The 57671-nt window shown below is 36.2% G+C and carries 50 protein-coding genes, 3 riboswitches and 1 other annotated feature (2 of these 54 cut by a window edge); of the genes, 13 read left to right on the forward strand and 37 right to left on the reverse strand.

Going from position 1 to position 57671, the window contains the following annotated elements; translation table 11 throughout:
- On the forward strand, positions 1 to 878 hold the 3' portion of the coding sequence (locus tag LRP84_RS07185) for a L,D-transpeptidase family protein (protein WP_230574452.1). 571 nt of this gene lie to the left of the window's left edge; the window shows 878 of its 1449 coding nt (coding positions 572–1449); its start codon lies off the left edge, out of view; its stop codon occupies positions 876 to 878.
- Positions 879 to 1364: 486 nt separating this feature from the next.
- On the opposite strand, the gene LRP84_RS07190 is transcribed toward LRP84_RS07185, so the two are convergent.
- From LRP84_RS07190 to LRP84_RS07215, 6 genes are all read right to left on the reverse strand, one after another.
- On the reverse strand, positions 1365 to 2153 hold the full coding sequence (locus tag LRP84_RS07190; protein WP_230574453.1) for a COG4705 family protein: 789 nt from the start codon (positions 2151 to 2153) through the stop codon (positions 1365 to 1367).
- A gap of 382 nt (positions 2154 to 2535) precedes the next feature.
- On the reverse strand, positions 2536 to 3921 hold the full coding sequence (rlmD, locus tag LRP84_RS07195) for a 23S rRNA (uracil(1939)-C(5))-methyltransferase RlmD (RefSeq protein WP_230574454.1): 1386 nt from the start codon (positions 3919 to 3921) through the stop codon (positions 2536 to 2538).
- Positions 3922 to 3931: 10 nt separating this feature from the next.
- Entirely contained in the window at positions 3932 to 4795 is an 864-nt protein-coding gene (locus tag LRP84_RS07200; RefSeq protein ID WP_230574455.1) for a DNA-3-methyladenine glycosylase family protein, read from the reverse strand.
- Positions 4796 to 4853: 58 nt separating this feature from the next.
- Positions 4854 to 5636 carry a delta-lactam-biosynthetic de-N-acetylase gene (gene pdaA, locus LRP84_RS07205; protein ID WP_230574456.1) on the reverse strand — a complete coding sequence of 261 codons (783 nt, stop codon included), beginning with the start codon at positions 5634 to 5636 and terminating at the stop codon, positions 4854 to 4856.
- Positions 5637 to 5990: 354 nt separating this feature from the next.
- A complete protein-coding gene (locus LRP84_RS07210; protein WP_230574457.1) occupies positions 5991 to 7517 on the reverse strand; it encodes a fumarate hydratase in 1527 nt (508 codons plus the stop codon).
- Between the two features lie 117 nt (positions 7518 to 7634).
- On the reverse strand, positions 7635 to 7817 hold the full coding sequence (locus LRP84_RS07215) for an SE1561 family protein (protein WP_230574458.1): 183 nt from the start codon (positions 7815 to 7817) through the stop codon (positions 7635 to 7637).
- Between the two features lie 443 nt (positions 7818 to 8260).
- On the opposite strand from LRP84_RS07215, the gene yfkAB reads away from it, so the two are divergent.
- A complete protein-coding gene (gene yfkAB, locus LRP84_RS07220; protein ID WP_230574459.1) occupies positions 8261 to 9388 on the forward strand; it encodes a radical SAM/CxCxxxxC motif protein YfkAB in 1128 nt (375 codons plus the stop codon).
- Between the two features lie 90 nt (positions 9389 to 9478).
- Here yfkAB and LRP84_RS07225 read toward each other — a convergent pair whose 3' ends face one another.
- Both LRP84_RS07225 and cax read right to left on the reverse strand, forming a co-directional pair.
- Positions 9479 to 10276: a YfkD famly protein gene (locus LRP84_RS07225; protein WP_230574460.1), complete on the reverse strand. Its 798-nt coding sequence runs from the start codon at positions 10274 to 10276 to the stop codon at positions 9479 to 9481.
- Between the two features lie 179 nt (positions 10277 to 10455).
- Positions 10456 to 11514: a calcium/proton exchanger gene (gene cax, locus LRP84_RS07230; RefSeq protein ID WP_230574461.1), complete on the reverse strand. Its 1059-nt coding sequence runs from the start codon at positions 11512 to 11514 to the stop codon at positions 10456 to 10458.
- Between the two features lie 198 nt (positions 11515 to 11712).
- On the opposite strand from cax, the gene LRP84_RS07235 reads away from it, so the two are divergent.
- Both LRP84_RS07235 and LRP84_RS07240 read left to right on the forward strand, forming a co-directional pair.
- Positions 11713 to 12129 carry a pyridoxamine 5'-phosphate oxidase family protein gene (locus LRP84_RS07235; protein ID WP_098310886.1) on the forward strand — a complete coding sequence of 139 codons (417 nt, stop codon included), beginning with the start codon at positions 11713 to 11715 and terminating at the stop codon, positions 12127 to 12129.
- 162 nt (positions 12130 to 12291) lie between these two features.
- Positions 12292 to 12438, forward strand: coding sequence for a BH0509 family protein (locus tag LRP84_RS07240; protein ID WP_028411195.1), 147 nt, complete (start codon positions 12292 to 12294; stop codon positions 12436 to 12438).
- A gap of 24 nt (positions 12439 to 12462) precedes the next feature.
- Here LRP84_RS07240 and LRP84_RS07245 read toward each other — a convergent pair whose 3' ends face one another.
- Complete coding sequence (locus LRP84_RS07245) at positions 12463 to 13065, reverse strand: DedA family protein (RefSeq protein ID WP_230574462.1); 603 nt, start codon at positions 13063 to 13065, stop codon at positions 12463 to 12465.
- A gap of 363 nt (positions 13066 to 13428) precedes the next feature.
- Here LRP84_RS07245 and LRP84_RS07250 point away from each other — a divergent pair, with 363 nt between their 5' ends.
- The gene (locus LRP84_RS07250; protein ID WP_230574463.1) at positions 13429 to 16227 is read left to right on the forward strand and encodes a dynamin family protein; all 2799 of its coding nucleotides are present in this window, start codon (positions 13429 to 13431) and stop codon (positions 16225 to 16227) included.
- Between the two features lie 540 nt (positions 16228 to 16767).
- Here LRP84_RS07250 and lepB read toward each other — a convergent pair.
- The 3 genes from lepB to LRP84_RS07265 all read right to left on the reverse strand — a co-directional run bounded on the left by lepB (position 16768) and on the right by LRP84_RS07265 (position 19447).
- Positions 16768 to 17301, reverse strand: coding sequence for a signal peptidase I (lepB, locus tag LRP84_RS07255; RefSeq protein WP_230574464.1), 534 nt, complete (start codon positions 17299 to 17301; stop codon positions 16768 to 16770).
- 334 nt (positions 17302 to 17635) lie between these two features.
- Entirely contained in the window at positions 17636 to 18316 is a 681-nt protein-coding gene (locus LRP84_RS07260) for a lysoplasmalogenase (RefSeq protein ID WP_230574465.1), read from the reverse strand.
- A gap of 171 nt (positions 18317 to 18487) precedes the next feature.
- Entirely contained in the window at positions 18488 to 19447 is a 960-nt protein-coding gene (locus LRP84_RS07265) for a DMT family transporter (protein WP_230574466.1), read from the reverse strand.
- Positions 19448 to 19983: 536 nt separating this feature from the next.
- Between LRP84_RS07265 and LRP84_RS07270 the strand changes: the two genes are divergently transcribed.
- The gene (locus LRP84_RS07270) at positions 19984 to 21645 is read left to right on the forward strand and encodes a heavy metal translocating P-type ATPase (RefSeq protein WP_437438767.1); all 1662 of its coding nucleotides are present in this window, start codon (positions 19984 to 19986) and stop codon (positions 21643 to 21645) included.
- 186 nt (positions 21646 to 21831) lie between these two features.
- On the opposite strand, the gene LRP84_RS07275 is transcribed toward LRP84_RS07270, so the two are convergent.
- The 3 genes from LRP84_RS07275 to LRP84_RS07285 form a co-directional block, all read right to left on the reverse strand.
- On the reverse strand, positions 21832 to 22701 hold the full coding sequence (locus LRP84_RS07275; RefSeq protein ID WP_230574468.1) for a YihY/virulence factor BrkB family protein: 870 nt from the start codon (positions 22699 to 22701) through the stop codon (positions 21832 to 21834).
- A gap of 5 nt (positions 22702 to 22706) precedes the next feature.
- Complete coding sequence (locus LRP84_RS07280) at positions 22707 to 23195, reverse strand: DUF4075 domain-containing protein (RefSeq protein ID WP_230574469.1); 489 nt, start codon at positions 23193 to 23195, stop codon at positions 22707 to 22709.
- Positions 23196 to 23370: 175 nt separating this feature from the next.
- A complete protein-coding gene (locus LRP84_RS07285; RefSeq protein ID WP_230574470.1) occupies positions 23371 to 23835 on the reverse strand; it encodes a low molecular weight protein-tyrosine-phosphatase in 465 nt (154 codons plus the stop codon).
- A 165-nt stretch (positions 23836 to 24000) separates the two neighbouring features.
- On the opposite strand from LRP84_RS07285, the gene LRP84_RS07290 reads away from it, so the two are divergent.
- Positions 24001 to 24225: a DUF1128 domain-containing protein gene (locus LRP84_RS07290; protein ID WP_098311126.1), complete on the forward strand. Its 225-nt coding sequence runs from the start codon at positions 24001 to 24003 to the stop codon at positions 24223 to 24225.
- 99 nt (positions 24226 to 24324) lie between these two features.
- Here the strand turns inward: LRP84_RS07290 and LRP84_RS07295 are convergent, their stop codons facing one another.
- The 9 genes from LRP84_RS07295 to LRP84_RS07335 all read right to left on the reverse strand — a co-directional run bounded on the left by LRP84_RS07295 (position 24325) and on the right by LRP84_RS07335 (position 35850).
- A complete protein-coding gene (locus LRP84_RS07295; protein ID WP_230574471.1) occupies positions 24325 to 25407 on the reverse strand; it encodes a toxic anion resistance protein in 1083 nt (360 codons plus the stop codon).
- 18 nt (positions 25408 to 25425) lie between these two features.
- A complete protein-coding gene (locus LRP84_RS07300; RefSeq protein WP_230574472.1) occupies positions 25426 to 27057 on the reverse strand; it encodes a YceG family protein in 1632 nt (543 codons plus the stop codon).
- Between the two features lie 79 nt (positions 27058 to 27136).
- Positions 27137 to 27925, reverse strand: a complete 789-nt coding sequence (locus tag LRP84_RS07305; RefSeq protein WP_230574473.1) for a TerC family protein — start codon at positions 27923 to 27925, stop codon at positions 27137 to 27139.
- 73 nt (positions 27926 to 27998) lie between these two features.
- Positions 27999 to 28577, reverse strand: coding sequence for a TerD family protein (locus LRP84_RS07310; protein ID WP_230574474.1), 579 nt, complete (start codon positions 28575 to 28577; stop codon positions 27999 to 28001).
- A 29-nt stretch (positions 28578 to 28606) separates the two neighbouring features.
- On the reverse strand, positions 28607 to 29191 hold the full coding sequence (locus tag LRP84_RS07315) for a TerD family protein (RefSeq protein WP_230574475.1): 585 nt from the start codon (positions 29189 to 29191) through the stop codon (positions 28607 to 28609).
- Positions 29192 to 29211: 20 nt separating this feature from the next.
- Positions 29212 to 29808, reverse strand: a complete 597-nt coding sequence (locus LRP84_RS07320; RefSeq protein ID WP_230574476.1) for a TerD family protein — start codon at positions 29806 to 29808, stop codon at positions 29212 to 29214.
- Positions 29809 to 30156: 348 nt separating this feature from the next.
- The gene (locus LRP84_RS07325; protein WP_230574477.1) at positions 30157 to 33528 is read right to left on the reverse strand and encodes an SH3 domain-containing protein; all 3372 of its coding nucleotides are present in this window, start codon (positions 33526 to 33528) and stop codon (positions 30157 to 30159) included.
- Positions 33529 to 33790: 262 nt separating this feature from the next.
- A complete protein-coding gene (gene proS, locus LRP84_RS07330) occupies positions 33791 to 35221 on the reverse strand; it encodes a proline--tRNA ligase (protein ID WP_230574478.1) in 1431 nt (476 codons plus the stop codon).
- 45 nt (positions 35222 to 35266) lie between these two features.
- Positions 35267 to 35470: a binding site (T-box leader), on the reverse strand.
- A gap of 104 nt (positions 35471 to 35574) precedes the next feature.
- Positions 35575 to 35850, reverse strand: a complete 276-nt coding sequence (locus tag LRP84_RS07335) for a YesK-like family protein (RefSeq protein WP_230574479.1) — start codon at positions 35848 to 35850, stop codon at positions 35575 to 35577.
- A 149-nt stretch (positions 35851 to 35999) separates the two neighbouring features.
- Between LRP84_RS07335 and LRP84_RS07340 the strand changes: the two genes are divergently transcribed.
- Both LRP84_RS07340 and LRP84_RS07345 read left to right on the forward strand, forming a co-directional pair.
- Complete coding sequence (locus tag LRP84_RS07340; RefSeq protein ID WP_230574480.1) at positions 36000 to 37313, forward strand: alkaline phosphatase family protein; 1314 nt, start codon at positions 36000 to 36002, stop codon at positions 37311 to 37313.
- A 96-nt stretch (positions 37314 to 37409) separates the two neighbouring features.
- A complete protein-coding gene (locus LRP84_RS07345; RefSeq protein WP_230574481.1) occupies positions 37410 to 38696 on the forward strand; it encodes an MFS transporter in 1287 nt (428 codons plus the stop codon).
- A 182-nt stretch (positions 38697 to 38878) separates the two neighbouring features.
- Here the strand turns inward: LRP84_RS07345 and LRP84_RS07350 are convergent, their stop codons facing one another.
- The 8 genes from LRP84_RS07350 to LRP84_RS07385 all read right to left on the reverse strand — a co-directional run bounded on the left by LRP84_RS07350 (position 38879) and on the right by LRP84_RS07385 (position 44717).
- Positions 38879 to 39112, reverse strand: a complete 234-nt coding sequence (locus LRP84_RS07350) for a YxzE family protein (protein WP_230574482.1) — start codon at positions 39110 to 39112, stop codon at positions 38879 to 38881.
- A 17-nt stretch (positions 39113 to 39129) separates the two neighbouring features.
- Entirely contained in the window at positions 39130 to 39441 is a 312-nt protein-coding gene (locus LRP84_RS07355; protein ID WP_230574483.1) for a thioredoxin family protein, read from the reverse strand.
- 11 nt (positions 39442 to 39452) lie between these two features.
- A complete protein-coding gene (locus LRP84_RS07360; protein WP_230574484.1) occupies positions 39453 to 39824 on the reverse strand; it encodes a DnaJ family domain-containing protein in 372 nt (123 codons plus the stop codon).
- A gap of 156 nt (positions 39825 to 39980) precedes the next feature.
- Entirely contained in the window at positions 39981 to 41522 is a 1542-nt protein-coding gene (locus tag LRP84_RS07365; protein WP_230574485.1) for an ABC-F family ATP-binding cassette domain-containing protein, read from the reverse strand.
- A 391-nt stretch (positions 41523 to 41913) separates the two neighbouring features.
- Positions 41914 to 42663: an ABC transporter ATP-binding protein gene (locus LRP84_RS07370; protein ID WP_230574486.1), complete on the reverse strand. Its 750-nt coding sequence runs from the start codon at positions 42661 to 42663 to the stop codon at positions 41914 to 41916.
- Positions 42660 to 43652, reverse strand: coding sequence for an ABC transporter substrate-binding protein (locus LRP84_RS07375; protein ID WP_230574487.1), 993 nt, complete (start codon positions 43650 to 43652; stop codon positions 42660 to 42662). The genes LRP84_RS07370 and LRP84_RS07375 overlap by 4 nt, the downstream gene beginning before the upstream one ends.
- Positions 43649 to 44449: an ABC transporter permease gene (locus tag LRP84_RS07380; protein ID WP_230574488.1), complete on the reverse strand. Its 801-nt coding sequence runs from the start codon at positions 44447 to 44449 to the stop codon at positions 43649 to 43651. The genes LRP84_RS07375 and LRP84_RS07380 overlap by 4 nt, the downstream gene beginning before the upstream one ends.
- Positions 44397 to 44717, reverse strand: a complete 321-nt coding sequence (locus LRP84_RS07385) for an MTH1187 family thiamine-binding protein (protein ID WP_230574489.1) — start codon at positions 44715 to 44717, stop codon at positions 44397 to 44399. The genes LRP84_RS07380 and LRP84_RS07385 overlap by 53 nt, the downstream gene beginning before the upstream one ends.
- A 107-nt stretch (positions 44718 to 44824) precedes the next feature.
- Positions 44825 to 44927, reverse strand: a riboswitch (TPP riboswitch).
- Positions 44928 to 45058: 131 nt separating this feature from the next.
- Here LRP84_RS07385 and LRP84_RS07390 point away from each other — a divergent pair.
- Positions 45059 to 45430, forward strand: a complete 372-nt coding sequence (locus LRP84_RS07390; protein WP_230574490.1) for a cbb3-type cytochrome c oxidase subunit I — start codon at positions 45059 to 45061, stop codon at positions 45428 to 45430.
- A 173-nt stretch (positions 45431 to 45603) separates the two neighbouring features.
- On the opposite strand, the gene LRP84_RS07395 is transcribed toward LRP84_RS07390, so the two are convergent.
- Positions 45604 to 46554: a nucleoside hydrolase gene (locus LRP84_RS07395; RefSeq protein ID WP_230574491.1), complete on the reverse strand. Its 951-nt coding sequence runs from the start codon at positions 46552 to 46554 to the stop codon at positions 45604 to 45606.
- 205 nt (positions 46555 to 46759) lie between these two features.
- Positions 46760 to 46846: riboswitch (cyclic di-GMP riboswitch) on the reverse strand.
- A gap of 293 nt (positions 46847 to 47139) precedes the next feature.
- Here LRP84_RS07395 and LRP84_RS07400 point away from each other — a divergent pair.
- A complete protein-coding gene (locus LRP84_RS07400; protein WP_230574492.1) occupies positions 47140 to 48453 on the forward strand; it encodes an anaerobic C4-dicarboxylate transporter family protein in 1314 nt (437 codons plus the stop codon).
- Between the two features lie 111 nt (positions 48454 to 48564).
- Here LRP84_RS07400 and ilvA read toward each other — a convergent pair whose 3' ends face one another.
- The gene (ilvA, locus tag LRP84_RS07405; protein ID WP_230574493.1) at positions 48565 to 49773 is read right to left on the reverse strand and encodes a threonine ammonia-lyase; all 1209 of its coding nucleotides are present in this window, start codon (positions 49771 to 49773) and stop codon (positions 48565 to 48567) included.
- Positions 49774 to 50491: 718 nt separating this feature from the next.
- Between ilvA and LRP84_RS07410 the strand changes: the two genes are divergently transcribed.
- Positions 50492 to 51253 carry a glycosyltransferase gene (locus LRP84_RS07410; protein ID WP_230574494.1) on the forward strand — a complete coding sequence of 254 codons (762 nt, stop codon included), beginning with the start codon at positions 50492 to 50494 and terminating at the stop codon, positions 51251 to 51253.
- A gap of 361 nt (positions 51254 to 51614) precedes the next feature.
- On the opposite strand, the gene thiE is transcribed toward LRP84_RS07410, so the two are convergent.
- Together thiE and thiM are read right to left on the reverse strand one after the other, a co-directional pair.
- A complete protein-coding gene (gene thiE / locus LRP84_RS07415; protein ID WP_230574495.1) occupies positions 51615 to 52268 on the reverse strand; it encodes a thiamine phosphate synthase in 654 nt (217 codons plus the stop codon).
- A gap of 15 nt (positions 52269 to 52283) precedes the next feature.
- A complete protein-coding gene (thiM, locus tag LRP84_RS07420) occupies positions 52284 to 53093 on the reverse strand; it encodes a hydroxyethylthiazole kinase (protein ID WP_230574496.1) in 810 nt (269 codons plus the stop codon).
- A gap of 73 nt (positions 53094 to 53166) precedes the next feature.
- Positions 53167 to 53276, reverse strand: a riboswitch (TPP riboswitch).
- Between the two features lie 198 nt (positions 53277 to 53474).
- Here thiM and LRP84_RS07425 point away from each other — a divergent pair.
- A complete protein-coding gene (locus LRP84_RS07425; RefSeq protein ID WP_230574497.1) occupies positions 53475 to 55667 on the forward strand; it encodes a DNA topoisomerase III in 2193 nt (730 codons plus the stop codon).
- Positions 55668 to 56037: 370 nt separating this feature from the next.
- Here LRP84_RS07425 and LRP84_RS07430 read toward each other — a convergent pair whose 3' ends face one another.
- A protein-coding gene (locus LRP84_RS07430; RefSeq protein WP_230574498.1) for a YhgE/Pip domain-containing protein crosses the window boundary here: on the reverse strand, positions 56038 to 57671 show its 3' portion. 1006 nt of this gene lie beyond the right edge of the window; 1634 of the gene's 2640 nt are visible here — the last part of the coding sequence; its start codon lies off the right edge, out of view; its stop codon occupies positions 56038 to 56040.

A 57671-nucleotide genomic window follows, 5' to 3' on the forward strand; every position in this document is an offset into this window, starting at 1 on the left:
TGAAGGATTACGAGAAGCAGAAGTATAAAAGTGAAATCCATTTGAATCCTGTATACATGCAGCCTATTAAAGAAAACGATGCGGTTGTAAAAAAAGAGGAGAAAATGCTACAGGATCTACTTCAACAGACCATTGATTATAAGGTACAGAATGAAGTTTACCCTTTAAAAGCTAAAGATCTCATTAAAAACGCCTCTATGTCAAAGGATATGAAGGTTACAATCGACGCGAGTGACATTAAGAACAAAATTGCTGAAATTAATAATTCTCAAGCAACTTTAAATAAAGACTTCACATTTAAAACCCATTCTGGTTCGGTCATATCAGTAAAAGGACAAGGCTATGGCTGGGAAATAGATGTTGAAAAAGAAACAAAACGAATCCAAGAAGCCTTCGAAAAAGGGGAAAAATCGCTTTCTGCTTCTAATATTTACGGAAATGGCTGGAATAATGAAGGCATCGGTTATGAAACAACAGCGAATAATGGTATTGGAGACACGTATGCTGAAGTGTCAATTGCAGAACAGCAAATTTGGATTTACAAAGATGGAAAATTGGCAGTCACAACGAATGTAGTGACCGGTAAACATAGCACCAATGAAGATACATCACCAGGAGTATGGTATATCCTCTATAAACGATCACCATACACACTCAGAGGCAGCGCAGTGGGTAAACCCGATTATTCTGTTAAGGTAGATTACTGGGCTCCGTTTACAAACAGCGGACAAGGGTTCCACGATGCCGGCTGGCGGACAAACTGGGCAAATAATGCCTATTTAACGGGAGGTTCAGGCGGATGTGTCAATCTCCCTCCTAGTATTGCGAAAACCGTGTATGATAATCTCAGTACTTATGAACCGGTTGTCGTGTACTAGTAAATAGCAGTCTCTCATGAAGTGATGTATGTATCCAGAACTGAAAAAGTATTTTCTTTATAAAAAAAAGAAGCAGGCAATCGCAAGTGATTGTCTGCTTCTTTTTTTATGTATGATACGCCCTTCTCATGTGCAGGTGGAGAAACAGTTATATGCTTATACTCACTTGCAACAAAAACTCCATTTACTTATGATACGCTTCACCGCGATGGATCTAAATGAGGATTTATTGTATAAAGTAATACAACCATAGATTTTTCATCCACACCGATTGATGGGTGGTGAGAGCACTGATTTTCTTCTGAATGCTTATACACCCAAAAGGGTACCTATGCAAAAGGCACCCTTTCATTTGCTTAAAAAGCATTTTTTAAAGTTCTTTCTTGCAATACCAGTGGTTTTAGAAACTCACCTAAATACACATTCCCTATTTATTCTAATTAGGGGGTAAGCAAAAGCTATGGACGAGTGAACTTTCTGCCGCTTCTATGCCGCGGCAGGCTCATCCTTACGATCTTTTTTGCTAATCGTCAGGTAGCCGACAAGAACAACAATAATAATCGTTAAGACAAGACTGACCGGACCTTCGCCCAGCCCAAGACCACCGCGGTTGTGAGACGCCGAGATCCAGTCCGAAAACGAGGCACCTACTGGACGAGTCATGATGTAGGCGAACCAGAAGGCAAATATCTCATTTAGACCAAACAACCAATATCCTAGAGCTGGAATGGCAAGCAAGACGGCAAACAGCACCCCAGAGGAAAAGTAACCTAAGTGCATCGTTGACGCGGTCATGTCACCTGCAGAAGTACCGAGGGCGAACGTACCCAGTACGGTGCACCAGTAAAAAATCTCGCGACGAGTAGTGTAAATACTGTGGATAGACAAAGTCTTCTCGAACGCGTTCCAGATGACGAAGATAACTGCCAGTGTCGCTGCAAAAAACACGGTTGATACAAGGTAGGGGATTCCCAACACAACATGCACAGCATCAGCAGCCATCGTACCAAAGATACTTACCATCACGATAACGAGCCAGTAGATCCATGGCACATATCTTCGTACTAAGAATTGCAGTACCAATGAGGCTGCTAAACCAATTCCCCCAAGAGCGACTGCAATGATCGGATTCATATGATTGACTAGGTAATCAGAAAACACCTCGCCCATTCCAGTAGTCAGCACCTTGGTAATCCAGAAATAGACTGTAATTTCCGGAACTTTCGAAAAGATCGGCTTTGCGCGATGCATAGCGGCCGATAAGGACTTATTCATATGCTCGTTTTTCCCTCCAATGATTCTTTCCTTCACAAAAAAACAATTTGGATGCAAAAGAAATTATTTTTAAAGTTTATTATTTTTTCTGAGTTGGGCTTTTTGTATAATCCGGTCTGTTAGCCTTTCAACAAACGGATTTGCGGAAATAATCATTTGTACAACACCACTGCATCAGAACATAAAAATATGTTACACGGAAACACCCTTCACTACATGAAAGGAGAATGAGAATTATATTAAAAATTCATTAAATAAAGTTCATTTACTCAAAAAGAATATCGTTTACTGTTACTTGTGGCATGGTTCAGCGTAATGAATCCTGAACAAAAATTAGGCCTTATCGATTTTTCGATAAGACCTATCACTCACTGCCACATCTTTAATTTTCTTTTCTAACAAGCTGCACCACACACTCAACATGCGCAGTATGCGGGAACATATCAACTGGTTGCACATACTCCACTTCATAACTCTTCATTAATGTTTTCACATCACGTGCTAATGATGAAGGATTACAAGAAACGTAAACAACTTGTTTCGGTTTTACTTTCAAAATCGTTTCAAGTAGTTTATCATCACAGCCTATACGCGGAGGATCAACAACAATTACATCTGGACGCCAGCCTTCTTTCACCCATTTTGGTAACCATTGTTCCGCTTTTCCAGCCTCGTACTTTGTATTTGTAAACCCGTGACGCTTCGCATTTTTCTTCGCATCTTCAATCGCTTCTGGAATGACATCCATTCCGCGCACTTCCGCTGCATCGTTTGCAAGCCAAAGCCCAATTGTACCAACGCCGCAATAGGCATCTACGATTTTTTCTTTTCCTGTTAACGCAGCTGCTTTTTTCGCTTCGTTATATAAAACAACCGTTTGCTCAGGATTCAACTGGAAGAATGCGCGTGCCGATAATTCAAATGATAAATCACCAAGCGTTTCTTGAATGATTTCTTTTCCAGCTAAGCGGAATGTTTTATCACCAAAAATAACAGATGTTTTACGCCAGTTCACATTTTGCATAATCGATTTTACAGATGGCATTTGTTTTTGTACTTCTGCGATAAACTGATCTTTATTTGGTAATTCTTCTTTTGTTGTAATTAATGTGACTTGTACTTCCCCTGTTTGAACCGCAGCACGTGTCACAATTGTACGTACAAGACCTTTTTGTTTTTTCTCATTGTAAATAGAAATGTTCAGTTTTTCTAATATACGTCTTACAACTTTTGTTGCTTCGTTTGTTGCTTTATGCTGAATCATACAATGAGAAATATCAATTAATTGATGTGAGTTTTGTTTGTATAAGCCTGTAATGACTTTTTCGTCTTTACGCCCTACTTGCAATTGACTTTTATTGCGATAATGCCACGGATCTCCCATACCAAGTGTCGGACGAATATCCGCTTCCATACTTCCGTTCATATACTTTTCAAATGCTTGTACAACAATATCACGCTTTTGATTCAACTGCTCTTGATAATCTAAATGCTGAAGCTGACAACCGCCACATTCATCGTATACAGGACATGGCGGCTTTACGCGATGCGGTGAAGCTTTACGAATTTTTTTCACTTTTGCTTCTGCAAAGCCACGTTGAATTTTCGTTGCTTCTGCAACAATTTCCTCTCCCGGTAATGCTCCTGGAATGAAGACAACTTGTCTCTTAAAGTAACCTACGCCCTCTCCGTTAATTCCAAGACGTTTAATTGTCACAGGAAACGTTTGACCAACTTCCAACTTACTCTCATGTTGTTTTTGTATCATTGTTACACCTCTACTCTATACTTTTCCATAAATATAATGATGCATAACTGCAATATGGTTCACACTCTTGTTTCATTCGTTCTAAAAATGCAGCATCTGGTTTTTGTTCTAACTGAAATAACTGTTGAAGTGCGCGTTGAATTCCGATATCTGCTTTTGGAAACATATTTTGACGTCCAAGCCCGAACAGTAAGAAATTTTGTACGGTCCACGCTCCAATACCTCGCAGCGGTAATAGTTGTTCTCTAACCTCTTCGTCTGTTTTTCCCTCTAACTCTTCTAAGTTTAACTTACCGTCCATAATATGTTTCGCGAGCCCAACGATATATTCCGCCTTACGCTGACTAAATTTTTGATTTCTCAATTCTTCTACTGTAATACTTGCTACTTGTTCAGGTTTTGGAAAAAAGAAAACACCTTGTTTCTCTGTTCCGTATGTTTTTACAAATTGTTCTGTGAGCTTTGTGGCAAATTTTAAATGAACTTGTTGATGAATAATGCAGCGAAGAAGACATGAAAAATAATCAAACTCTAAAATAATGGGTGTATATGCAAATGTTTCAAACAGCGGACGTAATGATGTGTTTATAAAATGATTTTGAATCTCATGAAAAGGTTGATTCCATTGGAAAATAGAAGAAATACGCTTCATAATTTTATCTTGTTTGTCTGTTTGGCTAGAGATCCAAAAATGTGGCTGTTCTATTGTCCCCTTCCCTTGTACACGTACAACAAGTTGCTCTCCATCTATGCTAAGCGGAACATGAATTGTTTTATCTTCTAGATTAACGACATTTAATGGATCAAAAGATAATCGCTTTAACACTTCTTCAAAACGATACGGGTATTCTAACGTAACTTGTTCGCTCCACATACGTTCCTCATCCTTTTTACACATCATTATAGCATGAGAAAACCGCAAGCATGCATGCTTACGGTTGATTGCCTTTTACTAAATCATCTAAGCTTTTAAAATGATACCCTTTCTCGCGTAAATCATCAATGATTTTTGCCAGTGCTTCTGTATTATCTTTAGAAACAGCGTGCAGTAAAATAATAGCTCCAGGGTGAATCATATTCATGACATTATTATGAGCATATTGCCAGCCTCTTTGTTGATCTACTTTCCAATCGAGAAAAGCAAGTGACCAAAATACATTATAGTAGCCCTGTTCTTTTGCAAGTGCTAATGTACGCTCACTAAAAATCCCGCGTGGCGGCCGCACATATAGTACTTCTTTTTGTCCAGTTACCTTCTTAATTTCATCTGTTACACTTTGCAGTTCTTCACGAAGCTTTGCATCATGTACTGTTGTAAAATCCGGATGACTCTGGGAATGGTTTCCAACTATATGTCCTTCATTTACCATTCTTTTCAATAAATCTTGTTGGCTTTTTATATAATGTCCTGTTACAAAAAACGTTGCTGGTACCTTTTTTTCTTTTAACACATCGAGAATCTTTCCTGTATAACCATTTTCATATCCATTGTCAAACGTTAAATAAATATCTTTTTTCTTTGTATCGCCTAAATAAAACCCTCCATTTTTTTGCAGTAGCTCTGTAAACTGTTTACCAGCATCAGGAGGAACTTCACTCTTCGCACGCGGAATTCCCCAATGATGCGGTGCATTCACATAAGCAAACACAGAAGCTGGAACAAGTGCCATCATAATTGAAAAGATAAGGCCAATATATAACCAGTTACGCTTCATTTATAAGCTCCTTTTCATCTATAGTCGTACTTGTAGTTTCTGTGTCTATAATTTTTTCATGCTGAACACGTTTTTCCATTTATACCAATACAAAGAAAGAAACTGACTCAATATATCGACCGTTATTTGCAATATATCGGCGCTTTTCACAATATATCGACCGTTATTTAAAATATATCGGCGTTTTTCACAATATATCGACCATTATTTAAAATATATCGGCGCTTTTCACAATATATCGACCGTTATTTAAAATATATCGGCGCTTCGACACAAGATAAAGACCCTTCGACGATGTTCGACACACTAAACGCACAAAAGGGAGCTGACAAAAGTCCACTCCCTTCATCTTTCTTATTTAAATACTGGTTCTTTAAACGTTGCTAATTTCTCTAAAGATGTTTTATCAACATCAGCATGTAAGCTATTACCGTGAGAATCCATCGTTACAACTGCTTGGAATCCTTCTATACGTAAATGCCACATTGCTTCTGGAATACCAAATTGTAAGAAATCAACATTTTCTACTTCTTTAATACACTCTGCATAGTACTGTGCTGCACCGCCAATTGCATTTAAATATACGCCGCCATGCTCATTTAATGCCGCTAATGTTTTCGCACCCATACCACCTTTACCAATAACAGCACGAATGCCAAATTTCTTCATAATATCGCCTTGGTACGGTTCTTCACGAATACTTGTTGTTGGTCCTGCCGCTTTAATTTTCCAATTGTCATTTTCATCTTTTACAACAACTGGTCCGCAGTGATAAATAACTTGTCCGTTTAAGTCAACTGGGCAATCATGATCCATTAAATGCTTATGAATCGCATCACGTCCTGTGTACATCATACCGTTAATCGTTACAACATCACCGACGCGAAGCTCACGAATTTGCTCTTCTGTAATTGGAGCTTGCAGGACAATTTCACGTTGCGTGTTTGTATCTTCCTTTGCTTCCTCGTGCTTTAACGTATCTTCCCCTTCTTGATATAACCAGTCAATAATTTCACCTGATTCTGGATGAATCATTACACCTAAGCGGCGATATGCCCAGCAGTTATACGCAACAGAAACATAAAAACTAGCTGGAAGACGGTTATATACGCCAATTTTGCAACCAAGTAACGTCGTTTCGCCGCCAAAGCCCATCGTTCCAATGCCAAGCTTATTCGCATTCTCCACGATATATTCTTCAAGCTGCTTCAATTCTGGGATTGGATTTTCATCATCTAATGTACGGAATAATTGGTTTTTCGCAAGCTCATAACCAGACGTGCGATCTCCTCCGATACCAACACCAATTACACCAGCACTGCATCCTTGCCCTTGTGCTTGATATACCGCATGAAGAAGACATTTACGAATCCCTTCTAAATCACGACCAGCTCGTCCTAACCCTTCTATTTCACAAGGTAAGCTATATTGAATATTTTTATTTTCACAGCCACCGCCTTTTAAAATAAGACGTGCATCAATATAATCTTTTTCCCATTGCTCAAACTTAATAACAGGTGTTCCTGGCCCTAAATTATTTCCGCTATTATCCCCAAAAAGAGAATCAACAGAGTTTGAACGAAGCTTCCCGTCTTTTGTTGCTTGTTCAATTGCTTGGTAGATTGCTTCTTTAATGTGTAATTGATTTACACCAACTGGTGTGTAAACTTTAAAAGTTGGCATCCCTGTATCTTGGCAAATTGGCGAAATATTATCATCTGCCATTTTAATATTATTTGTAATTGTGCCAAGCGCCATTGCTGAACGAGTTCCTGCATTTTCTCGTTCTTTTGCTCTTTGAATCGCACGGCGAACATCTTTCGGTAAATTCGTCGACGTTTCAACAATTAGTTGATACATGCTTTCTTGAAGCTTTTTCATTATTACTTCCCCCTCAATTGTGAACGCTACCAAAACGCTTTAAAAAATTTCACATTTTGATTATACCTCTTTTTTTGTGTTGCTTCTAACAAAAAAGAATCAGCAATTTGCTGATTCTTACTCACTTTTTTTAAATTGCTCGCATTTAAATTCAATATCATCTAACATTTCAAGAAGACGGTCCACATCTTCTAGTTCTACATCTTCTGGTTCAATTGTATCAATAACTTCTAAAAACATATTTAGACGTTCTTTCAAATATACTAATTGTGAATCTTTATCATAAGTAGCATTTCCCATAGGGGCTCTCTCCTTTTTATTCGAGTTATCCTAATTAGCTCTTACTATACATAAGTGTTCCTACATATTTACGAAAAATAACACACTTATACAACTCGATTGCTTCGACTCATATTCAGCATACTCATTGTTTGCTTATTGAATCTTTATTTTATTATACAGCAAAAATGATTATCACGGTCATGAAATTTTTTCTTCAATTTAAGTAAAATGGTTTATCCCGCTATTCGCGGACAGTAATCCCCATTCCTCAAAATTCAGCATAAAGCAAAGAAGTTAGGTATGAGGAAAACTGCTGGCATGCGCCCGATTGGTTCAACCAATAATCATTGGGAGATAAAAACGCCCTGCTAATTAAAGTTTCACTTTATTAAAAAGCAATCTTCTTCTATCATAGAGAATGGACAAATTGTTATTTCAATAGTCAAAGGAGTATTTCATAAATGAATACATCACAAAAAATGAAGCCGATTACTCCTTCTTATGATCCATGGGAAGCGTATATGGACCTTGAAGAGTATGGCAAATTATTATTAACAAACGTTGAGTTTACAACTACAACGTTATGCAATATGCGCTGTGAACATTGTGCTGTTGGTTATACATTACAGCCAAAAGATCCGAATCCACTTCCGCTTGATTTGTTATTACAACGATTAGATGAAGTTCCTCATCTACGTTCTTTAAGTATTACAGGCGGCGAACCAATGCTTTCAAAAAAATCCGTTGATAACTATGTAACACCGCTCTTAAAATATGCTCACGAACGAGGCGTTCGTACACAGATTAACTCTAACCTAACTATAGATTTAGCTCGTTATGAACAAATTATTCCTTACTTAGATGTTCTTCATATTTCCCATAACTGGGGAACTATTGATGATTTTGTTGAGGGCGGATTTGCCATGATGGAACGCAAACCATCATATGAACAACGTGCCAAACTATTTGAACGTATGATTTCAAATGGTAAAGCATTATCAGAAGCGGGTGTTCTTGTTTCTGCTGAAACAATGCTAAATAAACGTACCCTTCCACATATTGAACACATTCACCGTCAAATTGTTGAAGAGATGGGCTGCAAACGTCATGAAGTACATCCGATGTATCCAAGTGATTTTGCTAGCAATCTTGAAATTTTAACGAAAGATGAAATTCGCAGTGCAATTTCACATCTTCTTGATATTCGTGATGAAAATGTATGGATGTTATTTGGAACATTGCCATTCTATGCATGTAGCAATGACGAACGCGATTTAGAAGTATTCAAAAAGCTCCATACAAGTAAAAACGTCACAGTGCGCAATGATCCAGACGGTCGCTCTCGCTTAAATGTAAATATTTTTGACGGTAATATTATCGTTACAGATTTCGGTGACATTCCATTGCTTGGAAACGTCCAAACGAACACATTGCAAGAAGCTTATGACAAGTGGAGCTCTTCACAAACAGCAAAAGAATTAAGCTGTCATTGTCCATCTGTAAAATGCCTTGGACCAAATATTCTTGTGAAAAATAGTTATTATTCAACAGAAAACTTCTTAACAAAACAAGCAAATCTCACTCTATAAGTAGGATAAAAAACGTCAGCGCAATATGCGCTGACGTTTTTTATCCCGCTATTCGCGGGCAGTAAGACCCCCACTGATGGAAGTTTCACTTTATTTTGGGGTAGGGGACGAAATAAACTTGAATGAAATATGATCTTGAATTGGTATGGAAGCTCCAATTCCTTGTGATGTTATATTTTTTATCATAAGTTTTCGCTGATTTCCTTTTAAGACAAGATATACTTCTCCAAATGTTACTTTTCCTTTTTCATTAACTGCTGGCGTATATGCATATAAGTATCCAAGTTGTTTCGGACTAATATTGTATACTCGTTCATGCTCGGTTCCATAACCAACAATTGTTTTAAACGAAAGAGGTAAGCGTACTTTTCCCATTGCTTTTAGTAGCATCATCTTCTTTACATCTTCCGCATCTTTAATGTAAGAAGTGAGTCCACCTTCCACCATTTTTTGTGCTTCTTGCTTATAACGAAGTGAATAAAACCCCTGTGCACCACGATTATCATGGAAATTCCGATTCACTTGTCGATATTCCCAATTCATCGTTGTTTCAGTTGATTCATAATTTAAAGGCCACTGTCCTAAATAAATTTTAGCCCGGTATCCAACTGCAAGCGGTGCATTAGAAATGGAAGTTTCGTTAAACATTCGAATTAAGTCCGGATTTTCAATCACTATTGGCGATGTTTCAAGCAATGTTTTTGCTAGTTCACTCGGTTGTAAGCGCGGCAAATCTTGTGTTGGATTTGGATACGTATTTTCTTTTGAAATGTTTAAAACAGACGGTGGAATTTTCACATTCAGTTCTGTCTTTGCAAAGCTACTACAAGGAAATAAAAAGATAAACGAGAACATGATGATGAGACAAATACTGTACATTCGTTTCATCCGTAAAGCTCCTTCCTAATGGGACTATACGGTTATATTCTTTTCCACACTCCTCTTTGTTATCCAAACTTTTTATCAAAAATAGGCAAGAAAACTTCACTCGTGTTAAGCATCTGCCACAGGTGATACACAAGACCTTCCTCACTTCAAGATTCAAAGGAGAAAAGTGGCGGGATTTTTCATAATAAATAAAAGCCGATACCCATAATGAAATATGCTGCAAGTAATGTTAGGCCTTCAAACCAATTCGTATCCCCATCATTCGATATAGCAATTGTTAAGAATACAGCTGTAATCATTGCCACTAATTCCGGAAACGTGAATATAAGAGGCATTTCCACCGCAAAGAACATAGAAATAATGACAAGTACAGGCGCAACAAACATTGCAATTTGTAATGTTGATCCAACTGCAATTTCAACGGCAATATTAATCTTATTTTTATAGGCCATAAGAATAGCTGATGCATGCTCTGCTGCATTTCCGACAATGGCCACAATAATAATTCCAATAAATAATTCACTCCAGCCAAATGCCTTTGCAACTGTTTCAAACGTATGTACAAGTGCTTCTGATACATAGGCGACTGCTGCTGTTGCAATTGCTAAAATAAGCAACGCTCTTCCTTTTGACCATTCTGGCTCTTCATCATGTTGTTCTATCTCTTCTTCTTTAGGCTGATATACTCCTCGATGCGTGACAAGTTTAAAGAACAATGCTGCTAAATATAAAATAATCATAATGATTGAAATGCCAATACTAAGTTGGAATGTTTTCCCTACATCCATTTTCATTGAAAATATTTCTGGAATAACAAATGCGACAACAACTGCAAAAATTAATAAGGTTGAATTATGTCTTGCATCATATACATTAAAGCTTTGACGTTTATACTTTAGACCACCTACAAAAAAAGAAAGGCCGCCAACTAACAATAGGTTACCGAGAACAGAACCTGTTAAAGAAGCTAGCACTACTTCTATTAACCCAGCTTGCAATGCAAAAATAGAAATAATAAGCTCAACCGCGTTACCAAATGTTGCATTTAACAAGCCACCGATACGCGGTCCTGACACAATCGCCAAACTTTCTGTCGCTCTCCCCATAAAACCAGCAAGCGCAATAATCGTAATACAATATACAGCAAACATAATTGTTTGTGGCCAGTGCATAACGTTACCAAGAATGGAAAACGGCACACCAATAACTACAACGAATAAAAAGATTTTATTAAACATCCTTTTCATCCTTCCAATTTTCATCAATTATCCTTTGTTTTATCATTATTCTTCTAACTTACCCAACTTTCATAATAATTACGTTTAAAAAAGGTCATTGAAGAAAAAAGTAAGAGTGAGCAAAGAATTTTTCATCACGTAAAAGCCTGTTAATTCAACTAATAATAAGTGCGGGACAATAGAAAGGGGCAGAAACAAATGCATATAAAAGAAAAAATAGCAAATATCATTCAAAATCAAAAAACAGGTGTACTGGCAACACTCCGTGACAACAAACCACATAGCTGCTTTATGATATTTTTTCATGAAGATTTCGTATTGTACGCTGCAACAGACCGTCATTCAAAAAAGATAACAGATATAGAACAAAATCCAAACGTTCATATTTTACTTGGGAAAGAAGGAAAGAACTGGGATGAAGAGTATATTGAGGTAGAAGGAATCGCTTCTATTGAAGAAGACAATACGTTAAAAAATAAATTCTGGACAAACAGCTTAAAACGTTGGTTACTTGGTCCTGAAGATCCAAATTACGTTTTAATAAAAATTAACCCTGAAACAATTTATTACATTGATAGTGTTGGTACAACGCAACCAGAATTTTTACGTCTATAGCAAAAAAAAACGAGATCTCACGAAATATGAGGTCTCGTTTTGTCGAAAAGTTCTTTTCCAAAAAAAATTGAAAAAGCTGGAACTTTCTAAAGATTCTGTTATATAATAGCATTAACTTAAATAAACTGTATTAAAACAGAATGAGAGGAGAAATAAAAAATGATGAAAAGAGAAGAACGGAAAAATATGATTGAGTTTATCGAAAAGAAAAAAGGGATTGAACGCGAAGAACTTATGTATATGACAGATGACGAGGTAGAACATATTTATAATGTGACGTACTTCTTATATGAAGAGATTGCAGAATAATATATAAAAAAACCGCTATATACATTAGCGGTTTTTCTTAGCATTTTGTATTCTTACATATGTATAAACAATCAAAGCGATGACAATTGAAATAATAAAAATCCAAAATCCATATCGATGTAAATTGTACTCTACCTCTCTCCACTTTTCTCCTAATTTCCATCCAAGTCCAATAAATACACTCACCCAAATCAAAGCACCGCCATACGCATATAAGCAAAACTTACCCCATTTTAAGTTGGACATTCCTGCAAAATATGCAGTTAGATGTCTGACACCAGGTAAAAAATAGCCAATCATTAGTAAAAAAGGACCATACTTCCCAAATAAAATATGGGTCCTCTCAATTTGTGCTTCTTTAATTCCCACTTTAGAACCATATTTTTTTAGTACAGGAAGTCCTAGTTTTAAACCGAGCATATAACTTAATGTAATCCCAAGTATAGACCCAGCCATACTGCTCATAAAAGCCTCTGTACCTGACATATATCCCCTTGAAATATTATATCCGACAAATGTAAGTAAAAATTCATCTGGTATCGGTAATCCAACAATTCCTCCAGCAAGTGCAATAATAATTCCATAATAACCATAGTGTGCGATTAATTCACCAATATGTTGTTCCATTCGCACGACACATCCTATACGTTATCGTTATTCCACATTGTACCCTCTCTATCAATGCAGCAAACATGGCATACATATTCACTATACATTGTTTTTATAACGAACTCTACATGTAATGTTACAACTTAATGTAGAATATTATATTCGCATTAAGTTATTAGGAACATCTAATGTTGTTTCACAACTGAAAGGAAATTGAAAAAGAAATGAAACTTTTCGCATTAGAATTCAATTCTTCTTAAAAAATGAAAGGAAAATGAAATTTTTCAAAAGAAAATTTTTGTTAAAATATAAAGTATGAATACAAAAAAGTGTTGACACATAGAGGAAAATGTATTTTTCAAGATATAGTGGGGGAAAAAAATGAGATTAGAAAAACAATTAATAAAAAAGATATATTATGAAACATTCCTAATGGAGAATGAAACACACCCACCTCTTCAAGTACTTGGAGAAGCTTATTTAAACGAACAAAAAAATGAATTTTCCGATGGATCTTATATTCGTTTTGCACAAGGTGAATTTTATTATCACTATCAAGATTTTGAATCAGCTATTTTTAAATGGGAGAAAGTCAATAATGAATTAGCACCATGGGCACAAAAAAATATTGCGGATGCTTACTTCGAACTTAACCAATTATCAGTTGCTGAAAATGTTTATACATCCATTACTACTGATAATAAAACACTTATGACCGAAATATCACTGCAATTACTCTCTCTTTATATCGAGCAAAATAAACTTGATTCAGCTTTCACTGTTATTAAAGAAGCGGTTTCTTTAAATCCCGATTATCCAAACGTTACAGCAATTGCTCTTTCCTTTTATGAAGAACAGCAAGATTTTGGCAGTGCAGTAGAGCTTGCTGTGAATGAGTTAATTCGAACAGAATCTTTTCCATGGTTTGAGGTTCTAAAAGAATATATTGATAAAGGATTTACTAAAACCATTTCACCAGATTATTTTTATGAAGTATTAGTTACATTAAATAATGTAGACCAAGTACAATTTACGCAAATTGTTTCATCGCTTTGGCACAGCTATAAAAATGAACAAACTTATTTATTATGGCTTAAAACAATAAATGAATTTTTCTTACATATCGAAATACATTCGTCCGATATATGGGACAAAATTTCTTCTCTTTACGAAGAAACGTACTTTGAATTAATTCAAGGTCAATATATGCTGAGACACTTACACGATATTATTCCGAATCTTTTAACAAATTGGTTAAAGGTAGCCAATCCGTCTCAGTCTGTATTTCCATCTTCAGCAGTATTGGCATGGAATGAGATTTTCCCTTCCCAAATAGATTCAGCAGATATAAAACATGCAGAAAATACTCTATCATATTCTACCAATTACACAGATGGATTAGAGTATAGTTTACATCTTTTTGAATCTATTACACAGTGGGCACAAAGAAATGATTTAGAAATAGGCCATCGATTTAGATGGTTAGTTGGCGAGCTTGCAGATTTAAAAACAAATCGCCTTTTAGTAACAGGAACTTCAGGAAACGGAAAATCTTCACTTATTAACTCTATACTGGGAGAAAATATATTAGAAGACTCCAGCTCAAATGTAATTGTCTTTAAAAATGATGCTCATACAGAAATTAACGTCATAACAGATTCAGCAATTACAACGACTGAGAATTTCTCTGATTTCCATAACATGTTGTCTATGCACCGCCAAACATATAGAGATAGAGCATGTGTTGAATTTAAATTACCATGCAGATTTTTAAGTAAAAATAAACTTACATTCGTTGTTACACCTAGCTTTAGCAGGAACAACGATAGCAGAAATGAAACATTTGAACATTTACATTCGGTAGACGAATTATTATTCGTATTGAATGCGGATTCTCCTTTTACTGACAAGGAACGTGACATTCTATTAAGTATTCAAGAACATGCACCAAATCTACAAATTCATTTCTTATTGAATAAAATTGATAACATTTACAGTGAAGCAGAAGCAAAAAGAGTTATACATGATACGCAAGCGAGAATAAACACATATTTCCCGTATGCGAGAGTTTTCCCTTATTCTTCGTTATATACAAGTAGTCAACAAGTAAACGATTTAACTGAGTTTATTCATTTTAACTTTAACCATAAAAATATCGATGCAGAACGTACTGAAAAGCTATTATTTTTCATTCGAAAAACAATTACACATCTTTTGGATAAACGAATCGAGATGGAAAACAACCTAGTGGATTCTATTAGTTGGAATGAAGATATTTTAGTTAGACTAAATGGTTTTATTAATAACCTTACTGCTTTTGAGAAGGAAAAAATTCATTTTATTACAGAATCATATCGTAAAATGAAAAACGAAATTACTCATGATCTTACAGAACATATTCCGAAACTATTACAAAGTTGTTCTGATTTAATTAGCGAAGAGAGCGATTTCGGACACATTGATATTGAACTAAATACAGCGATGAACGAAAGAGTTCAAAAATATCTTGAACAAACTGTATTACCTAATCTTGCTCTCTCTATGAAAAATTGGATTGAAGCTTCTAATAACGAGTTCCTTCAAAGTCAATCGTACTTAGAAGAAATCAGTGAAGGACTTAATTCTTTATGTGGAGAAAATCGAATACAGTTAGAATGTGACTTTAAAGTGCTCGATGATTGGCGCAGAGATACTGATAGAATGACAACTAGAATACAAATGGAAGAAGTGAATATCTTACGCCGCTTTACACCAGCACAATTTTTACTGAAAAGTGCCGGTAAATTATTTGGAGTTCTTCCTAAAAACAAACCAATGCTATATAACAAATACAAACAGTATTTAGAAAATGAAGATTATACCGATGTAACAGCTTCTATTATGAACAAATTTTTCTTGCAGTTTGAGCTATTTGAAAACGCACTAGAGCGAGATATTACTATGTTCTTTAGAAATCCATTTGGTGCGCTGAAACAAGCTGTAGAATACACTCATTTAGAAATACAAGAAAAACAAAATACACTGCATAAAATGAAATCGAATCCTGAAGTTTATCATGACCCTATAACGCTCTTTGAATTGAGATTATGTCAGTATGAAGTAATCTTAAATATAGGTAAAGATAATTCCTATCCAGATTCAACTTTAGAAACAGAAACAGATGAACTATCCACCTTTTAACTTTCTCATATTGTAGTAAATAAGAACCAAAAAAGCAGCCAATATTGGCTGCTTTTTATACTAAACTCTTATGTGAATGTAAAAAAGGATTAATCTTTAATCCTTTTTTACATCCCAAATCACATCATCAACCTTTGCTTCCACACGAATTTGCTGAATGAATTGTTGTCTTTCGTTTTCGTTACGAATTAGTTTATGTATATACCGCCGCTTACTCAACAAATTCCGATAATGCTCTTCTGTATAAATTACATCTCGGCATTTTACATCTTCATATATAACTTTGAACCAATCATGCCCTTTTAACTTTTCAATATGACGAGCAAATCTTCTTTGCTTTCGCTTCTCTCGTCCTTCTATGCTTTCTAACGCTTGTTCTACAATTTCCTCTGCTATACCTTCTCCTACAACTTTTACAACTCCAACTGTTCCGCGAGCGATAACCTTTGCAGCATCTGCTGCCGCCTCTCCTAGTGCAATTGCTCCTCGTACACCCCAGCGAGAATGTGACCAATAATATCTTCCATATCCACTCTCCTTCTAATCTACTATGTGCATCCGTTCAAAAGGATAATATATTGCAACCAAACTTCCTAATACATCATCTTTATCAATAAGCCCTAGCCCATTACGACTATCTCGGCTCACTAATCGATTATCCCCCATCACAAAGATTTTATTTTTCGGAATTATCATCGGACCAAAATCCTCAGTTAAATTTATCATAAGTTGTTTTGCTTGCTTCTTATTTTTTTCCAAATATGTTTCCTTTTGCAATTGACTATTTATATACAACTGATCATTTTTCATTTCAATTGTATCTCCAGGTAAACCAATAATACGCTTCACATAAAAATTATCTGTTTTTATCACAATTACATCACCATGATTATAGCTATCAACTTTCCTTGCTAACTTATTTATAATGACTTTATCTCCTTCATAAAGTGTAGGCTGCATTGAAGCCCCTTGCACCGTCGTCGGAAAAAATACAAATACTTTCATAAAAAAAGCAATAATGCATGCAATCGCAAATACTTCAATCCATTCCCGAAAGCGGCTTTTCTGTCTCATGCTTCTCTCCTTTATCCCTCTATGTACATATATTATAAAATATTTTTGTAAATATATTCTATATTATCAGTAAATTATATATGCGATTTATAGAACAAAATCTAACGTTCTATATATAGAGGTTATTTAGCCGACAAAAAAGAACTACCGATAAGCAGTTCTTCTTTCATTTCTATATAGATGACAATTATTCATACATCCACTTTATCCCGCACTAACGGGCAGTGGTGAATGAAGAAACCCCCCACTGTTGGAAGTTTCACTTTATAATAATCTCCTTATGTTGAGGGTATTTTCTTAAACGTTCATCGTTAGCACCTGATTAGTTCAACAATTACATTCCAACATAAATAATACACATTTGCGCTCCAACATATGTTGCCCAAACCCAAAGAGGATCATATTTTATATTTCTTCCCCCGATATCAGTAACTCCAATAATAAAGTCGGAAATGACAAACAGCAAACCACCAAGCGCTGGAATCCACCATATTCCACCGTAAGAATATGCAAGTCCAAATGCAAAGCACGCCATTCCACCAACCCAAAGCCCGTATACAAGTGCTCCTATTGTAAATAGCTTATCTTGCTTATTATTTCTAATAAAAAAGAACCAACCGATAATTAAAAATAACCCATATCCTACTAAGCCAAACCATAATCCTGTCCATGAAATACCTGTTTCTAAAAAAGCTGTAACATACAAGCAATGTGCAACAGCAAATGTGACCATCCCACCAATTAAACGGTGCCCAAATGGTATCAGGCCTGCCATAAACAAATCACCAATTGTTGATAAAATCATGCCGATTGCAACCCATTGCCGATAAGGTGTTGCGGGGTCTTGCACCCACATCCATGTTGCAGCTCCAGTTAATGAAAAACTAAGAAGTAAACGTACAAATAAGGGTAATGGTTCGTTTTTCTTTGTTTGTTTGGATTGCCTTATTGCATAAATTGTACCGAACAGAAACAAAGTTACTTGTCCAATCAGTAGTACGTACATTTCATTCATATTTTTCTCCTTGATGAATTAATATTTCTATGTTATTCGTTATAAAAGCATCATTTTCCTTCCTTTTATCTACAAGTTTCAACAAAAAGTATGTGTGTTTCTATTACTCCATCACTTTCTGAAAAAAATTCTATTTAATATTTCCTAACTTTACATATGAAAAAGAGGCTCTTACTGAACCTCTTCACGCTGCTTTTGTATTTGCTCCGTTTTTTTCACCATAGGTGCACGATTCACCACAATGATTCCCGTCGCTACACATGCCAATCCAAACAATACGAAAGAATGAATCGCTTCACCTAAAATTAAGCTTGATAATATTACACCAAACACTGGAATGAAGAACATGTACATCGATACTTTTCCAACTTTGTTGTATTTCATCACTGTATTCCAAATACAAAATCCCGCTGCCGATAAGAAAGATAAGTATAGTAGCATAAGCAACGTTTGTATATGGAATGTAAATGGTATGAACCCAACTTGTAAAATCCCAATGAATAATAAACCTAAAGAACCAATAATCATTTGATATGCAGTCATATAGCCTACATCCATCGTTTTACTGCCTTCTTTCGCCAATATGTTACCGTATGAGTACAGCATTGCTGCACCTAATAATAACAATTCGCCAATACCAAAGTGAAAATCCATATCCCCTTTTGGAATATTTACAAGGACTACACCGCAAAACCCGATTGATACCCCAACGATTTTTCTCATATTTAATGAATCATCTTTATATAGAAAATGCGCTAATAAAATTTGAAAGAATGAAGATGTTCCAGAAATAACTGCTCCTTCAATCCCAGTGCTATAACTCATGCCAATATAAAAACAAATATATTGTAAAAACGTTTGAAACAAACCAATCTGAACAAGTTGCTTCGCTGTATCTTTTTGGAAAGATACATTTTTTCCTAATACTTTTAAAAAGAATAAGAGCATTAATCCCGCTATGAAAAATCGGTAACCTGCAAATAAAATTTGTTCACCTACTTCATGAGGTTGAATGTCTAACTGTACATAACTTAATTTAATAAATGGAAACGCACTGCCCCATAGAAAAGTTGCACTTAATGCCGCTACAAATACGCCAAGCGGATGTGTAAAAAATCTTTCTGTCTTCACGTGATGTCTTCCTTTCCGTACTTTTTACGAACAATATTCATATATAACAAAGCAAACTCAAAAACACAAGTATTTTCACTTCTAATCATTAAATAAAAAATCTTTCTCTATGTGGAAACATATGTTACAATTTAGAATAATAATAAAGTGAATAACTACACAGAATGTGTTTTCTAAGAAATGCTGCTATCCGTATGGATGGCAGCTTTCGTCGTTTTATAAGGGTTTCGATGATGATTATTTTTCTCAATGAAAGGAGTAAATAAACTATGAATTCACAAGTAAAAGTATTATCAAAACAAACAACAACGCCAACTTCTCCATCCTGGTTGGAAACATTCCAAAAACATTATGAACTCATTTTTGCGATTACATCTGGAATTTTTATTTTGGCAGGTTGGTTACTAACAAAGAATGATATTACAACAGCTGCAACCATATTTTACGTATTAGCTTATGTAATTGGAGGTTATGCAAAAGCAAAAGAAGGGATTGAAGACACAATTGCAGAAAAAGAGCTGAACGTCGAAATGCTCATGCTTTTTGCGGCTATCGGCTCAGCCATTATCGGCTACTGGACAGAAGGTGCCATATTAATTTTTATCTTCGCTTTAAGCGGAGCTATGGAAGCTTACACGATGAACAAAAGTCAAAAAGAAATTTCAGCACTGCTCGACTTACAACCTGAAGAAGCACTGCGCATCTCTCGCGGAGTAGAAGAACGTATTTCAATCCAGCAGCTGCAAATTGGTGACATCATTTTAATTAAGCCAGGTGAACGTATTCCTGCTGACGGTGTAATTCACACTGGCGAAACAAATATTGATGAAGCTGCCATTTCAGGTGAACCAATTCCAAATGAAAAGAGACCAGGCGACGAAGTATTCGCGGGAACTGTTAACTTGCGCGGTGCCATTGAAGTAGAAATCACAAAACATAGCGATCAAACATTGTTCCAAAAAATTATTCGTCTCGTGCAAAATGCACAAAGTGAAAAATCTCCTTCACAACTCTTTATTGAAAAATTTGAAGGAACATATGTGAAAGGAGTGCTTCTTGTTGTAGGACTCATGATGTTTGTTCCTCACTATGCTCTTGACTGGAGCTGGAATGAAACATTTTACCGTGCAATGATTCTACTCGTTGTCGCTTCTCCTTGTGCGCTCGTTGCAGCCATTACACCAGCTACGTTATCGGCGATTTCAAACGGTGCACGACATGGCATCTTATTTAAAGGCGGTGTTCATTTAGAAAGACTCGCTTCATTAAAAGCCATTGCCTTTGATAAAACAGGTACATTAACACAAGGAAAACCAACAGTAACAGATGTATATACCCGTGATGGAGTATCTGAAAAAGAGTTACTGTACATTACAGCATCCATTGAAAGTCATTCTACTCATCCGCTAGCGGAATCGATTGTTAAATATGCAAAACACGCATATGACATTACATTAACAAAACCAGAAAACGTAGAAGATGTAACTGGATTTGGCTTAAAAGGAACACTGCAAAACAAAGCGTACAAAATTGGGAAAGCTGATTTTATCGGTGAAGAAACAACATTATTCCATAACGGTGTTTCAACACATTTAGAACGAGAAGGAAAAACTGTTGTATATGTAAGCGATGAGAAAGGTATTCTCGGTCTCATCGCTTTGAAAGATACATTGCGCCAAGAAACAATTGCAGCAATTCACGAGCTTCAAAGCCTTGGCATCGAAGCGATTATGATTACAGGTGATAATGAACAAACGGCAAAAACCATCGCTGCTGAAAGTAATATTAAAGAGTATTACGCATCTTGCTTACCAGAAACAAAGGTAGAAGCAATAAAAGAATTGAAAAAGAAATATGGTACAGTCGCAATGGTCGGTGATGGCATTAATGACGCCCCTGCATTAGCGACAGCAAGTATTGGAGTTGCTATGGGAGAAGGAACTGATGTTGCTTTAGAAACTGCAGACGTTGTCTTAATGAAAAATGAACTTTCCCGCTTAGCACAAGCAATTCGCTTATCAAAACGAATGAATCGCATTGTAAAGCAAAACGTTATCTTTTCATTGGCAGTAATTATGCTGCTCATTTGTTCGAACTTCCTGCAATTTTTAGCACTTCCATTAGGTGTCATCGGTCATGAAGGAAGTACCATTCTCGTCATTTTAAATGGGTTACGATTATTAAAAGCAAATAATTAAAAGGGTTCCAATATGGAACCCTTTTTTTAATGATAACCATTATGTCCGTTTGCACTACTGCTCGTTTTATGTTTTGGCTGTGAACTGCTGCGTTGTTTACTTTGGTTTTTATCGTTTTTGCTATTGCCAGTTTTATTTTGACCCATGAATAATCCCTCCTATTCCCTTTTAGTATGGGACAGGAGGTTACTTTTGATTACGGGAATTATTGTCACTCGTTCGATAATAATTCAAGAGTGCATTAATTTCTCCACCAAGCAAAATCACCCAGCCAGTTAAATAAAACCATAATATTAAAATAATAATAGCACCGAGGCTGCCGTATGTATTAGAATAATTCCCAAAGTGATCAACATAGAATGCAAATGAATACGATGCCACAATCCATCCGATTGTAGCAAATAATGCTCCTGTTATCACTTCTTTTCTCTGTACATGACGATTTGGAGCAAATTTATACAAAAAGCAAAATAAACCAAATAATACGAGAAAACTTAATAGTAATCGAACAATACTCCAAACAAACGAAAATTCATGAGATAAACCTAGAATTTTAAAAATTGCTGATCCAATTATTTGGCCAAATACAGGTAAAATTAAAGCAAAAACAATCATAAAAATCGTTGCTAATGTTAATACAATTGACAATGCTCTTGTTGCAATAAATGAACGTGTTTCAGTAATATCATAGGCACGGTTAAATGCCTTCATCACAGCATTTACACCATTCGAAGCAAAATATAACATTGCAAGTAAACCAAACGATAATAACCCACCATTTTGTTCACTTACTATTGTATCTACATTTGTTTCAATTAAACTCAATACATCTTCAGGAGCATAATTCTGTAAAAAGGCTAATACATCTTCCGTCTGAATTGGAATATATCCAAGAAGCGTTATTAAAAAAACAAGTGCTGGAAAGAGAGAAAGCAAGAAGAAATAGGCAAGCTGTGCTGATAAGCCTGCCACATCATCTCGCATTGTTCGATCATATAAGTCTTTCCCAAATGTGAAAACATGATGAGTTCTTGCTTGTTGTAAAAATGTTTTCATCTTTTTTAAACACTTTTCTTTTCTTCTTGATTTTGTTTTAGTTCAATAAACGCTTCTGACTTCTTCTCTTCTGCAATAGATTCCTTCGTACCGCTATCTTCTGCTACAATCAGTTCTTCTTCCGCCTTTAGTTCTTCTGTTGGTACAACCGCTTGAATTTCAATTGTGGCTGGTTGCTCTTTCGCATTATTCTTCTTCTTGTTAAAAATATCTTTCGTCTCTTTTAATGTTTCAACAACAGCTGGCGTTAACTTTTTAATTTCTGCTACTTTTGCTTTTACAACATTAAAGTCAGCAATTTCGCGCCCTTTATCTGTAACTGTTTGCATCTTTTCTTTTAGCTTTGCATTTTCACCAATTTCAATCATTTTTGTTTTCGCTTTTCCTGCCGTATACTTCACTTTCTCACGATTTTCTTTCTTTAACATAGAAACCGCCACACCTGCTGCCACACCGATTGCAATATTTCGTACAATATTCCCCTTCTTTGCCATATTCCTTCACCCTTTCATCTATTTTGTTAGAAAGTTATCTCACTCTAACGGACAGTGAATCCTAAAGGTGATAGCCTTGAGGTACCTCCCCATAAGAGCTCGATTGGTTTAACTAACCATAAGTAGCGATGCTCACCAATGGAAGTTTCACATTATACTTTCTGAACTAATATCCTTATATTCCTTGCTCATTTCGAATGAACGCTAGCAATTTTGCACATCCTTCTGTTACAAGGTCATATACTTCTTGAAAGTTCCCTGTAAAATATGGATCCGGAACATCTGTCCAGCCACCGTCTGGAACAAAATCGGATAGTCTGCCAATATAGCCGCCTGCTTTTCCTAAAGCCTTTAAGTCGTCTAAGTTTTTATTGTCCATTGCAATTACGTAATCAAACTTTGTTAAGTCTTCTTTTTCTACTTGACGTGCTTTAATTCCTTCAAAGGACACTTCATTTTCCATTAAAATTTTTTGTGTTCCATGGTGAGGCGGGTGACCGATATGCCAATCTCCAGTTCCAGCCGAATCAACATTAATCGTTTGTTCTAATCTTTCTTTTTTTACAAGTTCACGAAAAATTGCTTCTGCCATCGGCGAACGACAAATATTTCCTAAACAAACAAATAAAACTCGAACCATATTTGTTTCTTCCCTTCATGATGCATTTGTTATATTTAGTATAAACAATCAACAATTACTTATAAAGGAGATAAGTGCTAATTTAATACGACTTCAAACTTCCATTAACGAAAATGATAAAAAATGTTAAGATAAGTCTATGTTATTTTAAAGGGGGACAATTCCGTGGATTTATCCGTAAAAACGCAAGAAAACGTTGAATATATGGTAGAAGCAATTAAAGAAAAATTACGCATGGTAAACGCCGGAGCAATGAGAGCTTCAAATTTCAATGAAGATATGTATGAAGATTTACGTGACATTTATGAACACGTTATGAAACGCGAAACATTTAGCATTAGTGAGATGCAAGCTATTACAGAAGAATTAGGCTCATTAATTAAAAAATAAAATAAAAAGGCAATGAGGAGCATCCTCATTGCCTTTTTTATCCCGCTATTCGCGGGCAGTAAGACCCCCACTTATGGAAGTTTCACTTCATATCAGTCATTATCCTTGCATTTCCTTTTTAATTCTATCCGTTAAGTCTGCCATACGCTTACGGCTTTCTTCACGCTCACGTTTGTTTTGCTCTTCAATTTGTTTTGTTTCTTGAACACCTTTAGAGATAATGTTCCAAGTCTCTTCAAGAGTCTCCATCTTAATGCTCGAAGAACCCGCCAATTTTGCTACTTCTACACTTTGCGTCGCGATATTTTGTGCATTTCTCTTCAATAGCTCGTTTGTGCGGCGGTCAAGTTCTGCCATTGAGTCCGCAACAAGCTTTTGACGTTTTGCATTTACGGCTTGAATAATACCATTTTTAAAAATAGGAATTGTCGTAATAAACGCTGTATTAATTTTCCCTATTAACTTGTTGTTACCACGTTGAATCATACGAATTTGCGGTGCTGTTAATAGTGCAACCATACGCGCTTTTTCTAAATCGTCAATGCGTTGCTCTAAAATCTCTACAGAGTTTTTTAATGATTCCAGCTCGATTCCTGCAAGTTGATCATTGTTACGAACGCGCTCTTCATACATTGGAACTAATTCTGTTTGCAAACGCTCAAGTAGCATTTCACCCGCAACAACGTATTTCTCTAAATCTAAATAGTATTTTAAGTTTTGATCATACAAACCATCTAACGTACCGATTGAACGCTTCATTTCATCTTGATATTTCGTGATTTCCACGTATACTTTATCCATTTCGCGTCCCATCGTTTGATACTTATTAAAGATTTGTTCAATCATTTGATTTCCTTTTTTAAATAAACGAGAGAAAAAACCGCCTTTTTCTTCAACGAAATCTTTACTGTCAAACTTGTCCATAATTTTCCCAAGCTGTTTTAATAGCTCACCGGAATCTTCTACCTTAGATAATGTCATCGTCTGTAAAATTTGATCAGCAAACCGGGAAATCTCTACAGATGGCTCTTTTCCTAACTCAATTAATTCCAATTGATCTTTTACATCAACCGCATTATAGATACGCTGTACTTCAGGGTCTTGTCTTAGCTGCAGGCGAATATCATTTGATGTTTGTTCATTCAATTCTGTTGTTGTTGGATCTAATACAATCGGATTCATATATGTATCTTCCTTTCTTTATATAAATGGGCGAAATAGCCCTTTTAAAGTATTTGATAAATTTTTATAAGCCGATGCACCATGAAATTCTACATCAAAGCTCACTTCTTCTAACCAATGTGAATCAAATGCTCCCGCTTCAATATACTGCTCAATATCATTACGCCCTGTCGGATTAAAATGTAAAACATCGACACCAATTTGATTTAAAAAGAGCATTAATACTGCATCAGAACGCGTCAGTTCTCCACTTTTCTCATTGTTAAATATGACTATTTTCGGCACTTCTTGCGAATAATCAAATTTCTCAAGCTGTTCAAGTACGTTCGGTGGAATTTGCGAAAGCTGCGCAAACACATATAAAGCGACATCTTGCTCTGTTTCTGTTCCCATTCTTTTGCAAAGCCCACTTTCACATGTATGAATCATTGCCTCTGCAATACCATACTTTAATCCTTCCGGTAAGCGCTTATGCGGCCACCAATGGCTTTGAATTATGTTCTGTGCATCAAGTTTTCCTGAACGGTTTAACGCATCACGATAATGAAATTGAAAATTCGCTTTCTGTTCCTTCGTAAACGGAAATTGATTTATTAATATACTGTTCTCATACGATGTTAACGTTTTTAATCTTTGAAAATACTCTTTCTCATTTTTAGAAACACCAGACACTTTTGCAAATAACGATGGAATATAAATATGTTGATTTTCTACAAAGAATGTTGGTCTTATAAATGCTTTTTCTTTCGTAATGATAAACAGTTCATCATACGTTGTCTTTAACGTACGGGCAACTGGCGTATACGCCCTGAATTGCCACGGTTTATATAAGAGTGAATTATCATGATGAAGCACCTGCTCAATCTCTTTTGATGCTTGATAGGCAACGGTTGCAACGCGCTCCCTTCTTTTATCTGGAAATGTTTCAAGTGAAACCCTGCTCGGATGCGAAATTACAAATGTTCGACTTTCTTCATCGACCTGTTCAAATCCATCTTTTCCTTCTGGATGATAATACAATACATCACATCCGAGCATAATAAGAAAGTATAAAAAGTAAATTTGACTTTCTGACGCATCACCATACCATATAATTTGGGGCATTTGTACTTTGTAATCCTTTTGTGAAAACCATTTTGAAACGTAATTTTCACTTAGCTTAATCATATCAATTAAAAAACGGCGGAAACCTTCTGTTTTTAACGATTGATTGTGCTGTTTTTCGTACAGCTTTAAAATTGAAATAAAAGTTGTATGTATGTAGTGTTGTATATCTGGATGGTCAACTTCAGGCAACAAACGTTTTCCCGACAAATGAGCAACGAGACGATTTACAGTTAAGCCGTTTGGTGCTTGTTGATGTAATGAAAAAACTTCTTGAATATCACGAAGCTTCTCTGAAGGAATGACTTTATTTAAATTTTGTTCATGAAGCACAGTAATATTCTCATTTTGACTATAATCAAACAACTGGTTATAGTATTCATCCACGTCATTCGGTACACCAAGAATGCGGCATCCGACATAGCTAAAATGTAGATCATTCTCTGTCAATTCATAATGTGGGCGCTTTGCTAAACTCATTTCAAATTGTTTAAATCCTTCTTCCCCGCCCAATAGCTGTGGGTGAAATGTAAAACGTGAAAACACACTCGTTCACCTCCAAACGAAACGTTTATAAAAAATGGGCGCCCATGTGAAGAGCAAGCCCATTTAGTCTATTAACCTATTAATCTTCTTTCTTAGAAGCTGCCACCTCTTCACGAGTTTGGCGAGATATTTTCATATTATGCACAATAAATGTAGCACCAAATGCAACAACTAAAATCGTAAAGAACATCCAATGCGGCATTTCAATATGGAATACAGAAAGGAACATTTTTACAGCAATAATTGCAATTAATATATATGCTGTCGTTTCAAGCTCTGGAATACGTTCTAGTAATTTTAAAAATACGCCAGCAATACCGCGCATCATTAAAATACCAAGCATTCCTCCAAGAAGTAGAATCCATACTTCATTTGAAACACCAAATGCCGCAAGAACGCTATCTACAGAGAACGCGATATCCATTAGTTCGACCATTACTACTGTTCCCCAGAACATGCCAAACATTCTAAATAGAATGCTATCTTGCTTCATACCATGAGCTTCTTCGTCTTCTTCATTTCCTTTAGATTTATCAATGAAGTGTTTCAAAGAAAGCCATGCAAGATAAAGGGCACCAAGTACTTTTACCCACGCTAATTTAATTAAGTACATACCAATTCCGATGGCAAGAAAACGAAATACATACGCACCAATAAGTCCGTAAAATAAAGCTTTTTTACGCTTTTCTGCTGGAAGATGTTTTACCATAACCGCTAATACAAGTGCGTTATCAGCAGATAACAACCCTTCCAAAACAACAAGCGTACCAATTAATCCCCAAGATACTGGATCTGTTAATACTTTTACCCACATATCCCAATCAAAGAACTGAGCATACGTATCAAGGATTCCATGTAAAATCTCCATATCGTTGTTGACTCCTATTCTCTTTGTAAATTTCTAGAAAGCGGAAAAGAAGGAAACGAAAGTCGCTTCCTTCTTACGCATCCAAGCCGTACGCTCTTACAAGCGCACCTAATCCACCTTGGAAGCCGCTTCCGACAGCATTAAACTTCCACTGTCCATTATGACGGTATAATTCACAAAAGACAACTGCTGTTTCAATGGAGAAATCTTCCCCTAAATCATAGCGAAGTACTTCTTCATTTGTTTCTTCGTTGGCTAAACGAACAAAAGCATTGGCAACTTGTCCAAAGTTTTGACGGCGCCCCTCTGCATCATAAATGGTAACTGTGATGGCAATACGATGTACATCAGCCGGTACTTTACTTAGATCAACAACTAATTGCTCATCATCACCTGCACCTTCTCCAGTTCGATTATCACCTGTATGTGCAACAGAACCACAAGGAGATTGTAAATTGTTATAAAAGATAAAGTCTGTTTCCTTCGTACATTTACCATCTTGATTTAATAAGAAAGCCGATGCATCTAAATCAAAATCAGATCCGCCGTCATATTGTTTAATATCCCAGCCAAGACCAATAATTGCTTTCGTAAGGCCTGGGCTTGTCTTACCTAAATCAATTTTTTGGCCTTTTTGTAACTGAATGACCATATCTATTCACCTCTATTTACATAGATTCTTTACTCTACATCTAAACCAAAATTTTTACATAAAGCTCCTAATCCACCTTGGAAGCCGCTTCCAATCGCATTGAACTTCCAGTCATTGTTATGACGGTATAATTCACCTACTACAACCGCTGTTTCAATTGAGAAATCTTCTCCTAAATCATAGCGAATTAGCTCTGTATTCTTCTCTTCATCTAAAATGCGCACAAAGGAGTTAGATACTTGTCCAAAATTTTGACGACGACCTTCTCCATCATAAATTGTAATCGCAAAACAAATGCGTTCAATATGCGCAGGAACATTTTTCAAATCCACTTTAATTGTTTCATCGTCTCCTGCACCATCCCCTGTACGGTTATCACCTAAATGTTGTACAGAGCCATTCGCTCCGATTGGATTGTTGTAGAAAACAAAGTCTTCTCCTCCGCCAACTTTACCGTTTGCACCAACTAAGAAAATACTTACGTCTAAATCAAAATCAGCTTGTCCATCATATTTATTTGTATCCCAGCCAAGACCAACAATTACTTTCGAAAGACCTGGATTTGTTTTCGTTAAATCTACTTTTTGTCCTTTTTGTAATGAAATAGCTGCCATATATAGCGCCTCCTTAAAGATTATTGATAACGCGTTACAATTTCGCTTAAGTTTTTGGCTTGTGCTCCGTCTCCAATTGCAGAGAATTTCCATTCACCGTTATGGCGATATATTTCACCAGCAATTAGCGTCGTCTTTCCGCTGTAGTTATCTGTTAAATTATAACGTACTAACTCTTCATGTGTTTGTGGATTTTGAATACGAATATACGCATTGCGAATCATTCCAAAGTCTTGACGACGATTCACACAATCATAAATATTTACAACAAATATTAAGCGGTTCACTCTAGATGGAACTTTTGATAGTTCCACAAAGATAGTTTCATCATCGCCCGCTCCTTCACCTGTTAAATTATCACCTGAATGAGTAATACTTCCGCAAGAAGATAATTTATTTCCAAAATAAATAAGGTCATGTTTATTTAAAAAGCGATCATTTTCAAGCATAATCACAGATGCATCACAGTCAATATTCGTCTTACTTCCAAACAATGAAGATAAAAATCCACCTGATTTTTCAAGAGGATCCCAACCCAAGCCAACTTGTAACTTTGTTAAACCAGGTTGTCCTTTCGTTAAGTCGATCTTCTGTCCTTTTTCTAAAATAATAGGCATGAAGTCTCTTCCTTTCTACAAATCACTTTCCACCTAGGAAAATATTGTATTCTTTCTTTATATTGTAGCATTTTTCATAGATTGAGAAAAAGAATAATTTCGTAATTATACGAAAACACTTATTTGATTTCATCGTACTGATGTAAGAAGTGCGAGAATTCCTGCTTTACTAATAACACATATAAAATATAAGGCCCTCAACGCTTATATGTGAATTATTTTTTGCCCAATTCTAAATGTAACTCTGTTTGTACATAATGACTTTACAAAAATTTACCTATTCCATCTAACTTAATGCTCATATTACTCATCTCTATGTAACATAAAAGTTATGAAACTATCTATTTTTTAGTATGAAGATACAAGTTTTACAGAATCTGCTTTCGCATACACACTCGTATATGCCTTGTTATCAGAAACCAGCTCATAATATGTTCCATTTGAAGTTTGAATCGTTCTTTTAATTGCAACCATAATATTACTGGATACTGAACTAGCTTGTTCGTTAGCTAAATTTTTATATAATACAGATCCTTGTTGCAGCATCCCCAGTTGGTATTTATTTAAATCTTTTCCACCATTCATAGCATCGAGTCTATTCATAAGAGAACCAATTTGTTGTCCCCAATTCTCATCACTTGCATACATGACATTCATACCTTGTGATTTATCTCCCAAGTTCCCGCCATTATATGTCCAGCCATTTGGATTTAAATAATTTTGATCAATATATGAAGCGCAGAAATCAATACCTTCTTCCCATGTATTAAACGCCGTTGCACCGTTGTATGGATCAGAATCTACCGCTCTAAAACCAAATAAATTTTTCTTATCTTGCGCAATACGACTTTTTCCCCAACCAGATTCTAAAACGGCGTGAGATACTAAATATCCTGCATTTAAACTATATTTTTGTGCTGCATTAACGAAATATTGCCCAGTTCCAATAAGCGGACTATCTGGACTATATTTTCTGAGGAAATCATCAATATCTTTCCCTGTATAAATAGATGTAACGCGAAGCGGCATATATTCAAAATATTGATAACTATCTTGTCCACCAATTTGTGTTTTATCAAATGCCTCATAACGCTCACCTTCTTTTAAATGCTTCGACGCATTACCAATTTGAGACGTCGTATACTTTTTCGAAGAAGCATTATATGCGTAGTGATATAGCTTTCCATCTTTCACGGTATAGTATGACGTTGATTCATGAAGCATGTTTGGATATAAAGTTACATCGTTTATATTTACATATCCTGTGGTATCATCAATTTTTACATAAACACGATCCCCAGCCACTTTTACAAATTTTAAGTCAGCTCCTTCTCGTACATATGTTAACTTCTTACCAGTCGCGATATCATAAATATTAACCACACCATTTGCTCGTACAAAACCTTGTTTCATATTCACAACTTTACCATCGCTAACAATATAACCATCTTCTTGCATTGTTTGTAGCTCTTGTTCTGCTTCCATCCCATTAGACTTTTGAACTTTTTTCGTCGCTGTGACCACTTCATAAGAAGATGCTTGTTTTAATTTTAAGAACTGTAAAGACACATAACCTTCTACACCATTCGCTCGAACTTTTGCCCAACCATTTTCCTTGCTAAGTACTGAGACTGACTCACCATTCTTCAAGCGTGCTACAACTGAAGTACTTGTAGAAGGACCTTGGCGCACATTTAATAAAGCTGCATTTACAATTCCTCTTTCTTCTGTCACTTGTCCTTTATTTCCATCGTTAGCATCCGAACTCGTACTAATTTGCACAAATTCTAGTGAAACATAGCCTTCTTTTCCTTTGTATGCAATCTTCGCCCAGCCGTTTTCTTTCCCTAATACTGTTACCTTCTCACCTTGTTTTAAGTTTCCGAGAATGACACTGCTTGTGTTCGCGGCGCTTCTTACTCGTAGGCTTGTTGCCGTTATCGTTCCCGTCTCTTGGGTACCCGTTACGATGTTTTCTGGCGGCTTTTCTGCTGGTTTTTCCGCTGGCTTCCCTTCTAACTTCACAAATTCTAGTGAAACATAGCCTTCTTTTCCTTTGTATGCAATCTTCGCCCAGCCGTTTTCTTTTCCTAATACTGTTATCTTTTCACCTTGTTTTAAGTTTCCGAGAATGGTACTGTTTGTATTTGCTGCACTTCTTACTCGAAGGCTTGTTGCCGTTATCGTTCCTGTCTCTTCGGTACCCGTTACGATATTTTCTGGCGGCTTTTCTGCTGGTTTTTCCGCTAATTTCTCTTCTAATTTCACAAATTCTAGTGAAACGTAACCTTCTTTTCCGTTGTATGCAATCTTCGCCCAGCCATTCGCTTTCCCTAATACTGTTACCTTCTCACCTTGTTTTAAGTTTCCAAGAATTGAACTCGTTGTATTTGCTGCACTTCTTACTCGTAAACTTGTTGCCGTTATTGTTCCTGTCTCTTGGGTACCCGTTACGATGTTTTCTGGTGGCTTTTCTGCTGGTTTGCCTTCTAACTTCACAAATTCTAGTGAAACGTAACCTTCTTTACCTTTATACTCAATTTTCGCCCAGCCGTTTCCTTTTCCCAGTACCGTTATCTTCTCGCCTTGTTTTAAGTTTCCGAGAATGGTACTCGTTGTATTTGCTGCGCTTCTTACTCGTAGACTTGTTGCCGTTATTGTTCCCGTCTCTTGGGTACCCGTTACGATATTTTCTGGTGGCTTTTCTGCTGGTTTTTCTACTGGTTTGCCTTCTAATTTCACAAATTCTAGTGAAACATAGCCTTCTTTTCCGTTGTACGCAATCTTTGCCCAACCATTCGCTTTCCCTAATACCGTTACCTTCTCACCTTGTTTTAAGTTTCCGAGAATGGTACTGCTTGTGTTTGCTGCGCTTCTTACTCGTAAACTTGTTGCTGTAACTGTTCCTGTCTCTTGGGTACTCGTTACGATATTTTCTGGCGGCTTTTCTGCTGGTTTTTCTGCTGGCTTCCCTTCTAATTTCACAAATTCTAGTGAAACGTAACCTTCTTTACCTTTATACTCAATTTTCGCCCAACCATTTGCTTTCCCTAATACCGTTACCTTCTCACCTTGTTTTAAGTTTCCGAGAATGGTACTGCTTGTGTTTGCTGCGCTTCTTACTCGTAGACTTGTTGCCGTAATTGTTCCTGTCTCTTGGGTACTCGTTACGATATTTTCTGGTGGCTTTTCTGCTGGTTTTTCTGCTGGCTTCCCTTCTAATTTCACAAATTCTAGTGAAACGTAACCTTCTTTACCTTTATACTCAATTTTCGCCCAACCATTTGCTTTCCCTAAAATTGTTACATTCTCTCCTTTTTGAACACTTCCAAGAAGAGTACTACCTAAAACAGGACTATTACGAACATTTAAACGAGTTGCTGTTACAACACCAGTTTCGCGTTGTCCATTGTTAATACTCGGTTGTTGCTTAGATTCTATTGCAGGTTTCGTCCCTACTATCTTTAAAAACTGCAGTGAGACATATCCTTCTTTCCCATTGTGAGAAATTTTTGCCCACTCTTTTTGTACTTCTAATATTTTCACAGTTGTTCCTTGCTTTACTTGCCCAATAATTGGACTTTGTGTTGTTGGTTGTTGGCGTATATTTAAATTCGTTGCGTTTACTGTCGCTGTGCTTTCTTCTTGTGCAAAAGCATGTGTGGAAATAAGAGAGGCTGCTGTTGCTATAAGTGTACCCGCTATTAGTTGCTTTTCCATTCTCTTCATATTTTATAAGAATATAAGGATTATTATATTCTCAGTTCACTCCCTTCCCATATTTTCTTATCTAATATTGTAGCATGAATACTACTATCCTCTGTGTTTGAAAAATGTTAACAATCTATGAAACCACATACAAATTCATATCAAGAAAATACACCATACACTATTGAAAAAGGCTAGCATTTTGCCAACCTTTTTCGCCTTTAATAGGCCCACTTGTACTTACTTACTATCATCTAATCACTATACGAATTCTTTAATACGCCTTACCCCAATACACCATATGCTTCGCATCTTTCTCACAGCACACACATTGTTTAGCTAATTCCTCTTGTTCAAATGGCATACAACGTGATGTAACACCTACTTCTTCTTTCAACTTTTCTTCACAAGCAAGACTTCCACACCACATCGCTTTAATAAACCCTTGTTTTTCTTCTGCTACTTGTTTCATTTCTTCAAAAGTAGTAGCTATATATGTTTTTTCTTCACGAAATACTTTTGCTTTTTCAAAAAGAGACTGCTGAATGTCATCAAGTAATGTTGTAATACGTTCTTCTAATTCGTTTATAGATACAAATTCTTTCTCTTTTGTATCACGGCGTACAAGGACAACTTGATTTTTTTCAATATCTTTCGGCCCTACTTCTAAGCGAATTGGTACTCCCTTCATCTCATATTCATTAAACTTCCAGCCTGGTGTTTTGTTGCTTGCATCCATTTTCACACGCGCAACTTTCTGAATACGAGTTTGAAGCTCAGTTGCTTTTTCTAACACGCCTTCTTTGTGCTGGGCAATTGGTACAATCATCACTTGCATTGGCGCAATCTTTGGTGGTAACACAAGTCCATTATTATCGCTGTGTACCATAATAAGTGCACCAATCATTCTCGTTGTTACACCCCAAGATGTTTGATGTGCATACTGCCATTTTCCATTTCGATCTAAAAATTTAATATCAAACGCCTCGGTGAAGTTAGTGCCAAAGTTATGTGACGTGCCCGTCTGTAGTGCCTTACCATCATGCATTAAACTTTCAATTGTATAAGTTGCTTTAGCACCTGCAAACTTTTCTTTTTCCGTCTTCTGCCCTTTTATAACTGGAATAGCTAAATACTCTTCACAAAACGACGCATATATATCTAAAATATTAAGCGTTTCTTGCTGTGATTCTTCCGCTGTTTCATGAATTGTATGACCTTCTTGCCATAAAAATTCAGTTGTGCGTAAGAACGGACGCGTTGTTTTTTCCCAACGTACAACTGAACACCATTGGTTATATAACTTTGGTAAATCATTATACGACTGAACAATTTTCGAGAAGTGCTCACAGAATAACGTTTCTGATGTTGGACGAACACAAAGACGCTCTGCTAATTCTTCACTTCCTCCATGTGTAACCCACGCTACTTCTGGTGCAAAACCTTCCACATGATCTTTCTCTTTTTGAAGTAAACTTTCTGGAATAAACATTGGCATATACACATTTTCATGCCCTGTTTCTTTTAATTTTCCGTCCATCACTTTTTGAATATTTTCCCAGATCCCAAAACCATATGGACGTAAAATCATACATCCTTTTACGCTCGAATAATCAACAAGCTCAGCTTTTTTAACGATATCGGTATACCACTGTGCGAAATCTTCTTCCATTTTTGTAATGGCTTGTACTTGTTCTTTTACCATCTACTTTTCCTCCTTCAAAAAAATAAAAAAAGCTCGTGTCCCTATAATAGGGACCGAGCTTTTGTCGGCGTTACCACCCTGATTCATATACAATATGTATATGCTCTCTTGTTTGATAACGGGAATATCCCGCTGCCTATGCAGAACTCAAAGGTAGGTTCCATATTGTCTTTTAAGAATCTCTCAGCCACCGGATTCTCTCTCTGCAAAAAGATTGAACATGTACTAATCCTTTTTCATCGTCATAACAATATAAATTTGTTGACTATCATAATACACACTTCATTGTAAAGCAATATAAAATTTTCTGATTCTTGTATATTCTTTTCATTTTATTTTGTTTTATACTTGTATTATATATATTTATCTCGAAAAAATTTTACAACTTGGTGAAGTAACATCCCAATAATTGTTCCAATTAGGATAAAGAAACATAGAAAACCATATCCCATACCTTCCCATCCACCAATAAAAAACAATGTGAATAAAAAACAAACGAAACAAATTATAATTACAATAAGCCCAAAGGCAATGTCAAACGAACGGTTCGGAAAGCTTTTTCGTAACATAAACGAAATTAAAAAAACAACAACCGTTGTGATAATACTGATTATCCAAAAGATCTCCACCTTTTCCACCCCCTTCTCCTCCTAAATGTATTATATGTTATAAAGTCTAAAAATTTAAAAAATACTTTTTTCTAAAGATAAGTTTTTATCACTAAATACTAATAGTAATATATAAAAATAGGATATAGAAACTTGTGGAGGTATTTTCTATGAACAAACCTGTAACAAAGCATGTTGTTATTTTATCTTTTGATTGTTTATCAGCTTTAGATTTTCCTATATTACAAACACTTCCTCACTTTCGTTCTTTACTGAAACGCGGTGCGTACGCTGAAAAAGTCGAGAGTATTTATCCATCTGTTACATATCCAAGTCATGCAACGATTGTGACAGGAAATTATCCTGCAAAACATGGCGTTGTAAACAATACACTGCTGCAACCTGGAAAAGAATCGCCCGACTGGCACTGGTACCGCCGTTCTATTAAAGGAACAACCCTTTATGATGAAGCGCGAAAAGCAAACTTAAAAACAGCTGCACTTCTATGGCCTGTCACAGGAAAAGCAAAAATTGATTACAACATGCCTGAAATTTTTCCAAATCGGCCATGGCAAAATCAAGTACTCGTCTCCTTATTCAGTGGAAGTCCATTGTATCAATTAGGATTAAATCAGCGCTTTGGTCATATTCGGAACGGTTTATCACAACCAGAGCTAGATGATTTTGTTCTCGCTTCTGCGGTACACACAATTCAAACGAAAAAGCCAAACCTTATGTTTGTTCATTTTACTGATTTAGATACACAGCGCCATTATCATGGATTTTCTTCTGAAGAAACAGTAGCAGCTATTCATCGCCATGACAAACGTCTAGGTGCAATTGTTGAGGCGTTAAAAGAAAGCGGCATTTACGAAGAAGCAACTATCATTGCACTCGGGGATCATAGCGCATTAGATGAGCATAAAGCTATTCAATTAAATGTCTTATTGCGTGAAAAAGGATTCCTTACTGTGAACAAAAAAGGAGAAGTAACAAATTGGAAAGCCTATTGCCAAAGCTGTGATGGTTCAGCATATGTATACGTAAAAGATAAAAATGATACAGACACAATTGGAAGTTTGCACCGTCTGCTGCAAGAAATCATGCAAGATGAACAAAACGGAATTGAATTTCTATTAACCGATGAGGAAGCAAAAGATCTCGGAGCTGACGGAAATTGCCTCTTTATGCTTGAAGCACGAGAAGGGTATTACTTTTTAGAAAATCATACTGGAGACTTTATAAGAGAGATTACAAGAGAAGATGTAACCTCTAGCAAAAAATATACGTTTGGTACTCATGGCTATTCTCCATCAAAACCAAATTACGAAACAATTTTCATGGCAGCTGGTAAGGGGATTCGTCAAGGAGCAATTATTCCACGTATGCGACTTATTGATGAAGGTCCTACAATTGCAAGACTGCTTGGATTACATCTCGGTGAAACAGATGGCACTGTTATAGAGGAGTTATTATACATGTAAAGTTAAGTAAAAGCTTTGTAAAGATTGCGTCAGTTTCTCTTTTTTACACATGCTTTTTTGTACAATAACATTAGATTAGTTGGGGGAGGAACAAATATGAAAAAAATGTCCAGGCAAGAAAAGAGCTGGATATTATACGACTGGGCAAACTCAGTGTATTCACTCGTCATTACAACTGCTTTATTTCCAATCTACTTTAAAGCAGCTGCTAAAGAAGCTGGACTTGCAGGCACAACATCAACTGCGTATTGGGGTTATACCAATTCCTTTGCAACACTTCTTGTGTCTATACTTGCCCCAATTCTTGGTACGATTGCCGATTATAGAGGATTTAAGAAACGTTTTTTCACATTCTTTTTCCTATTAGGTATTATTTTTACAAGTATGCTGGCAGTAGTACCAACTTCGCAGTGGATTCTCTTACTTTGCTGTTATATGCTCACTTTAATTGGATTTGCAGGAGCAAATATTTTTTACGATGCTTTTTTAATAGATGTGACGACAGAGGAACGCATGAATCGTATTTCCACACGTGGATTTGCCCTTGGCTATATCGGAAGTACAATTCCATTTATAGGCTGCATGGCCCTTATTATTCTTTCACAAAAAGGTGCTATACCATTATCTGTCAGCGTGGCAACTCAAATTTCGTTCGCAATTACAGCGCTTTGGTGGGGACTATTTACCATCCCTATGTTAAAAAATGTTGAACAACGTTATTATATCGAACGCGATCCAAATCCTGTTACTACAAGCTTTAAACGCCTTATTCATACATTTAAAAATATCCGTCAATATCGAACAGTTTTTTTCTTTCTCCTTGCCTACTTCTTCTACATTGATGGAGTCGATACAATCATCACAATGTCAACAGCATATGGAACAGACCTTGGAATTAGTGCAACAAACCTATTAATTATTCTGTTCGTTACTCAAATCGTCGCCGGCCCATTTGCACTATTATATGGCAAGTTATCAGAAACATTTACTGGAAAGAAAATGTTATATGTTGGTATTATTATTTATATTATTATTTGTACGTATGCTTATTTCCTAAAAACAACGCTAGATTTCTGGATTTTAGCGATGCTCGTCGCTACTTCACAAGGTGGTATTCAAGCGTTAAGCCGCTCCTATTTTGCAAAGCTCATTCCAAAAGAATCCGCAAATGAATTTTTTGGATTTTATAACATATTCGGAAAATTCGCTGCGATTATGGGACCTGTTCTCGTCGGTGTCACAACGCAGTTAACCGGCAAAACAAACGCTGGCGTGTTAAGCATTATCATATTATTTATTATCGGTGGATTTCTTTTAACACGCGTACCAGAAGTATCTTCCGCTTCTGTAACACCACCTTCGCCAAAATCAGAAACATTATAATAAAAATCTCTCCCATCTTATGTTAGAGGGAGAGATTTTTTTGCTATTGCTTACAACAGCCTCTCTTACTAATCAAACGTTTGTTTAATAGATTTCATCACGGTTTCATACAATTAATCAAACGTTTGTTTAAATTTAAAAACAAAAAATGCGCCTTCTTCAGACGCATTTCCATATTAACTTCAATCGCCACCACAACTTCCACCATCTCCGCCATCTCCACCAAAAGAACTATCGCAATCTCCTGAACTCTCACTAGGTCCTGCGAAAAAAAATGGTGTAGCAGTATACGTTGTACTATCCGTTGCATCAGACTTATATTGTTTTCGTGCCCGCTTTCTTTCACTAGATACAATTACTTTTACAATAATCCAAAATAGTATAATAAAAAGCACAGCACCTACTAATATTTCCATTTTAAATCCCCCTTTCACTACTCAACCATTTGTAGAATACGATTTATATTCTCCAAAGAAATGAAACGAGATTCTCGTACTATTTCTTTTCCACCGTGAAATAGTAAAACGGTTGGTGCAGTCAACACTAAATATTTCGCTGAAATTTCCCTCATGTCCTCTAATGAAACAACAATTTTTTCCACATTAGGGTAAAGTTCAAGTAATCGCATTATTTTTTCAAGCATAACGTCACATACACCACAATCCGCAGTTTTAATAAATAATAGACATAATGGTTGTTGCTCAATATATGCTGCTAATTCTTCTACATTTGAAAATTGTTTCATACGAATCCCTCTTACATAAATTTTTGAAATATCTTTTTACGATATATGCCAAATACTGATGTTTCTTTTAATTTACGCCTTTCTAGCAGTTGCTGAAAACGAAGTGATTTTGCGGTTAATTCTTCTTGTAATTTTCTTCTCTCTACCTCATCATGACAACAAGCAATTAAGTCTTCAATTTTTAACATATCTTTTTGTAACTGCATTTCTTCAGGAATCATACCAGCATTTTTTAAAATTTTATAACTTATACGAAGCTCTTCTGGAATCATCGATAAATCTTCTAACTCAAGAGGTTTCCCTTTCCCCGGAAGATCTTCAAAATCACCGTTTTTCATCGCTTGACGAATACGTTCCTCAGCAAGAATTGAAAAGATATCCATAATACCACTTCCTCTAATGTATTCAAACTCTTTTCTACAGTTTATCCTGCTATTCGCGGGCAGTAAGACCCCCACCTCAAGATGCAGAAAGAACTAAGAAGATAGGTGGGGGATACCCCCGATTGGTTCAACTAACAGGAAATACTTCTCTTACTATTAAACACGTTTACACCAATCTTGCACTGTCCAAACTTGCGTCACCCACTCTTCATAAAAAGCAGGTTCATGAGAAACTAGTAACACCGTACCTTCATATTGCATGAGAGCTTCCTTCAATACTTCCTTAGCTCGAACATCTAAATGGTTAGTCGGTTCATCTAAAACGAGTATATTACTTTCTGTTAACATCAATTCACATAAACGTACTTTCGTTTGTTCTCCACCACTTAATGAGCAAAGCGGTTGTCCAATATGTTCTTCTGTTAAACCGCACCTTGCTAGAGCCTGCCTAATTTCTTTTTGAGTCATATCAGGTCGCAATGACCATACTTCCTCAAGCGGTGTTTGCTCTGAAGCAAATTCTTCTTGTGCAAAATATGCTGGATTTACTCGCTCCCCTATTTTCACAATACCACTTAAAGGCTGCAAATGTCCCAGTAACGTTTTTAACATTGTTGTTTTCCCAATACCGTTATAGCCGACGATGGCAATTTTTTCACCGCGCTTTACTTGTAAATCAATTGGTGCGAATAAAGGCTCTGTATAACCAATTTGCATATCCTTTGCCTCTAAAATCCGACTCACAGGATCACAGTGAACATGAAACGTAAAACGTGGCTGCAATGCAGAAGTTGGTTTTCCGATTTTGTTTATTTTTTCTAATACTTTTTCGCGGCTTTTTGCTTGTTTTGCTTTACGAATTTTATTCTTTTGAATAAAATTCTTTAACTTTCCAATTTCTCTTTGCTGCCTGTCATACGCCACTTGTAATTGCTGTTTATTTTGTTCATAGTTTTTTATAAATGTCTGATAATTACCTATATAACGTTTCATTCCTTTATGTTCTAAATGATAAATTACATTGGTAATTTCATTTAAAAACCTTTCATCATGCGAAACCACAATGTAAGCATGTTCGTAATTTTTCAAATACCCTATAAGCCACTCAATGTGCACGTTATCGAGATAGTTTGTTGGTTCATCAAGTAATAAAACATGCGGTTCTTCTAATAATAATTTTCCTAATAATAGTTTTGTTCGTTGGCCGCCGCTTAGTTTTTCCACCTCACGCTCCATACCAAGTGCTAAAATCCCTAATCCCGCAGCAACTTCCTCTATTTTTGCATCAATATGATAAAAATCAGAATGCTCTAGTATACTTTGTAACTCTCCGTATTGTACTAACAATTGCTCAAGATTATCACCTGCTGTTGCCATTTCTTCCGCTATTTGCAACATATTATATTCAATATCATATAGGTGTACAAAGGTACTTTGTAAGTATTTCATAACAGTTGTGCCAGCTTGCAAATCACTATGTTGCTGTAAAAAACCGACATTTACATGAGGAAACCATTCAACCTTTCCTGCATCAGGAAGTAACTCTCCCGCTATTATACGCAGTAATGTGGATTTTCCTGCTCCGTTGCTCCCTACTAGGCCAACACGCTCACCTCGAAGTAAGCGAACACAAATATTTTGAAAGATTATTTTATCCCCGTACATATGGGTAACATTCTCAACTGATAACATACTCATTTTACTCTCTCCTTTTCGCTTCACGTACAAAGCCAAACGAGAGAACAGCATGATAAAAACAATATTCAATTAGCTGAACATAAAAATGGGTAAGGTGAACACACCTTACCCATTACAATTTATTATTGTAAGAAAGGAATAAGGTTCTTTATCTACTGTCTTCTAGTCGGCTTTTGATCAAAAATTGGGCATACTTCTCCCTTATCAAGCCAAAACCATTTGAAGAACAGTTGATAAAGTCATCTTATCCTTTCACTCCTTTTGAAATCATTATTTTCTCATAATAATAGTATAAACAAAGCTCTTATATCATATTCTTCATTTTTCTTTTTGTTCCTGCACTCAAAAGAAAAAACTCTTAACAAATTAGATTTGTTAAGAGTTTTTTCGTCTATTTCCTCATATAAGGAGCCAATATTTTTAATATCTCTGTTTTATCTTCTTTTAGTTCTTCAGAGGTTAACATATTCATTGTTCTAGGTCGTGGCAAGTTCACCTTGACTTCTCCAACAATTGTTGATGGTTGCTGCGACATAATGAAGACACGATCTGATAATAAAATAGCTTCGTCTAAATCATGCGTGACCATAATAATGGTTTGCTTTCCTTTTTGCCACGATTCTAATAGCCAGCTATGAACTTCCATTTTTGTAAATGCATCTAATTTCCCAAAGGGCTCATCAAGCAGCATAATCGGTTTATCACATAAATACGTACGTAAAAAACTAACACGTTGCCGCATTCCACCGGATAAAGCATCTGGGTAATGATTCGCATATTCATCAAGTCCAAATTGCCTTAGCGCATCCATACCAGCTTCTAATCGTTTTCTTTTTGGCTGTCCCTCAATTTCTAAAGGCAACACAATATTATGAAGAGCAGAACGCCACGGAAGCAAAAGATCTTGCTGCGGCATATAGCTGACAATCTCCCGATTCATAACGGATTGATTTTCGTAAAGTACATCTCCCTCATTTGCTCCTTCAATTCCGGCAATAATGTTTAATAATGTACTTTTTCCGCAACCACTTGGCCCAACAAAGGAAACAAACTCTCCATCCTGAATTGAGACGTCCATATGCTCTAGCACTGTTTTCCCATCAAATGTTTTCGTAACGTCTTTTACTTGTAATCCGCTCATTTTTCGCTTGGAAGGAATTCGTTTGTAAAGGCCGCGTTCACATCAATTTTCTTTTTAATGACTTTATTGTCATATAAGAAATTCATATAATTGGTCCATACTTCTTCCTTCTGTACTCCCCACGCTTTCGCATCATCTTGATATTTCGTACTTAACCATTTTTGACTTTCTTGCACTAACTCTTTATTGATGTCAGGTACATTTTTAATTAAAATATCCGCTGCTTCTTTCGGTTCCTTAATTGCAAAGTTATAACCATCTGTTGTTGCTTTCATAAATTTCTTCACAAAGTCTTTATCTTGTTTTGCATGTTTTTCACTTGTAATAATAACAGGACTATAATAATCTAATGCTGGATCTAAATCTTTTAACATAATTGTATTCAATTCAATACCTTGTCTCTTTGCCTCAATTCCATCCCAGCCATAATAGATCCACTCAAAATCAGCATCGCGGCCAATAGATTTAAAGAAATCAGTTTGTCCAAGTACAACATTCTGTACTTTACTATAGTCAGCTTGATGCTTATCCATAATTGTTTTTAATGTCGCTTCTTCTGCTGGTGCACCCCAGCCGCCATATCTTTTTCCTTCAAATGCCTTCGGTGATGTTATGTTATCTTTTTTTAGAGACGCGAACGCAGATGTATTATGTTGAATAATTGCCCCAATTGATACAACTGGAATGTCTTCTACACGTGCTGTTGTTACGTTTTCTTGGTAGCTTACACCAAAGTCAGCCTTTCCTGATGCAACCATTTGTTCAACAGAAGTATTATCACCTGGCTGAATAATTTCTACATCTAATCCTTGTTTTTTATAGTAATCTTTCGTCTTTGCTACATATAAACCAGTATGGTTTGTATTTGGAAACCAGTCCAATACCACTGTTACTTTCTTCTCTTTACTCTCTGCTTTCTTGTCTGCTGAGCAACCTGCAAATGTAAATAGTAGAGAAGCTGCTAATAGCATTTTTAACCCTTTTTTCATTTTCCCTCATCCTTCCTGTAAATCCATGGTGCTGTTAGTCTTGCCATCAATTCAACAATAAAATACAACAATAACGTCATCCCAACAATAACAAAGGCTATTGCAAATACACGTGCTGTTAAAAAAGATTTTGTTGCCCTTGTCAGCATAACACCTAGCCCTTCACTTGCACCAAGCCATTCTCCAATAATAGCGCCCATTACGCTATATGTAACTGCAATTTTTAATCCTGAAAAAAAGTATGGCAATACTGCTGGAAATTTTACTTTTTGATATACTTGCCACTTGCTTGCTCGCATCGTTTGAAGTAATTTCAGCATTGCTTTATCTACCGTTTGAAAACCTTCTAAAATGCTAAGCGCAATTGGAAAGAAGCATACAAGAATAACAACCATTACTTTTGGCAGCATTCCATAGCCAAACCAAATAATAAATAAAGGTGCGAGCACGACAATCGGAATCGTTTGCGAAATCACCAATAGTGGATTAATTAAGACACGGAACAACGGAATGACGTCCATAATAATTGCAATGCTCGTTCCAATTACAATCGCAAAAAATAATCCGATTAAAACTTCTTGCAGCGTCTGCACCGTATTTGGAAGTAGTAAATCTTTCATTTCTATAAGTTCACGTACAATCGCAGAAGGCTTCGGTAAAATCCACGGTTCAATATGAAATACTGACACAGCCCCTTCCCATATTGCAACGAGAAAAAGAAGCCAAACCATTGTAATCGTTATGTTAGATCGTTTCTGTTTTTTCATGCTCTTCACGATACTTCCACACTTTTTCATCAATCGTTACACCTGTGCTTGGACGATAGTGAATTTTAATAGAAGTAATGACTTCTTCAGCTCCATCATCTATACAAGCTTGCTGCGCACGTTTGATGATATCAAGAAGCTCATCTAATTCCCCTTCCATCGTTGTTTCCATCGCACCAACTTCATAGCGTACACCAGATTGCTGAACAACCTCAATCGCTTTATCTACAACTGTATATACATCTTTCTGCTTTGCTTGTGGTACAACTGAAAATGAAATCGTAACTTGCTGTGACATACTAAATTCCTCCTTATATTAAATAGGTTTCACGAAAAAAGAAAAGGCTTTCCTGCCACGGAGCAGGAAAGCCTTATATTCAAGTTATCATAGATTAACAATCTGCTACGATGCTTGATAAAACTCCCTACGCTGGCATTATCCAGGTCAGGTTAAGGGTCGATGTATTGTTACATCCTCTCAGCCACACGAGCTCCCCTGTTCCAATTCGTTTTCATTGTAGCACGGATTATTTTTGTGAACAAACAAAATTAAATTTTTTCTCCTAATGATACTGTCCTCAAATTAATCTTCATATATTCTATTGTACTCACAAATTGATATGGAAAGGTGGAATTTGCATGGGCATTCGCTTTATCAAGATTTCTTCTATTTATTTTGTCATCGGCGTCTGTATGGGGATGTATATGTCAATGTCTCTTAAATTTGCATTAAAAGGGGTACATGTTCACTTGCTGCTTCTTGGCTGGACTTCAATGATGGTAGCTGGCATTTTATATCATATCTTTCAAGAAGCTGGTCATTCTAAACTAGGAAAAATTCATTTTTGGCTACTTAATATTGGGCTGCCAGTTATGATGATTGCACTAGCTCTTGAGATTTATGGAAATCATGCAGCTATTCCGTTTGTTGCCGGCGGTAGTATTCTTGTTGTTCTCGCTATTATTATATTTTCTATTAATATTTTTACACATATAAAAGAAAATTCATAATGAAACTCTTTATAAAGTGAAACTTCCATAATAAAGCTTAGTCTAATACATTTTTTTAATCAAATCCCCATAGGGATAGTCACTCTATCTAGAAACCTAGAAAAGTCACTTCAGAAAATCTGAGTTGACTTTTCATTCACATAATCCGCATTATCTGAAGTTAATAAAGTATGTTACAATCTCTTCTGTAAGAACGTTTCCATAATATCCTTCTTGAATCTTTCATAATCAAACTGAAAAGCTACATTATGCGTTTTATAGCCTGGATTAGTCGCAAAACGAAAGTCTGCAATGCTTTGACCAAATCCTTCTCCTTGATCAGGAATTACTTTAATGGGTACTCTTGAAAGGCTAACAACCTCTTGATTCAGCAAATACCACACTGTTACAAAATCATGCATAGGACTTCCGCTTATACCGGGATTAGACTTGGAGTAGAAACTATAATAATAGTCTAACATAGGTTTGATGATGAGTCCTGCAAGGTCCTGTGTATTCCGATGAAATGCATCGATTTGCTGGACCATTTCGGGTGTAACAATCGCATGTTGAGTTACATTTAACGGAATAATTGTCAAGTTCTTCGCATGCTGCAGAATTAAGTTTGCTGCATAAGGGTCGGCGTAAAAGTTAGCTTCAGCTACAGCAGTCACATTACCTGGATAAAAAAAGGCTCCGCCCATGCAAATACATTCCCTTACGTTCCGCATTGTTTCTAAATTTAATACAAAAGTCGTAGCTAACGAAGAAAGTCTTCCCAAATTGATAATTGTAAGATCTTCTAAATGTGAATGTATAACTTGGTAAATATCATTTAAGGGATAAACTGGATAAGAAATTTCAGGGGGAATGATAGGTCCTAATCCGAATTTCCCATGTACCTCAGGGAAATACTGAACCAATATACCTGTCAACGGTACAGAAGCACCAAGGAATACAGGTATCTCTTCTCTTCCTGCAATGTACTTCAAATAGTTAATATTTCTGATAGCATTCTCTCTTGATACATTTCCATAATCGGCGACAATCCCTACAATTTGAATATCTTTACGAAAGAAGGTATACAAAATAGCAAACGCATCATCAATTCCCAAATCTGTAAACAGGAGAACTTTTTTTTGCATATATCTTCCTCCAAAATTTATAAAATCCTATTTTCACTAAGGATGTAGTGAGTAGGATAGGCTTGTACGTATATATTTTATGTATTCCTAAAAAGTAAATTCTATTCATATGTAGTTATCATAAAAACAATTATTGGTATAAAAATGTGACTTACATAGCCAATCATTATCGTAGTAGACAAAAAAGCTCACTTCTTATCTTTTTTCAAATAAGAAGCTAGCTTAGTCTATTTCGACCTTAGCCCCTATAGTTTTGCGACCTCATGTTTCCATAAGTTTGCCTTTCTCGATGAACGAGTTGAACGATATAGGAGTTTTATGAGAATTACACAATTCTCTGTCCACAGATTACAACATCAAAATCAAATCGTCTATTTATTCGCACATATAAATATAAATTTCGTAATGATTCTTTTGTAAAATAATTGTAACAAAATAGAGCGAATCATGTTTTTGATATGCTATATAATAAAAATGGCTATTTTCAGAGATTTATTTTATTATTCATTATTTAATTTTTAAATCATTAAACAAATTAAATTATTTGATAATAACGATTGATTATTATCTCGGAGGTACTATACTATGTTCTGGCTACAGTTTATCATCTTATTACTCTGCATTTTCATCGGTGCGCGCCTTGGAGGTGTTGGCCTTGGAGTAATGGGAGGTGTTGGTATGACAATCTTTGTCTTCTTCTTCCACTTACAACCAACCTCTCCGCCAATCGATGTTATGCTTATGATTTTAGCAGTTATTACAGCCGCTGGGGCACTACAGGCTGCTGGGGGGATGGACTATCTTGTTCATATTGCAGAAAAAGCTCTCCGCAAAAACCCGAAACGTATTACGTTCTTTGCCCCAATCGTCACTTATTTATTTACGTTTTGTGCAGGGACAGGCCACGTTGCCTATTCAGTTCTTCCTGTCATTGCTGAAGTATCGCGTGAATCAGGAATTCGACCAGAGCGTCCACTGTCAATTGCTGTTATTGCATCGCAGCAAGCGATTACAGCAAGTCCAATTTCAGCAGCAACCGTTGCACTTCTCGCTATGCTTGCTGACTATAAGATTACACTATTAGATATTTTAAAAATTAGTATTCCATCTACTTTTATCGCTTGTATGTTAGCTGCTTTCGTCGTAAGCAAAATGGGAAAAGAGCTAAACGAAGATGAAGAATACTTAAAACGATTACAAGAAGGCATGATTCCAAAACTAGAAGAAAAGAAAGAATTTATTGTCCCGAAAGGTGCAAAACTGTCTGTTATCCTCTTTTTATTTGCAACAGTTCTAGTTGTTCTTCTTGGATCTTTTGAAGCGTTGCGTCCTAGCTGGATGATAGACGGAAAACTTGTACGTCTTTCTATGCCAAACACCATTGAAATGGTTATGCTAACAATCGCTGCACTTATTATTATTTTTTGTAAACCAAATGTAGAAAGCATCGTGTCTGGTAACGTCTTTAAAGCAGGAGCAACAGCAGTTGTTGCGATTTTCGGCATCGCATGGATGGGGGATACGTTCTTTAATGGTAACTTACAAATGATTCAAGGTTCTATTCAAGGTCTCGTAACGAGTGCACCGTGGTTATTCGCAATTGCACTATTCGTGCTATCAATCTTGTTATATAGCCAAGCTGCAACGGTACGTGCGTTAATACCACTTGGATTAACACTTGGCATTTCACCAGCACTATTAATTGCGATGTTCCCAGCTGTAAACGGATATTTCTTTATTCCAAACTACGGAACAATCGTTGCGGCAATTAACTTTGACCGTACAGGTACAACGCGTATCGGTAAATATGTGTTAAATCATAGCTTTATGATCCCGGGTCTTGTTGCAACAATTACATCAATCGGAATTGGAATGCTTCTCGTTTCACTGATGTTTTAATTAAGAAAGAGCTAGCCTTTACAAGGGCTAGCTCTTTTTAATCAAACGTTTGTTTAAATATTTATTCCGCTATTCGTGGGCAGTAAGCCCCCCACTGATGGAAGTTTCACTTTATTCAATGATATCAATGCTATATCCTTTCTTCCGCATTCCCATTAGCACTTGCTCAATATGCTCATTGTCTTTCGTCTCAAGAGAAAGGTGCAGCTGCGCATAACCTGGAAATACTTTCGTTCCAATCCTCTCTAAATGAATATGAAGAACATTTGCTTCAAAATCTGTTACAATCTGTAATACTTGCTGTAATTGCCCTGGCTTATCTTTAATCATCGTTGAAATATGGACAAATCGGCCTGCTTCAACCATCCCATGTTCAATAATACGAGAAATAAAATTAACATCAACATTACCACCACTTAATACAGGGACAATCTTTTTCCCTTGCTCAGGCATTTTTCCATATAACAGCGCAGCTAATGAAGTAGCACCCGATCCTTCTACAAGTAATTTATTACGTTCTAATAACATAAGCATTGTCCGAGCAATCTCCATTTCATCCACACAGAAAATATCATCTACATAACGCTGCACAAGCTGAAAAGTGAGATCCCCTGGTTTTTTCACCGCAATTCCATCGGCCATCGTTGGTGTTGATTGTACCGTCACCCTTTGTTTTTCCTGCAAGGATTGCTTCATACTAGGACACGCTAGCGCCTGTACACCATATATTTTCACCGATGGCTTTTGTTCTTTAATTGCCATCGCAACGCCCGCAATTAAACCACCACCGCCAATAGGACAAATGACCGCATCAACATCATCAAGCTGATGCAATATTTCTAACCCAACTGTTCCTTGTCCAGCAATAACATCCTCGTCATCAAATGGATGGACAAATGTCGCTCCAGTTCGTTCTTTTAAATCAAGTGCATAAGCTAACGCTTCATCAAAAACATTTCCTTGCAATTCTATATTAGCTCCGTAACGCTTTGTCGCAAGCACCTTACTAAGCGGGGCTCCTTTTGGCATAACAATCGTACAAGGAATGCCGAGCATATTACTAGAATAAGCAACACCTTGCGCATGATTACCAGCCGATGCTGCCACAACTCCTTTTTGTAATTCCTCTTTACTAAGTGAAGTCATCTTATTATAAGAACCACGCACCTTAAAGGAACCTGTCTTTTGCAAATTCTCGAGCTTTAAATATATTTCATTATGAGCTAGTTCACTAAATGTACTAGAATAATCTAATGGTGTCGTATGTACAATGCCTTTCATTTTTTCATGAGCAGCTATAATATTTTGTAACGTAATCATGTTGTCGCCTCCGAAGCAGTATATTCATACACTTTAGTTTCAAACGGCACAATTTGTTTTATACAAAAAAAAGAATATTGCTTTAAAATAGAGTTTGATCCAAAACACCTCACAAACCCGTATTTTACGGTAAATGAGAAGAATCCATTTTGAAAAAAAGATTGATTAAAATGGATTCTTCTTTAGCATATTTAAGTTTCGGTTTTATAAAAAAGTTTGATCATTTTTCACCTTAGATCTTCCACAATAGCGCCCGATTGCTGAAAATCATCTCTAGTTAAATTAGTATTTAATTGAGCCTCTTGGGGAAGCCCCGTTAGTCCAACCAGATTGTTTATAAACGGGGACATTTACGTAATTGATTTCCATCGGAATCTACAACTGTCATCATGCGAAGCCCTTCAAGATCCTCATTTGGAGGCTCAGTCATACAGATATCTTTTTTTACTCTTTAATTCGTTGTACCAGTTTTGACCTGCGAAATGTTAGTTAAAAATATGTACAAAAATATTAAATTTCAATAGTTCATACAATTAATTAAGGTGATAATATTCCTAATAAGGGTGGTGTTTGTTATAGGCTTAAATTTCATGTGGTAAATTTTAGAAAGTGAATTTTATAGATAAATTTTAATTTAATTACCACATCATTCACTCTTGGTTGTTTCAAGTTACAGTTAAAGAAATATAAATTGTTTCATTTAAAGGGGAGCTATTTCATGATCGAAAAGGAGAACTCTTCAGAAGATAAAAATAAAGAGAATATAAAAATTTCAATTATAATACCCGCCCATAATGAAGAAAGGTACATTGGAAAATGCTTAGAATCTATTTTAAAAGCCTCAAAATTAACTAAAAATCAAGTTGAAATCATTGTTGTGTTAAATCGATGTACAGACAGGACGGAAGAAATTGCAAAATCGTACAAATGTATCACAATAAAGAATAACGACAAAAACCTTTCTAAGATTAGGAACGCAGGTGTTGAAATAGCTAGAGGTGAAATCATCCTTACAATTGATGCAGATACACAGATGAACGAACATGTGTTGTCTAAGGCAGAGGAGAACTTAACCACTGGAAAGTACATTGGCGGGGGAGTTACAGGAAAATTTGAAAGAATGTCTTTAGGTATTTTTGTTTCAACCTTATTATTAATTGGGCCACTATTATTTAAATATGGAGCAATTTCCGTGGGAATCTTTTGGTGCTACAAAAAGGATTTTAAATCGATTAAGGGATTTAATGAAAATATGCTTATGGCAGAAGATGCAGACTTCGCTAAACGGTTAAAAGCGTGGGGAAAAAAGAAGGGAAAAAAATACGGGACGATTCAAAATGGGATGATAACTTCAAGCAGAAAGTTTGATAAACATGGAGACTGGGTTTTACTTAAACGTCCGAAAATGATATTAGCTTATCTTAAAGGAACAGACCAGAAATATGCGGATGAAGCATATTATGAAAATCAAGATAGATAAAAATAGAAGTACCATTAGTTTGTTCGTGAGTTAAACTAAAGCTAGGTTTCAAGATTAGAAATAAAAAATAAAGGTAAACAGATTGTGAAAAAATGTACTTAAATAAACAGTAGCGCTAATCGAAGAAGGATTAACGCTTTTTTTGTTGAAGTTACTAAACTATCGGGTAGCTTACCTTCAATAAGATCTTCCATAATCTGGCCCGATTGTTGAACAAGAAAAACCCTGCATTTCAAGCAGGATTTTTGATCAAACTTTTTTACAAACAGTACATCTTTTTTATAAACGGTACGACTTTATTCCAAACCGACAAAGAACCATTTCTTCATGTTAGAAATGATTCTTTTCATATATGAACTGATTATTTTTTTACTAACTCAGCTAATCTCTTCGTACTATTATAAGGAGAATCCGCTAAACTAATCGCTGAAATAACAGAAACTCCATCCGCACCTGCTTCAATGACAGAAGCAGCATTTTCAATTGAAATTCCACCAATACCGACAATCGGAATTTCAATACCACTTTCGCGGAAGAAACATAATCCTTCCGTTCCTTGTACTGCTTTTGCATCTTTTTTTGTATTTGTTGGAAAAATCGGCCCTACACCCAAATAATCTGCACCATTTTCAATCGCAAAACGTGCTTCTTCTATCGTATGAGCGGATACACCGATAATTTTATCTCCCATTTTTTCACGTACTGTCCGAATCCCTTCATCATCTTGCCCAACATGAACACCATCTGCATCTAATTCTAGTGCTAATTCCACATCATCATTTACGATAAATGGAACATCATACTCTTTACACAAAGACTGAAGCTGTTTTGCAAATGCATATCGTTCTTCTCCCGTTAATGCTCCTTCACCTTTTTCACGATATTGAAAGATTGTAATTCCACCATCAAGTGCTTCTTTCATGACTTGTAATGGATCTTTGCGGCAATTGCTGCTCCCCATAATAAAATATACTTGTAATAATTCGGACATATACTGTTTATCGATGCGCGCCATTTCTCTCACCCTTTCTTAACGAACTTCTTCGACATTCCCATATTGTTCAACGTCTTTTGCAGTAACATTTGCTAACTGATTAAGAAATTCAATTTGGAAACTTCCTGGTCCTTGATCAGCCGTTTTGTTTGCCGCAATTTCTGCCGCTACACCATAAAGCGTTACCGCTGCGACTGCCGCTTTTACATAGTCCCTTTCGACTGCTGCAAATGCTCCGATAACAGATGTTAATAAACAGCCTGTTCCTGTTACTTTTGTTAAAATAGGATGACCGTTACGAAGAATGAATGTTCTTTCTCCATCTGTTATAACGTCTTCTTTTCCAGTGATAACAGCAACAGTATCTAACTGCTCTGCTGTTTGTTTCGCAATGGAAACAACATCACCGTTTCCTTCCCCTGCATCAACACCTTTAATCTCCCACTTCTCATCAATAACATTTGCAATTTCCGCCGCATTGCCGCGAATGATTGCTAGTTTTACTTCACTTGGGATATGTCTTGCTACTTCTGTTCGGTACGAAGTTGCGCCAGCACCAACAGGATCAAACAAAACCGGGACGTTGTGCGCATTTGCTGATTTCCCAGCAATGCCCATCGCTTCTACTTCTTCCGGACGAAGTGTTCCCATATTTAAAACAAGCGCTCCAGCAATACTTGCCATTTCAGCTACTTCTTCTTTCGCATATGCCATCACAGGCGATGCACCTAATGCAAGTAAACCATTAGCTGTAAAATTTGTCACAACAACATTTGTAATATTATGAACGAGTGGATTTCTTTCTCGTACTGTTTCAATTACTTGTGCAATTTCTTTGATTTTCATATTTGTCCATCTCCTTTTTTATAATGGGAGATATAGCTAAAAAAGACACTTTGCGCATGCAAAGTGTCTTCATAATGTGCTTTTACACTCTCCCTACGCTGGCATTATCCAACAGGTTCAAATGGTCAACGACAGATTAGCCGTACTCTCAGTTTGCATCCGCAAACTCCCATGTGTTTTATTATTCATCTAATTCAGAGTCTACCCTTATTCTATCAAAATCACAAGTTACATTTTTTTATGAAAGTTCTTCTCCTCTTAACTCATCAAAGATGTAAAGTATTTCATTACTAACAATAGATTCGAATCTTCCGAATAACTGAATCCAAAAAGGATGTATGCTATATTTAACTTACGGAAATTCGAAAGGATGTTTTAAATATGGCAAAAAGTGTTGTAATTGCTGAAAAACCTTCTGTTGCACGTGATATTGCACGTGTATTGAAGTGTGATAAAAAAGGAAATGGTTATATTGAAGGAAATAAGTATATCGTTACTTGGGCTTTAGGGCATCTCGTTACATTAGCAGATCCAGAAAGTTATGATGTGAAATATAAAAAATGGAATCTAGAAGATCTTCCAATGCTGCCTGAACGCTTAAAATTAACAGTGATCAAGCAGACTGGCAAACAATTTAATGCGGTTAAAAGCCAACTGACTAGAAATGATGTAAATGAAATTATCGTGGCTACAGATGCAGGAAGAGAAGGAGAGTTAGTCGCTCGTTGGATTATTGATAAAGTTAAAATTAATAAACCTATTAAACGTCTATGGATTTCATCTGTTACCGATAAAGCAATCAAAGACGGCTTTGCAAATTTGAAGCCTGGTAAAGCATATGACAATTTATACGCTTCAGCTGTCGCACGTTCTGAAGCCGACTGGTATATCGGTCTTAACGCAACACGCGCATTAACTACACGATTTAATGCGCAACTAAATTGCGGTCGTGTACAAACACCTACTGTGGCGATCATTGCAGGTCGTGAAGACGAAATTAAAAACTTCAAAGCGCAAACATACTACGGTATCGAAGCCCAAACAACAGACAAGTTAAAACTGACTTGGCAAGATGCGAAAGGCAATAGCCGTAGCTTCGATAAAGAAAAAATCGATACGATTGTGAAAAAACTAGGCAAACAAAATGCCATTGTCGTGGAAATTGAGAAAAAACCTAAAAAGTCGTTTTCTCCTGGTCTTTATGATTTAACAGAACTACAACGTGATGCGAATAAAATCTTTGGCTATTCCGCAAAAGAAACGTTAAATATTATGCAGAAACTATATGAGCAGCACAAGGTATTAACGTACCCTCGTACAGATTCACGCTATATCTCATCCGACATCGTAGGGACACTTCCAGAACGTTTGAAAGCGTGTGGAGTAGGCGAGTATCGTTCTTTAGCTAATAAGGTCTTAAATAAACCAATAAAAGCTTCTAAATCGTTTGTTGATGATAGTAAAGTAAGTGATCACCATGCAATCATTCCAACAGAAAGCTATGTCAACTTCTCAGCCTTCACAGATAAAGAACGCAAAATTTATGATTTAGTTGTAAAACGTTTCTTAGCAGTTTTATTCCCAGCTTTTGAATATGAACAACTAACGTTACGCGCAAAAATTGGTGATGAAAACTTCGTCGCACGCGGCAAAACAATTCTTAATTCTGGTTGGAAGGAAGTATACGAACATCGCTTTGAAGATGACGAGACAGTAGATGATTTAAAAGAACAAATCTTACCTCGCATCGAAAAAGGTGATACGTTAAACGTGAAACTAATTGCCCAAACATCAGGTCAAACAAAGCCACCTGCACGCTTTAATGAGGCAACATTGCTTTCGGCAATGGAAAATCCTACAAAGTACATGGGTACGCAAAATAAACAACTTGCAGACACATTAAAATCAACTGGTGGGCTAGGTACTGTTGCTACACGTGCTGATATTATTGACAAGCTATTCAATTCGTTCTTAATCGAAAAGCGCGGCAAAGATATTCACATTACATCAAAAGGCCGTCAGTTACTTGATTTAGTACCAGAAGAATTAAAATCCCCTGCACTAACTGCTGAATGGGAGCAAAAACTTGAGGCAATTGCGAAGGGTAAATTGAAAAAAGATGTATTCATTTCAGAAATGAAAAACTACACAAAAGAAATTGTTTCCGAAATTAAATCGAGCGATAAAAAATATAAGCACGATAACATTTCCACAAAAACTTGCCCAGACTGCGGTAAACCAATGTTAGAAGTAAACGGCAAAAAAGGTAAAATGCTTGTGTGCCAAGATCGTGAATGCGGTCATCGTAAAAATGTATCCCGCACTACAAATGCACGCTGCCCTCAGTGTAAGAAAAAACTAGAACTTCGAGGTGAAGGAGAAGGTCAAATCTTCGCATGTAAATGCGGCTATCGCGAGAAGCTTTCTTCATTCCAAGAACGTCGTAAGAAAGAATCTCGTGGCAAAGTAGATAAACGTTATGTGCAAAATTATATGAAACAACAACAAAAACAGGAAGAACCTTTAAATAATGCGTTCGCAGAAGCATTTAAAGGATTGAAATTTGATAAATAACACACCTAAAGGAGTTGACTTAAAAGGGATGTAGATGCCTTTTAAGTCAACTCCTTCTCACATGTCCACTAATATATCGACCGTTCTTTGTAATATATCGGCGCTTTTCACAATTTATCGACCGTTCTTTAGGATATATCGGCGCTTTTCACAATTTATCGACCGTTCTTTAGGATATATCGGCGCTTTTCACAATTTATCGACCGTTCTTTAGAATATATCGGCGCTTTTCACAATTTATCGACCGTTCTTTAGAATATATCGGCGCTTCGACACAAGATAAAGACCCTTCGACGATGTTCGACATACTGCATTTATATCTTTCCATAAACAAAAGGTTCCTGCCATAATTGGCAGAAACCTTTTTCTATTAGTGAATTAACTTACTTCCTTTTGCGTTTTCTACAAACTTGCTGCTCGACTTATTAATTGGCTTTTTCAAGAGCAGTGCAATAATAAGCATAACAACGACCCATATACACAATGCGAGAAGATCTTTCCATACAATATCCCACAGCATACCGCCAACTGTCTCACGAATCAAACTAATCGCATACGTAAACGGTAAAAATGGATAAATAGCTTGGAAGAATTTTGGCGTCATCTGAATTGGGAATGTTCCACCTGAACCGGCAACTTGAAGTACGAGCAAAATAACCGCCATTGACTTTCCGACGTTTCCAAATACAGAAACGAGCGAGTAAACAATACAGACGAATACCCCACTAATCAACATACTAAATAGAACAAACCAGAATTTATCTACTACATAAGTACCTAGTAAAAACATATCGCCCATTGCTACGATAAACGCCTGTGCAAGGCCAACCGTTAAGAACGTTAAAAAACGCCCAAAGTAAATTTGATAACTTCTATACTCTTCATTTTCCTCATGTACTTCTACTGTTAATAATGAAACCATTAGTAATGCTCCTACCCATAACGCTAACACTGTATAGAACGGCGACATCGCTGAACCGTAGTTCGGTATTGGGTATAATTTATTCTCTTTTAAATTTACTGGGTTTGCGAAATAATCACTTTGCTTTTCTACATCATGCTTTAACAAACGAATGATGTCATTTATATCTTCTTGTGATTTAAATTCGCGAATTTTATTAGCAATGTCTGTAATTTTCTTCTGTGCATCAGGAAGTTCAGCTTTTATCTTTTCAACTTCATCTTTGCCAAGAGTTAAACCTTTCGATGCATCTTCTAATACTTTTTTCACATCAGGAAGACTTTTATTTGCTTCACTTAAGATTTTTGATGTATCTTTTGACATTTGTTTCGTACGTTCAATAGCATCGTTGAAACTTGGAACAATTTCGGAATCATACTTTCCTAAAATGTCACCTAATGCCGTTGAAGCACTTTTAGATGCAGCATTTATACCATCAACTACATCCTTTGCAGGTTTCTGACCTTTATTCATTGCATCTAATGCTAAATTTGCCCCGTTGATTCCTTTTTGGAAATCGCCTTTTACTTTGTTCAATTGATTAATTGTATTTGGTATATTTGTTGTTTTATTTAAATCTCCAGCAATTTTATCTACATCATTTAATACAGGAATAATCCCATCTATCAATTGGATCCCAGCTGTTAAACTTGCTTTTAAAGAATTCAATCCGTTTTTCGCTGGGTCTAAATTTACGCCCGGTTGTTTTAATTGATCCAAATCAGGCCATGCTCCTAAAATACTGTCGATAATAGCAATTCCATCTTTAGCCGCTTGATCTAGTGCATTAATCGCATCTTGCGCCGGCTGTTGCCCTTGATCTATAGCCTTAATTATATTATCAATCTTCTTACTTGTATTATCTAATACCGTTTTTAAATCTTTCAATCGGGCAATATTATCATCGAAGATTGTTGTGTTAAATGTTTCATTAAGAGTTTGTAATAATGAAATGATTGTATCCACTTGTTGACTTCTAAAATCAATTTGATTTTTAATGATTTGAAGATCTTGTTTTGTCTTTTCAGGATCATTGACATTAT

It is taken from the genome of Bacillus rhizoplanae, assembly GCF_917563915.1.
Classification (GTDB): Bacteria; Bacillota; Bacilli; order Bacillales; family Bacillaceae_G; genus Bacillus_A; species Bacillus_A rhizoplanae.

What these genes read in the sequence shown, in the direction of transcription:
- LRP84_RS07190 (WP_230574453.1), bottom strand. Translation starts at nt 2,153, where the DNA reads ATGAATAAGTCCTTATCGGCCGCTATGCATCGCGCAAAGCCGATCTTT.
- rlmD (WP_230574454.1), bottom strand. Translation starts at nt 3,921, where the DNA reads ATGATACAAAAACAACATGAGAGTAAGTTGGAAGTTGGTCAAACGTTT.
- LRP84_RS07200 (WP_230574455.1), bottom strand. Translation starts at nt 4,795, where the DNA reads ATGTGGAGCGAACAAGTTACGTTAGAATACCCGTATCGTTTTGAAGAA.
- pdaA (WP_230574456.1), bottom strand. Translation starts at nt 5,636, where the DNA reads ATGAAGCGTAACTGGTTATATATTGGCCTTATCTTTTCAATTATGATG.
- LRP84_RS07210 (WP_230574457.1), bottom strand. Translation starts at nt 7,517, where the DNA reads ATGAAAAAGCTTCAAGAAAGCATGTATCAACTAATTGTTGAAACGTCG.
- LRP84_RS07215 (WP_230574458.1), bottom strand. Translation starts at nt 7,817, where the DNA reads ATGGGAAATGCTACTTATGATAAAGATTCACAATTAGTATATTTGAAA.
- yfkAB (WP_230574459.1), top strand. Translation starts at nt 8,261, where the DNA reads ATGAATACATCACAAAAAATGAAGCCGATTACTCCTTCTTATGATCCA.
- LRP84_RS07225 (WP_230574460.1), bottom strand. Translation starts at nt 10,276, where the DNA reads ATGAAACGAATGTACAGTATTTGTCTCATCATCATGTTCTCGTTTATC.
- cax (WP_230574461.1), bottom strand. Translation starts at nt 11,514, where the DNA reads ATGTTTAATAAAATCTTTTTATTCGTTGTAGTTATTGGTGTGCCGTTT.
- LRP84_RS07235 (WP_098310886.1), top strand. Translation starts at nt 11,713, where the DNA reads ATGCATATAAAAGAAAAAATAGCAAATATCATTCAAAATCAAAAAACA.
- LRP84_RS07240 (WP_028411195.1), top strand. Translation starts at nt 12,292, where the DNA reads ATGAAAAGAGAAGAACGGAAAAATATGATTGAGTTTATCGAAAAGAAA.
- LRP84_RS07245 (WP_230574462.1), bottom strand. Translation starts at nt 13,065, where the DNA reads ATGGAACAACATATTGGTGAATTAATCGCACACTATGGTTATTATGGA.
- LRP84_RS07250 (WP_230574463.1), top strand. Translation starts at nt 13,429, where the DNA reads ATGAGATTAGAAAAACAATTAATAAAAAAGATATATTATGAAACATTC.
- lepB (WP_230574464.1), bottom strand. Translation starts at nt 17,301, where the DNA reads ATGAGACAGAAAAGCCGCTTTCGGGAATGGATTGAAGTATTTGCGATT.
- LRP84_RS07260 (WP_230574465.1), bottom strand. Translation starts at nt 18,316, where the DNA reads ATGAATGAAATGTACGTACTACTGATTGGACAAGTAACTTTGTTTCTG.
- LRP84_RS07270 (WP_437438767.1), top strand. Translation starts at nt 19,984, where the DNA reads ATGCTTTTTGCGGCTATCGGCTCAGCCATTATCGGCTACTGGACAGAA.
- LRP84_RS07275 (WP_230574468.1), bottom strand. Translation starts at nt 22,701, where the DNA reads ATGAAAACATTTTTACAACAAGCAAGAACTCATCATGTTTTCACATTT.
- LRP84_RS07280 (WP_230574469.1), bottom strand. Translation starts at nt 23,195, where the DNA reads ATGGCAAAGAAGGGGAATATTGTACGAAATATTGCAATCGGTGTGGCA.
- LRP84_RS07285 (WP_230574470.1), bottom strand. Translation starts at nt 23,835, where the DNA reads ATGGTTCGAGTTTTATTTGTTTGTTTAGGAAATATTTGTCGTTCGCCG.
- LRP84_RS07295 (WP_230574471.1), bottom strand. Translation starts at nt 25,407, where the DNA reads ATGAATCCGATTGTATTAGATCCAACAACAACAGAATTGAATGAACAA.
- LRP84_RS07305 (WP_230574473.1), bottom strand. Translation starts at nt 27,925, where the DNA reads ATGGAGATTTTACATGGAATCCTTGATACGTATGCTCAGTTCTTTGAT.
- LRP84_RS07310 (WP_230574474.1), bottom strand. Translation starts at nt 28,577, where the DNA reads ATGGTCATTCAGTTACAAAAAGGCCAAAAAATTGATTTAGGTAAGACA.
- LRP84_RS07315 (WP_230574475.1), bottom strand. Translation starts at nt 29,191, where the DNA reads ATGGCAGCTATTTCATTACAAAAAGGACAAAAAGTAGATTTAACGAAA.
- LRP84_RS07320 (WP_230574476.1), bottom strand. Translation starts at nt 29,808, where the DNA reads ATGCCTATTATTTTAGAAAAAGGACAGAAGATCGACTTAACGAAAGGA.
- LRP84_RS07325 (WP_230574477.1), bottom strand. Translation starts at nt 33,528, where the DNA reads ATGGAAAAGCAACTAATAGCGGGTACACTTATAGCAACAGCAGCCTCT.
- proS (WP_230574478.1), bottom strand. Translation starts at nt 35,221, where the DNA reads ATGGTAAAAGAACAAGTACAAGCCATTACAAAAATGGAAGAAGATTTC.
- LRP84_RS07340 (WP_230574480.1), top strand. Translation starts at nt 36,000, where the DNA reads ATGAACAAACCTGTAACAAAGCATGTTGTTATTTTATCTTTTGATTGT.
- LRP84_RS07345 (WP_230574481.1), top strand. Translation starts at nt 37,410, where the DNA reads ATGAAAAAAATGTCCAGGCAAGAAAAGAGCTGGATATTATACGACTGG.
- LRP84_RS07350 (WP_230574482.1), bottom strand. Translation starts at nt 39,112, where the DNA reads ATGGAAATATTAGTAGGTGCTGTGCTTTTTATTATACTATTTTGGATT.
- LRP84_RS07355 (WP_230574483.1), bottom strand. Translation starts at nt 39,441, where the DNA reads ATGAAACAATTTTCAAATGTAGAAGAATTAGCAGCATATATTGAGCAA.
- LRP84_RS07360 (WP_230574484.1), bottom strand. Translation starts at nt 39,824, where the DNA reads ATGGATATCTTTTCAATTCTTGCTGAGGAACGTATTCGTCAAGCGATG.
- LRP84_RS07365 (WP_230574485.1), bottom strand. Translation starts at nt 41,522, where the DNA reads ATGAGTATGTTATCAGTTGAGAATGTTACCCATATGTACGGGGATAAA.
- LRP84_RS07370 (WP_230574486.1), bottom strand. Translation starts at nt 42,663, where the DNA reads ATGAGCGGATTACAAGTAAAAGACGTTACGAAAACATTTGATGGGAAA.
- LRP84_RS07375 (WP_230574487.1), bottom strand. Translation starts at nt 43,652, where the DNA reads ATGAAAAAAGGGTTAAAAATGCTATTAGCAGCTTCTCTACTATTTACA.
- LRP84_RS07380 (WP_230574488.1), bottom strand. Translation starts at nt 44,449, where the DNA reads ATGAAAAAGTGTGGAAGTATCGTGAAGAGCATGAAAAAACAGAAACGA.
- LRP84_RS07385 (WP_230574489.1), bottom strand. Translation starts at nt 44,717, where the DNA reads ATGTCACAGCAAGTTACGATTTCATTTTCAGTTGTACCACAAGCAAAG.
- LRP84_RS07390 (WP_230574490.1), top strand. Translation starts at nt 45,059, where the DNA reads ATGGGCATTCGCTTTATCAAGATTTCTTCTATTTATTTTGTCATCGGC.
- LRP84_RS07395 (WP_230574491.1), bottom strand. Translation starts at nt 46,554, where the DNA reads ATGCAAAAAAAAGTTCTCCTGTTTACAGATTTGGGAATTGATGATGCG.
- LRP84_RS07400 (WP_230574492.1), top strand. Translation starts at nt 47,140, where the DNA reads ATGTTCTGGCTACAGTTTATCATCTTATTACTCTGCATTTTCATCGGT.
- ilvA (WP_230574493.1), bottom strand. Translation starts at nt 49,773, where the DNA reads ATGATTACGTTACAAAATATTATAGCTGCTCATGAAAAAATGAAAGGC.
- LRP84_RS07410 (WP_230574494.1), top strand. Translation starts at nt 50,492, where the DNA reads ATGATCGAAAAGGAGAACTCTTCAGAAGATAAAAATAAAGAGAATATA.
- thiE (WP_230574495.1), bottom strand. Translation starts at nt 52,268, where the DNA reads ATGGCGCGCATCGATAAACAGTATATGTCCGAATTATTACAAGTATAT.
- thiM (WP_230574496.1), bottom strand. Translation starts at nt 53,093, where the DNA reads ATGAAAATCAAAGAAATTGCACAAGTAATTGAAACAGTACGAGAAAGA.
- LRP84_RS07425 (WP_230574497.1), top strand. Translation starts at nt 53,475, where the DNA reads ATGGCAAAAAGTGTTGTAATTGCTGAAAAACCTTCTGTTGCACGTGAT.